Below are 57671 nucleotides of genomic sequence, written 5' to 3' on the forward strand. Positions count from 1 at the left end.
AATATGACGCCGATTGAATTTAAAACACAAAAACAGGCAGCGTGATTTTCTACGTGAGTTTTGTGCTAAAAATGGGGTATTTACAATCTGTGTTATTTCTCTAGTGGTTAATAGTGGAAAGCTAACTTTACTAAATCCATTATTATTTCCATTTTTTCTTTTTCTTTGTTAAATACTCTTTTGGGCTTTCTAACCAGGATATTGGAAAAATAGTATAAACAATTAGAAATATAAATGCTGATAATGCAATAGGACCATAATCTGGATTAGAAGGAACGATACGTTTAAGTTCACCTTCAATTATAACTTGAACAGCTAAAGCAACATAATTAAAAACCAACATGATGCGCCTTTGCCATTTCAACTTTTTATTATATTGATAATCAAATATTGTGTATTTTCTAAAACGATAAGAAATCATAATAGGCAAAATAGAGAAAAAGTAATACGCAATGTAAATCAATATAATCATCTGTGTTATTCCTGTTATTCAATAGAACCTTCTTCAATATGGCCATCAAAATATTGCCGATATATAGTACCATCTAAGCGCGTGCACAATGAATAATTAGGTTGGTCATCAGCATCAGATTCTCGACCTGTAACACGTATTACTATTGCACAACTATCTACAATTTTCTCTATATTATCAATCTGTTCCGGGTTTGAAATATATAGATTTGTCTCACTACTTTCATTATCTTTAACTAATATATTTTTAGCCTCTTGATAAATTTCATATAATGATATAGCATCACTTACTATTTCATAACTTAACAACCATTTATTCATCTGTTTATATGCTTGTATCAAATCCTTTCTACCATAATAAAATAATTTGAATTTAGCTGGATTAGCACGATTGTATTGATTAATTGCAAAACTTTCATCAATTTTAGGAACTAATTTAAGTTTACCATGTGCGGATATACCAATATCAACTAAATCATAAGCCAAAGAACCTGCCTCTTTAGACATTCCCAATCTTTCAGCCGCATTTTGATACACTGATTTTAAAAAGCCATCTTCATCGGTTATCCCTTCTTGAATACTATTAACTCCATGCGCTACTACATATGAGCCAAGTATACACCCCCCACCAGTTGAGCACATTGCAACCCCCATCCTCATCAAGCCAAAACCACCTAAAACACTTAGTCCCCGACCTACCCAGTGAATGCTTTGATCCAATAAACTCTTTTCTTCAGATTTTATCGCTTCTGAGCCTTGTTCATAACTCATCGCTCCGCTTTCCACTTGATTTACAATGCGCGTGGCGAAACCATCAACATTGTTAATGAAATCTTGTTTTATATCATCATGGTAAAGGTGTTTTTCACAAACTTCATGCGCACAATCAAGTAAATTTTGAGCGTCAAGACGAATCTTTGTTTTATCTTCATTTGGTGCTACTAATGAATTAATTTGTGTGTGAATATCATTTTGCGCGATTGTTGAAAATGTATTATTAATAGGATTTGACTTATTTGTATAATATGAGGTTGCCACATCAACAAAAAGAATAAGACTTAATCGCTTAAACTCAACGACTGAGTTACAACGCGCTTTTTCGGCTTATGCCTATTGGTACAATCATAAACAATTACATTCTTCGTTAGGCTACTTGCCTTCCGTTGAATTTAAAAAACACTTACCCCTTAATTTTTTTGTTTGAAATGTGTTGCTATTTCAATGAGATAAATATAGAAAGGTTATTTGTACTAAATTGAAGTCAAATAAAAAGTGTAACGCCATTGCAGGCAATTACACTTTACTGTTATTAATTATGTGAGTTTTGTTAGTAATGCTTTAAAAAAATTTTTCTAACTGTTTTACTGACTGTTTAGCACCAATATCTCGCAAAGATAAATAAGCTTTAGTCACTTGCTCAACAAAATATTGATTGTTAGGTAGATCATCGCCAAATACATGTGATAATGACAATAACGATTTTACCCGTTCTTGATTATCTTGGCTATTTGCTACTAATTCTTTTAACTTATCAACCATTGGATCACTTATTTCAATTGCCTTACCGGCATCATCAGTGCCACTTACATAGCGCATCCAAGCAGCAATACCTAAAGCTAAGCAATCAAATGGTGTGTTTTTTGCTAAATGAAAACGGACTGAATCAAGCATACGTTGAGGTAATTTTAAGGTGCCATCCATGGCTATTTGCCAAGTACGATGTTTTAAACCTGTATTACGATAACGATCAAGCAACGAATCAGCATAAGCCTGTAAATCAACGCCTTTCACTCGTAATGTGCTTGCTTGTTCATTTATCATCAAATGCCTTGCAGCTTTAACATAAAAAGGATCTTGCATGCATTCATCTATATGTAAATATCCTGCTAAATAACCTAAATAAGCTAGAAATGAGTGGCTACCATTTAACATACGTAGCTTCATCTCTTCATAAGGTAAGACATCACTAACAAGTTCAGCGCCAACTTTTTGCCAATCAGGCCGGCCATTAACAAAATTGTCTTCAATAACCCATTGCTTAAAAGGTTCGCCGGCAACACCGGCAGGGTCTTCGATACCGCCGAGTTGCTTTTGAATTTTTTCCATCGTTTCAGGCGTTACAGCAGGTACAATTCGATCAACCATTGTTGAAGGAAACGTTACATTTTGTTCTATCCAATTAGCCAAATTTGGATCGCGCAGTTTGGCTAACGCCAAAACGACATTCCGCGTTACATGACCGTTTTCTGGCATATTATCACAAGACATAACTGTAAACGGTTTTAACCCCTTTTCTTTACGTAAGTATAATGCTTCAACAATCACACCAGGGACAGTTTTTGGTTTAGTAGGATTTTCAATATCGTGTTTAATTAGTGTATTATTGGTATCAATTGATGCCGTTGCAGGTAAATAGCAATAACCTTTTTCGGTAACAGTGATTGACACAATAGCAATTTCAGGGCGCGTGATAACTTCGAGTATTTTGGCAATACCATCTATATCGGCATGTAATGCCTCTTTGGCGACACCAACAACTCGAGTTGACCAATTGTCATAAGCCATTTCACAAACACTAAATAAGCAATCTTGCTGTTTTAAATCCTCAATTTGCTTTTCACCGCCGATTAAATTGACTTCACAATATCCCCAATCACTACCATATTTAGCCGCTAAAATATCAGTAAAAACTGCCTGATGAGCACGATGAAAGGCACCAAAACCAAGATGGACAATTTTAGTTTTAAGCTTATTTCTATCATAGTTTGGTACAACTACCTCTTTAGGTAGTTGTGATAAAGTTTTAGTTGATAGTTTCATTATTTTTCCTTCAAAACCTTAAATTATAATGCGGCATCATTTAAATCAGATAAATCACGGTCTTTAACTTCCGGCATAAAAATCGCTGATATCAAACCAATACAAGAATAAACAATGATCATAACAACAATTGGCCACCAATCGTTGACAATATTACAGAAAATTCCGGCTAATAAAGGACCAAACCCGACCGCAATAAGACCTCCGGCTTCTTTAGATATCGCCATTTGAGTAAAGCGATTACGAGCACCAAACATTTCAGCCATTGTAATATTTTCTAGTGCAAATAGCCCTAGTACGGCAATATTATGAATAATAATCAAACATAACATTATAGTGCTAACTGAATGACTTTTATCAACAACAATAGATAGCATTGGATAAGCAAGAATAATTGAAGAAACAGTCAAAATAATATATGGAATTCGTCGCCCAATTTTATCCGATAACCATCCTAAAAAAGGAATAGTGACAAATCCTACAATCGAACTAATCATTAAAGCATCTGTCGGTATACCTTTTTCGAATAATAAGGCCTGCACTAAGTAACCTGCTAAAAAAGTTTGAATTAATCCTGAATTTCCTGCCTGTCCAAAACGTAAACCAGTTGCTAGCCAAAATGATTTACTTTTTATCATTTCAACTAATGAAATGTGTTTGATTGGTTGTTTATTACTAATTGGTTGGGTATTTACATCATTAACACCGTCAAATACAGGGCTTTCTTTTAAGTTCGTTCTAAGCCATATGGCAAAGATCATAACGATCGCACTTACAAGAAAAGGGACTCTCCATCCCCATGCAATTAGCTGTTGTTTATCTAACAAAAAAAACATAACTGCCCAAATCGCGGTAGCACTCAATGTACCGCAATTAGTGCCCATTGCAACTAATGAAGAAATGATTCCTCTTTTTCCTGTTGGAGCATATTCTGCAAGCATAGTGCCTGCCCCTGAAATTTCGGCACCAGCGCCCAATCCTTGTACTATACGTAAAACAACCAACATTAAAGGAGCTAAAATACCTACTTGAGCATAAGTTGGTAATACACCAATTAGTGTTGTACAAATACCCATCATAGTAATTGTAATAAATAATACTTTCTTTCTACCTATTGCATCGCCCATTCGTCCAAAGATAAAAGCACCAACAATTCGGGCAATGTATCCTGCCCCATAGGTTCCCATAGCTAAGATTAGTGCCATAATTGCCGATTGTTCGGGAAAAAATATTTCACGAAATACTAGTGCTGCACCTAAGGAATATAACTGAAAATCCATAAATTCTAATGCTGTTCCAAGCCATCCTGAAATAGCTGCTTTAACCAAATCCGATGTATTTCTTTCACATTTTCTATTTCCTATATTATTCATGATGTTACTCCCTTTTTATTTTATATATAAAATACCTACGACTAGAGAGAGCAAACACTAACTAAAAGTTAGTAAAACTTTGCAACACTGTTTTTGATCTTTTTCGAAAGTTTCAATTGCTTGAACAATTTTCGAATAATCAAATTGATGAGTAATGAGTTTTTTAGGATCAACTAATTTTTTTGTTAACCAATCAATAACTACAGGGAATTTATTTGCATTTAATCGAGATGAAAAAATAGATAATTCTTTACTTGTAATGCCTTGCTGAGTTATCTGACAGGCATCACCTGAGAATCCCATAATCAAGATCCTTGCCGCTGGTGATGCAATACTAATTGCTTCTTGCAAAATGGAGGGATGACAGGCTGCATCTATAATAATTGTCGGTTTAATACTAAGCTTATCTAGCTCATCTTTTAAAGATAAAGAGGTATTGTTTATTACTCTGTCAGCACCACTAATTTTTGCCATATCTAAACGTTCTTCAATCCTGTCAACAACAATGACCTCTTTAACGTTATAAACTCCTTTTAACGCTTGTACTGACGTTAGTCCCATTGGGCCGGCACCATAAATTAATGCAATATCATTTTCAGTTGGTTTTAAATGATTGGTTGCATTTGCTGCAATAGTAAATGGTTCAATCATCACAGCAAACTCATCACTAATTTCATCTGGAATAACATAAGCATTTTTACTTGGAACTACCGCGTACTGACTAAATCCCCCATCACGATGAACACCTAATACAGTAAGAGATGTACAGACATTAGGGCGACCAATAGAACAAGGATAGCAATGTCCACAACTAATTACTGGATCAACAGAAACACGTTCGCCAATTCTTGATTGATCAACCCCCTGCCCAACTGCATCAATCACACCAAAAAATTCATGTCCAATAACTCGTGGATATTTAACAAATGGGTTATGTCCGCGGTATATATGGCTATCTGAACCACAAATACCTGCTAATTTTACTTTTACTCTTACTTCTCCATTTGCAGGCTGAGGAACTTCTCGTTCCTCAATTACCAATTCATTAGGTTGCTTTATTACAATACTTTTCATATAACCTCCTATAATTTACCAATTCCACAACGTGCCATCTTCTAAACGAGCAATCGGTAAGTAAGCTGGTTTGTATGGATATTTTTCGGCAAGTTTTTCGTCAAAATCGATACCTAATCCTGGTTTGTCGCTTGGGTGCATATAACCATCATTAAAAGTCCAATTTGGTGAAAAAACTTCTAGCATTTGCTCTGAATACCCCATAAATTCTTGCACGCCAAAATTAGGTACCCACATATCAAAATGTAGTGCTGCAGCATGGCAGATTGGGGATAAATCAGAGGGTCCGTGCGATCCTGTTCTTACTTGATAAAGCGCAGCGAAATCAGCAATACGACGCATATGGGTAATACCGCCTGCATGAGTAATGGTGGTTCTTATATAATCAATTAATTGCTCTTGGATCAGTTGTTTGCAATCCCAAATGCTATTGAATACTTCACCAACTGCAATTGGTGTGACAGTATGTTGACGAATTAAACGGAAACATTCTTGATTTTCAGCCGGTGTTGGATCTTCCATCCAAAATAGACGGTAATCTTCTATGCTTTTTCCAAAACGAGCTGCTTCGATAGGCGTTAGGCGATGATGCATGTCATGCAGTAAATGCTCATTAAAACCAAATTTACTTCGTACTGCATCAAACAATTTAGGCATAAAATCAAGATACTTCTCGGTTGCCCAATATTGTTCTTCAGGATAATTCCCTCTTGTTGCTGGTTCATAAGCAAAGTTTTTACCTTTACTTTGACCATAGGTTGTCTTCATTCCAGGGATACCACATTGTACGCGAATTGCTTTAAACCCCATTTCCTTATGTTTAGCGTAATCATCTAATGCTTCATCAATACTTGAACCAGTCGTATGACAATACACCATGACCCCTGTTCGTGATGCACCTCCGAGTAGTTGGTATAATGGCATGTTGGCTAACTTACCTTTAATGTCCCAAAGTGCCATATCAATTGCTGAAATAGCCGACATGGTGACAGGACCACGGCGCCAATATGCACCTTTATAGAAATATTGAAAGATATCTTCAATTTGATGGGGATCTCGCCCTATAAGTTGTGGGCAAAGATGATCTTTAAGATAGGATGCTACAGCTAATTCACGGCCATTGAGTGTTGCATCTCCTAAACCGTATACCCCTTCATCGGTAGTAATTTTTAATGTGACAAAGTTTCTTCCTGGACTACATACAAAAACTTCAGCTTTTACAATTTTCATTCAATACCTCTTTTGTGGAATTGGGTGTTATCAAAATAACACGTAAATACTACCATACAAGTAGAGTTGTATATTTTTGTGAGATTTATCACAGAAAAAGAGAATTTTTGTCAAAAAGTTTCAGGAAACTCGGCGTTTTAGTATAAAAAAAGGAAATAAAAAGATAGCAAACTGGCAATCATATCTGTTTTTAACTGTATTAACGGTATAATAACTCTGGATATAACTGGAATTTGGCTGTTATAAATGCCAATGTTTTAAAAACAATACGCTATGTAATTAATGGACTCTATTTTGATATTATTAATAGATAATTATGATTCTTTTACTTTCAATATTCACGATTATTTGTGTCAAGTTGGCGCAGAAGTTAAAGTGATTAAAAATGACGAAATGACAATTGAACAAATAAAAGAGCTTAGCTTTTCTAAGATTATCATTTCGCCGGGGCCTAGCTCCCCAATCAATGCCGGAATATCACTTGCTGCGATTGCCGAATTTAGTCATATTTGCCCAATATTGGGAGTTTGTTTAGGCCATCAAGCGATTGCTCAATATTATGGGTATAAGATTATTAAAGCACCAACACCTATGCATGGAAAAGTCGATGAAATAATGCATGATGGTCAAGGCGTGTTTAAAGGAATCAAAAGCCCGCTTTCAGTCGTTCGTTATCATTCATTAATTGCTTGTGATAAGCTTTTATCAAAAGAGTCACAACTAATTGTAACAGCAAGAAACCATCAAGGATTGATTATGGGATTACGCCATAAAATGTTACCCATAGAGTCCGTCCAATTCCATCCAGAAGCAATTAAAACCGAATTTGGTTTACAAATGATTGATAATTTTGTCCATGAGCAATACTAAAATGAAAATTCATATTGATTTTGAAGGTCAACATAAATATTTTTGCAATCCAATAAAAGTTTTTGCTACAAATGATTATTCTTTAATTAAACAACAATTGGATGAAATCGAAAAATTCACACAACAAGGCTATTATGCAGTTGGATATCTCGCTTATGAAAGCGCAATGGGATTCAATAGTGAACATAAAACAAAACAGAATTATGATTTGCCGCTATTGATATTTGGTATTTTTGATAAATTTTCTATCATTGAGCAAAAACATGTAGAAATAAGTGATTACACTCCACCAACTTTTGATTTGATAAGCGATACATCAAGAGACGAATATAATAAAAAGATTGATTTTATTCGCTCGCAAATTGAATCAGGCAATACTTATCAAACCAACTATACAATTCAATTTACTGCGCCATTCAATGACAGCGCTATTGATTATTACTATTTTCTACAAAAGAACAATCAAGCCGACTATTGCGCTTATATTGAGTTTGACGACTATTGTATTTTATCAATTTCGCCAGAATTATTTTTTAAGTTAGAAAATAAAATTATTACCACAAAACCAATGAAAGGAACTACTGCCCGTGGTTTAACTAATCAACAAGATAAGCAACAATTAGAATTTTTATTTTCTGAAAAAAACCAAGCTGAAAATATGATGATTGTTGATTTATTACGTAATGATTTAAGTCGGGTTGCAAAGGCAGGATCAGTTACAGTTCCTAAATTATTTTCAGCCGAAAAATATCCAACCGTTTGGCAATTGACTTCTATGATTCAAGGTGAATTGAAAGAACATGTTAATTTATATCATATTTTTCAAGCACTATTTCCTTGTGGATCAATAACTGGAGCGCCTAAAACCAGTACCATGCAAATTATTGCCGATATTGAAAACTCACCTCGAGGTGTTTACTGTGGAACAATTGGTTATATTGAACCATATATGAACAAAGCTATATTCAATATCCCAATTCGGACTTTAACCATACACAATCAACAAATGCATTATGGTGTTGGCGGAGGGATCACTTGGGATTCAACCTCACAAGATGAATATAATGAGATTTTAGCTAAAACAGCAATTTTAACTCGTACCACTTCTTCTCCCAAATATATCATTGAATCATTATTGCTTGAAAAAGGACAATTTTTCTTATTGGAAGAACATTTAAGCAGACTTTCTCAATCAGCTGATTATTTCGATTTTAGATGTGATATTAATGCGATTAAGTTGCACCTTATTAAGTTAGCGATTGCAACCACTGAAAATATTTCGAATATTTATAAAGTCAGAGTGTTACTGCAAAAAAATGGGCTATATACTATTAGCGAGAATATCATTAACTCGCCAATGGAGATCAATGAAATCGCATTTGCAAAACAGTGTGTTCATAACCAAAATGTCTATTTGTATCATAAAACGTCAAATCGTGAACACTTTCCTGATTTAGCTACAGGAAAAGAGTATATTAATTTTAATCAATACAATGAAATCACTGAATTTGTTAACGGTAATCTGGCATTGCTGATTAATGATCAATGGATTACCCCTAAAAAAGAATCAGGATTACTAGCTGGCACCATGCGGCAATTTTATTTAGATCATAATCAATTGTTAGAAAAAACACTTTTAAAAGATGATCTTTTAAAAGCTAATAAAATCGCATTTATCAATAGTGTTCGCAAATGGATTACGATTGATGATGAGGTTTTTAGTCAATTCAAATTGCAATTAAAATCATTGATTTAAATACTCCGTCAAAATTCTGATGGAGTGTGATTATAACTTAATGTTTTATTGAACTAGCAAAGTCTAGTTCTTCATCTTGCCAAGCTTTTGATAGTGCTTTAACTAAAGCACTATATCCATTGGATTCTAAAGGAACATGGCGCTCAAATGGTTTTGTTTCAATATTATTTTTACTGTCACTAATCACCCATCGCCCTTTAATGATCGCATCGCCAGTATAACTGCCATGAAAGCCGTCAATAAATAATTTTACTGTTAATGTCGGTGTTGTAATTGACTGGCTCGATACTAAATAATTAGGCAATAAAACGGTTAAATCTTGCGATAACCTCTCTTGAAGTTGCTGTGATAGTGTTGAAGCCCATAAATTTTGAGTTGCCGTTTCATATGTGATATTGTCTGTTTGTAATACTATCCCTGGCTTGTTTAAAAAACTTGCCATATCCACCGATTCTATCCAAATAAAACGATTAGTTGTTTTTATTTTTTGCGATGCAGGGCTCGGTAAATTACTGGTTAGTTGAAAATAGCTTTTACTTGACATGCTAGTTGAACAACTGGCTAATATAGCAAGTAATGGTACAAATACAACTATGAGCAAATTTTTATATATTCTGTTCATTATTTTTTACCTTTTGCTTGAGGCTCTTGATCTTTCTTTGACGGAGCAGAAAATATCAGTGCATTACTCTTATCGTTAAGCGTGTTAAGTAATGGCGTTAATTCGTCCATCATTTGTTGAGCTTTTTGTAAACTTTCTTTCATTTGATTGTTTAGTTCAGAACCCGGTTGTAATCCTTTTAATGTTTTATTTAATGAGCGTAATGTCTTTTGTAAATCTTTTGGCATATTTTGCATCTCTTTACTTGCCATAACTCGATTTAATGAATTCATTAAGCGTTGGCTTGATGCAAGTGATTGATTAAGTTGTGACACCGTGTTATTAAGAGGTAAGTTATTAAAATTATCTAATAACTGCATAACTTTGGATTGAATTTGTGCAATTCCTGTTGAAGTTGCCTCAATGGTATCATAACCAAACTGCTTTGCCATTTTAGGGTCATATTTATTTTTTAAATCAGGATAAAAATCAAGATCTATATACATTGCGCCAGTGAACATGTTTGAGGTCTTTAACGAAGCTCTTAAGCCATTTTCTTGCTCTTTCATAATTAATTCAGCAATATCGACTTTTTCATCAACTAATTCAGATAAACGTTCTGGCTCAATCCTAATTAATATTGGTACTTTTTTATTTAAAATTGAGGATTTTTCTAACATCTCTGCAGTATAAAATGGCACTTTAGATACTGTTCCTAACCTAATACCATGATATTCAACAGGTACGCCTTCTGATAATCCCGATATGGAGTCAGAAAGCATAACAAGGAATTCTTTATATTCAGTATATTGAGAATCTTTAATGGATTTTTTATCTTCATATAATTTATAAACTGCATTTTGTTCTGCTAGCGCTCCTAATTTAGACCCTTCAGGCAAATCAAAACTAATCCCACCTGACATTAAGACATCTAAGGAAGGAACATCTAAATTGGCTCCTTGAGGAGAAAGTGTTAAATTAACTCCGCCTTCTTTCCAAAAGCGTACATTTTGAGTTACCAGTACATCATAAGGTTTAGTAATAAAAACTTGATATCTCATTTTACGTGCTTGAACATCAAATTCTGAAGTTTCAACATTACCAACACGATAGCCATGAAACATAACAGAAGCGCCTCTTGGGATCACACCATTTTGTTCACTTTCTAAATTTAAACGGATCCCTTTAATACTTGGATCTGACAATGGTGGAGTATCAGAAAGCATAAAAGGTTTGTTTTGGAAACTGTGCGTATCGTTTCCGGCAACTAATTCTATATAAACGCCTGATAAAATAGTTCCTAATCCTGTCACACCATCTCGTCCAATTTCAGGCTTAACAACCCAAAAAATTGAATCATTTTTCAGTAGTGGATCCATATCATTGTAAATACGACCTTTGATTACCACTTGCTTGTAATCATCAGATAAAGTCACTTCATCAACGATACCCACATCAACACTACGGTTTTTAATGGTGGTTTTTCCTGCAACGATGCCACTTGCATCTTTTGCAAGCAAAGTGAAAGAGGTTCCCCTATCGGCAAAATGAGAGTAGATTATCCAAAGACCAACAATTGCAGTCACAATGGGAATAATCCATATTGCGGAAATAGCTCTAATTTTAGTTATCTTTGCTAATTTACTTGATGTTGCCATATTGTTTCTATTGACCTATTTTTTTATTTTGCGGACGATCCCAAATTAAACGAGGATCAAATTTTTGTGATGCAATCATTGTGATAATAACGACACTTGCAAAAAATGTAACACCAATATCAGGGTAAACCCCCATCATTTGTTGATTTCTAACTAAAGAACAAATAACTGAAACCACAAATATATCTATCATTGACCATTTACCTATAAATTCAACAGCAGTATATAATTTTTTCATTTTTAAGCAATTACGCTTATTTTTTTGTTTTACTGCGAGTGCAAAATAGCAAAGCCAACTCAGTGAAATGATTTTTAAAATTGGAATTACAACACTTGCAATAAAAATAACAAGCGCAACAGGTACATCACCTGATTGCCACATATAAATGACGCCATCGATAATGGTTGAAGTTGATGGAGATCCAAAAACAACGGTTATCATAATACCAAATAAATTAGCGGGAATATAAAGAATTAATGAAGTTACCAATAACGCTATAGTCCATTGTATTTTATCGCAATTTCTAATTTTACTTTTTTGTTTACATCGAGGGCATTTTTTATAATTTACAGGTAATATAGCCTGACAGCAATTACATAGTTTTAAATTTTGACTTATACCTGTTTTACCCGCTTTTAACGTATCGGCAGAAAAATTATTACGGTGAATTTCATTCCAAATTATTTCTGGTGAAAAAATAACTAATGACTTGATATAAAAAAAGACAAATAAGCAAAATGCAAAAAATGCGCTAGTCACACCAATAGTGCCATAACTCATTAATTTAACAAAACTAACTAAAATTCCGACAAGAAATATTTCAGGCATACACCAATGTTGAAACTTTTCATAAACAATAAGCAAATCTCGCTTTCGATACTTTGTTAATGGTAATTTAGAACAAAGTATCGTAGTAATTAACAAATTTAATATGGGGAAAAGCAAAACAAATAAGATAAAAAGTGCAGAAATATAGCTATATTTATCAAAAAAAAGGGTTTTAGGAATGTCTAATATACTAATACCAATAAAATTACCGACAAGACGAATATCAATAAAGATAAAACCGTAAGCGACAACAATCATAATCAACGAACAAACTGCATACATAGCCGCTCTAAACTTCATCTCACTATTATTTTTGACTAATGTTGCATTACAACGGGGACAAATAGCTTTGTACCCTACCATTATATCAGGTAATTCTACGACCAAATCACAATGTGAGCACAAAACATAATGTTGCTTATCAATGGTCATTATTTCCCTTTATTCGATCAATTTAATCAATAAAAATATTCAAACTAGAATAACATTGAAACGCAAAAACTAATAAATTATTTTAAACAATTAGTCGAAGAAATGGCGACTAATAAGAAACAAATCTGATCAAAGATTCCTCAAGATGCTATATCATATCAAATAACAATTTTAATTAAAGAACATTAATTCAAATTTGTTTAAAGGGCATAATCGAAAAATTAACATAATAAATTTAATCTTGAATAACAATATTTTATCACCATGTGGTATTTTCAGTTATTATAGTGAATAAATTAGCTATACAACAGTGTGAGAAAATTCGCATAACTAACTAAATGATTATCGTATATAAAAAAAACTTGATACTGTATAACAATACAGTATAATGTGCTACATCCTAACTCATTGGAATTTTATAATATGAACGAAAACAAACAACGCGCACTTTCAGCTGCATTAAGTCAAATCGAAAAACAATTTGGTAAAGGTTCAATTATGCGTTTAGGGGATACTCAAACGCTAGATGTGGATGCGGTATCTACTGGCTCTTTAGGGCTAGATATTGCATTAGGCATTGGTGGCTTACCAATGGGGCGAATTGTTGAAATTTTTGGACCAGAATCATCAGGTAAAACAACACTCACTTTATCAGTAATAGCACAAGCTCAAAAAGAAGGTAAAACTTGTGCATTTATTGATGCTGAACATGCGCTTGATCCAATTTATGCAGCGAAATTGGGTGTACAAGTTGGTGAGCTATTAGTTTCTCAACCTGATACAGGCGAACAAGCACTTGAAATTTGTGATGCACTAGTTCGCTCTGGCGCTGTTGATGTTATTATTGTCGACTCAGTCGCAGCGTTAACGCCAAAAGCTGAAATTGAAGGTGAAATGGGTGATTCTCATATGGGATTACAAGCTCGCTTAATGTCACAAGCATTACGTAAACTAACTGCGAATATCAAAAATGCAAATTGTTTAGTTGTATTTATTAACCAAATTCGTATGAAAATTGGTGTTATGTTTGGTAGCCCAGAAACAACAACTGGTGGTAATGCACTAAAATTCTATGCTTCAGTTCGGCTTGATATTCGCCGCATTGGTTCAGTAAAAGAAGGTGAAAATATTATTGGTAGTGATACTCGGGTAAAAGTTGTTAAAAACAAAGTTGCAGCACCATTTAGACAAACTGAATTCCAAATTCTTTATGGTTGTGGTATTTCAAAAGAAGGCGAACTAATTGATTTAGGTGTTAAAAACAAATTAGTAGATAAAGCGGGGGCATGGTATAGCTACAATGGCGAGAAAGTTGGTCAAGGCAAAGCTAACTCAATTAAATTTTTACAAGAACACCCTGAAATTGCCAAAGAACTTGAAACTAAACTACGCGATTTACTACTAAATAGTCCTGCCGTTTTTGCCTCTGATGAAGAAAGCGTTTCACAAGAAGATGAAAGTTTTGAATAATGGATAAAAAACTCAATAAATCAATTCTAAATAAAGCTGTGCAACTGCTTGCACAGCGCGATCACTCTTCGTATGAACTAACGCAAAAAATAACATTTTTTTTTGCTAAAAAACAATTACCTCTAGACGAAGATTATCACGATCAACTAACTAAACTAAAAACTGAAATACAAGATGTTATTAGGTATTGCATCAATCAAAAGTGGCTCAATGATGAACAATACATTGAAAAGTATATCGTTATGCGTGCCAATAAAGGTTATGGAAAATATAAAATTGCAATGGAACTTAAGCAACGTGGTTTACCAACTGATTTAAGTCAACAACTATTACAGATGTCTGATATCAACTGGGGACACCTTGCTCATACTCAATTACGAAAAAAACTAAAACAAATTAAACCCCAAAATAATGACAGAAAACAAAAAGGTATTCAGTTTTTAATCGCAAGAGGTTATACACAAGATGATATAAAAACTGCACATAATTTATTGACTTAAACAAAGATAATATCTAAAATAGTGTACAGAAAGTAAAAAAATGATTACAAATAAAACTTACTAATTCTTTTTATTTTTACTTGTAATATTAACTAGATCCGCTTCAATAGTAACAATATTTACTTTTCAACTTTAGTTGTAACGAGTATTATTACAGTATTTAAAAATCTATCGTTTTTATATGGAAGCATAAATGAAAAGCACTGCAGAAATTCGTCAAAGTTTTCTTGACTTTTTCCATAACAAAGGACATGAAGTTGTCGCAAGTAGTTCCCTTGTTCCACACAATGACCCAACTCTATTGTTTACTAATGCAGGAATGAATCAATTTAAAGATGTTTTTCTTGGTGTTGATAAGCGTTCTTACACTAGAGCCACAACATCGCAACGTTGTGTCCGTGCGGGCGGTAAACATAATGATTTAGACAATGTCGGCTACACAGCTCGACATCATACTTTTTTTGAAATGTTAGGGAACTTCAGTTTCGGCGATTATTTTAAGCATGATGCAATTCATTTTGCATGGGAATTATTAACCAGTAAAGAATGGTTTAATCTACCTAAAGATAAACTAACTGTCACTGTTTATGAAACCGATAACGAAGCATATGCAATTTGGGAAAAAGAAATCGGTATCCCTAAAGAACGCATAATTCGTATTGGTGATAATAAAGGTGCGCCATATGCTTCTGATAACTTTTGGCAAATGGGGGATACAGGTCCTTGTGGTCCTTGTACCGAAATTTTCTACGATCATGGTGATCACCTTTGGGGTGGGCCTCCTGGTAGCGCTGAAGAAGATGGCGATAGATTTATCGAAATTTGGAACATCGTCTTTATGCAATTTAATCGCCATCCTGACGGCACAATGGAACCATTACCTAAACCATCAGTCGATACAGGAATGGGGTTAGAGCGCATTGCCGCTGTTTTGCAACATGTCAACTCTAATTATGAAATAGATCTTTTTAAAAAATTAATTAAAGATGCAGCAGAGATTATTCAAACTAAAGATCTAGAAAATAAATCACTACGCGTTATTGCCGACCATATCCGTTCTTGTGCTTTTCTTATTTCAGATGGCGTATTACCTTCAAACGAAGGCCGAGGCTATGTATTACGACGTATAATTCGACGTGCAGTGCGCCATGGACATATGCTTGGCGCAAAAGGCATATTTTTCTACAAACTGGTAAAACCATTAATTGATGTGATGGAAAGCGCTGCGGTTGAATTAGCCAATAATCAAAAACAAGTTGAAGACGCACTTAAACTAGAAGAAGAGCAATTTCTAAAAACATTAGAACGTGGATTATTTTTGCTTGATCAAGAGTTAACAAAAATCACAGGCAAAATATTACCCGGTGATGTTGCATTTAAACTTTATGACACCTATGGCTTTCCACTAGATTTAACCGCAGATGTATGTCGCGAAAAAAATATCTCTATCGATGAAGAAGCCTTTAATCGATGCATGGAAGAACAACGAAAGCGCGCACGTGAATCAAGTTCATTTAGTGTTGATTATAGCAACGTCATCAAACTTGATGATGAAACTGAATTTTTAGGTTATCAAGCCACTGAAGCTTCAGGTAAGATTATTGCTATATTTAAAAATGGTCAAAAAGTTGACAGTATTCATACTGGTGATGAAGCTATTATCATTCTAGATAAAACACCATTTTATGGTGAATCAGGTGGTCAAATTGGTGATAAAGGCTTATTAACAGCTGCAAATGTTGAATTTACTGTTTTAGATAGTCAAAAATATGGAAAAAGTATCGGCCATATAGGTAACATCGTCAAAGGCTCTTTAAAAGTTGGAGACACAGTTACAGCGGCAATTGATGTTGAGCTACGTGAGCGAATTCGTCGTAATCATTCAGCTACACATTTATTACAAGCTGCATTACAACACGTTTTAGGTAATCATGTTCATCAAAAAGGGTCTTTAGTCAATGATAACTATCTGCGCTTTGACTTTTCACATAACCAAGCCATAACGCAAGAACAAATTATTGAAATAGAAAACCTTGTTAACCGACAAATTCGTCGCAATTTACCAGTTGATATTGAGCTTATGCCGATCGATGAAGCCAAAAACAAAGGCGCTATGGCACTATTTGGTGAAAAATATGACGATATAGTAAGAGTGCTTACTATGGGCGATTTTTCGATTGAACTTTGCGGTGGTACTCATGTAGATAGAACCGGCGATATTGGTTTATTTAAAATAATATCAGAATCAAGCATAGCATCTGGCGTACGCCGTATTGAAGCGACCTCGGGGCAAAATGCAATGGATCTAATACACTATGAGTCAAATTTATTAACTCAGATTGGACAAATCATTAAAAGTGATAAATCTGCAGTTTTAGCACGTATTGAACAACTGTCTGATCAAACCAAGCAGCTTGAAAAAACAGTTGAACAATTAAAAGCACAAAAAGCTAGCCAAGAAAGCGCTCAATTGCTTAATCAATGTGAACAAATCAATAATACTAATGTACTTATTGCTAAACTTGACAATATTGAAGCAAAAGTATTACGCACTATGATTGATGATCTTAAAAATCAGTTAAAAACAGCCGTAATTATTTTGGCTGCTGTTAACGATGGAAAAATCAATTTAGCTGCAGGTGTAACTAATGATTTAATCAAAAATATTAAAGCTGGTGAGCTAGTTTCTCAATTGGCATTAAAAATAGGTGGTAAAGGTGGTGGGCGGCCTGATTTCGCTCAAGCAGGTGGAATGGATCTCTCAGCATTACCCGAAGCATTATCTTCGGTAAAAAAGGAAATCAGTAATAAATTACAAGCAAGTTAGCCATATATACTCAAGTATTTGTTAATTGAATATTAGAGTTTTCCTCAAAATTCCATCTTCTATCTTATAGATATAGATGGAGGCTGACGAAGCTATATCTTAAAATTGTTTGGATATACACTTAACTGATATTAGGAGAGCTCATGTTAATTTTAACTAGGAGAGTAGGTGAAACACTAATAATTGGGGACGATGTAGTTATTACCATCTTAGGCGTAAAAGGCAATCAAGTCAGAGTTGGTATTAATGCACCTAAAGACGTTTCTATTCACAGAGAAGAGATATATAACAGAATTCATCAAATACAAGATTCAACGGATGAATTCCCCGAGCCTAAAGGGTAATATTGGGCAGTAAATAAACAACTAACGCACATAAACGAAAAAATGTTTGACTTATTTTTTGTAAAAAGTAATATGTGCGCCACACATTATGATTTTGTTGTTCAAGAAGTCGTTATGTATTGGTGAGATGGCCGAGAGGCTGAAGGCGCTCCCCTGCTAAGGGAGTATGCGGTCAAAAGCTGCATCGAGGGTTCGAATCCCTCTCTCACCGCCATTTTAAAAATTTAAAATATGCATCCGTAGCTCAGCTGGATAGAGCACCCGGCTACGAACCGGGAGGTCAGGGGTTCGAATCCCTTCGGATGCACCATTTTAAAACTTCAAAACGCATCCGTAGCTCAGCTGGATAGAGTACCCGGCTACGAACCGGGCGGTCAGGGGTTCGAATCCCTTCGGATGCACCACTTTTTTTAACGAACTTACACGCATCCGTAGCTCAGCTGGATAGAGCACTCGGCTTCGAACCGAGCGGTCAGGGGTTCGAATCCCTTCGGGTGCGCCATTTCGGTTGAATCCCGACATAATTCTAGTATACTAAGCTAACAAAATTTAATATCTAAAATCAATCTACTTTTTGATTTATAAGTTCTATATTAGAATAACGATAAAGTAGAAAGATATACCCTAATTAATAATGGACACTATTTATGTTGGACCCGAATTTACTCCGAAATGAATTGGATCTTGTTGCTAAAAAATTAGCTCGTCGTGGATTTAAATTAGATGTTGATACTATTCGTCATCTAGAAGAAAAGCGTAAAGTATTACAAGTTGAAACCGAAAACCTACAAGCGGAACGTAATGCTCGCTCAAAAGCAATTGGTGAAGCAAAGGCTCGAGGCGAAGACATTACCGCTGTTCGTGAAGAAGTAAATAAGCTTGGTGAAAAACTTAACAGTGCTAAAGCTGAGCTTGATATCTTACTAAACAAAATTAAAGATATCGCCTCGACCATTCCTAACATGCCTGATGATTCTGTTCCTGATGGTAAAGACGAAAATGACAATGTTGAAATTTCTCGCTTTGGCACACCAAGAACATTTGATTTCCCTATCCAAGATCATGTTGCATTAGGTGAACGTTTTGGTGGTCTTGATTTTGCAGCTGGCGTAAAACTAACGGGTGCACGCTTTGTGGTTATGAAATCACAAATAGCACGCTTACATCGTGCTATTACCCAATTTATGTTAGATTTACATACCGAACAACACGGTTATGCTGAAATTTATGTACCATATCTTGTCAACCAAGCAACATTATTTGGTACAGGACAATTACCTAAGTTTGCAGGTGACTTATTCCACACCAAGCCGCTAGACGAAGAAGCAGAAAGCAGTAATTATGCTTTAATTCCAACGGCTGAAGTCCCTGTAACTAATCTAGTGCGTGACGAGATTCTTGATGAAAGCGTATTACCATTAAAAATGACAGCCCACACTCCATGCTTCCGTTCAGAAGCAGGATCTTATGGTAAAGATACTCGAGGCTTAATCCGCATGCATCAGTTTGATAAAGTTGAACTGGTACAAATTGTTAAACCAGAAGAATCAATGAAAGCACTAGAAGAGCTTACAGCACACGCAGAAAAGGTACTACAGCTACTTGAACTTCCTTATCGTAAAATTGTACTTTGTACGGGCGATATGGGCTTTGGTTCATGTAAAACCTATGATCTTGAAGTATGGGTGCCTGCGCAAAATACTTATCGCGAAATCTCGTCTTGTTCTAACATGTGGGATTTCCAAGCTCGCCGAATGCAAGCTCGTTATCGCAATAAAGCAGATAACAAAACTTATTTAGTCCATACCTTAAACGGTTCAGGATTAGCTGTAGGACGTACGCTTGTCGCCATTATGGAAAACTACCAACAAGCAGATGGCACAATTAAAGTCCCATCAGTTTTATTGCCTTATATGAACGGTGTTGAAGTTATTGGCTAAGTAAAACCAAACTTATTTAATAGCGCTACTTATTAGTTAGCGCTATTTTTTTATTAACAAAAGAGAAAGAAAATGATAAAAGGCGTCACACTTTTAATATTTGCATCATGTCTTTTTGCTTTGCTTTATTACTACCCTGTACTATTACAGCCATTATCTGTTATTGATATTTTTTGCTGGCGACTATTAACCTCGTTTCCTGCAATTATTGTATTAATTATCATCCAAAAACAATGGTCAGCAGTAACAGCTCTATTCACACGCATAAAACAGCAACCGCTTTATTTATTAGGACTGATATTTTCCTCTTTTTTGCTAACTATCCAAATGATGATTTTTATCTGGGCGCCAGTTAACGGACATGGACTATCAGCATCGCTAGGTTATTTTTTATTACCATTAACTATGGTCATTTCAGGACAAATCTTTTACAAAGAAAAACTCAGCTTTTTACAAAAAATTGCTGTTGGGTTAGCAGCTTTAGGGGTAATCATCGAAATCACAACCACAGGCGCATTTTCGTGGGAAACAGCCATTATAGCCTTAGGATATCCCATTTACTTCATCACAAGAAGAAAATTGCAAATAGAAGGGATTGCGGGCACATTTTCAGACTTCTTGTTTATCTTTATCGGTTGCCTTATTTACTTCTCGTTAAATTATAATGCACACAAAATTATTGGAGATATTGTCCATTTTCCGATTTATATTCCAATGTTAGGAATCATAACTGCTATTGCTTTTGCTATATACTTTTTTGCAAGGCAATTATTGCCGCTGGGGTTATTTGGCTTGCTCGGTTATGTAGAACCCGTATTGTTAACCATCGTTTCGGTATTATTTTTACATGAGACAGTATCTTCTGAGCATATTGCCTCATATGGACTAATTTGGCTATCAGTATGCGTACTTGCTTTAGAAGGAACTATTTTTGTTTTACGAGCAATAAAACGAAAAAGAATACGATAATAATACTTAAAAATTTTCAATTTATATATAGTAGCCTAGTAGCTTGGTAAACTTGACTGGTGAAAAGTAATAATCCATTAAATAATAATTTAGAGTATTTATTTCACCTATTAGGCATCCATTTTACTAAAATAAATTTCAATAAATAATGAGCATCTGCTAAGTTAAGTTTAAGTGATTATATTTAATTGCACTTTTATATATGTATAAAAAACTCCGTAAACTACAAATATTAAGGAGAAAATAGACAAAAAACGAATATATATTTATTTGTAAACCTTCAATAAGCACATGGCATTGCTTACTTACTTTTTTCTAACCATATTAGTTGAGCTTGACCTTTATTTAAACTGAGAATAATTATTCCCACGATGAACCAAATAACGCCAACAATCTTTGCATCATTATCAATATGAAATAGCACAGGCAATAGCACCACGATACCAATAATTGGCATAACAATATCTAAAATCCACGAAAGCCATCCTTTTGAGCCTTTTTTAAGTTTAAAATAACCGATTACAGACAAATGCAACATAATAAATGCCGTCAATGCTCCAATATCAACAAATGATACCAAAGTGGGTAATCCTTTGGCATTATTAGCCGCAATGACCACTAGGCATAAATTAAATAGTGCAGCAAATAAAACGGCTATTGTTGGTACACCAGTACTTTTACCAACTTTAGCAAGAAAAGAGGGCAAACGTTTATCACGCCCCATACTAAATAAAAGACGACTTGCTGCAGCTTGTCCAACCATTGCTGCAAATGATGCACCAATAGCTTTCATTAAACCTAGTGCCCACCCTAACCACAGATTAATTTCTTGATTAACAATATGATAGTAAACTTTACCTTGTAGTTCTGGATGACTACGCAAATATTCCGGGTTATAAGGGTTAAGTAAGCTACCAACATAAATTTGTAGCACAAATAAACACCCAGCTAAAATTAAACAACATATAATCGCTTTACTAACTAAATTATGAGGTCCGCCATTTTCTTCGGAAAAAGTAGCAATAGCGTCAAATCCCAAATAAGATAATACAGCAATAGACACAGCATTAAATAGATTACTCCAACTGAATAAATTACCTCCAATAAAAGGTTGTAACCAATCTCTGTTACTACCATTAGTGGCTATTATCCAAATACCAACAGATAACACAGCAAGTAATATAATAATTTCAAATATCAAGATGATTAACGTAATTTTAGTCGATTTTCTAACACCAACTAAATTCAGCGTAGTAGTTAACATTACAGCTAAACATGTCCATAACCATACTGGCACTTCGGGAATCAATGCATTGAACGATATACCGCTAAATAAGTACGCAACCGCAGGGATAAACATATAATCAAGTAACAACAACCAGCCTACTAAAAATCCGGCACTAGGATGAATGCCAATAGAACAATAAGCATAAACAGCTCCCGCATGCGGTAAAGCGTTTGCCATTCTGGCATAAGAAAGCGCGGTAAATGCCATTACCAACGTTGCAACAATATAGACTAAAACAATAGCGCCATCGCTTATCGCATCTAAAACACCAAATAGCCCTATCGGTGCTGCAGGGCCAATAAAAAGCAATCCCAGAATAACTAAATCCCGAAATCGCATATTTTTGCTTAACTGTTGCATAAAATCATGCTCTTATGGCAATTATCAATAAAATAAATATTAAATGATGAATGCAAAATGTGCTAAGATCTGCTTGTTATTAGCTTATAATTATTAGTTATAAGTATGCAATTTACTAATACTCTCTAATTTCATAGGTATAAGTCATTTTTGCTGTTTTACCAAGCATGATAGAGGCGCTACAATATTTTTCTGATGCAAGTTTTACTGCCATTTCAACGGCTTCGTTATCGATATTAATACCCGTAATGACAATATGAAAATTAATTGACGTATACACTTTAGGGGAGGATTCTGCTTGAGTTTTATCAATATCTATCCAAAGATCACGAACATCTTTTTTTTTATTTTTTAAAATTGCAATAATATCATAAGCCATACAACCAGCTGCACCATGCAACAAAAGCTCCATAGGGCGAGCTCCACGATTACGGCCACCATGCTCAATACCACCATCCATAACTAATGAATGCCCACTTGCTGTTTCACCTAAAAAACCAAAATCATCCACCCACTTTAAACGATCTTTCATTATTCGCTCCTTTTAATTTACCTTTAAATTTTGCGTTACAATTTACTAAATAACATAAATGTTTTTAATCATTCTGTCATCTTTTGCCTGCCATATTAATGTTATGCTAGCCATAAAAAAGGTCGCAATTGCGACCTTGAAATCTTATAGAATATAAGCCAATCTGGCTTAATACTAAGCAATAAAATCGTTATCTGGCATCTTTAACTGCCAGCCCTAATTGCCAAACAGCCATGGCATAATGTGTACTGTGATTGTAACGAGTAATCACATAAAAGTTTGGTAATCCATACCAAAATTGGTAATTATCACCCATATCAAGCCGTAATAAGCTAACTTGTGTATGTCCATCTAACGAGCTTTGTGGTTTTAACCCAGCTTTTGCCAATGTTTCAATTGAATATTTAGTACTAAAACCAGTATCAAGTGATAGTGCTTGACCATCAGCCATTACAGCCACTTTTTTACCACGTTGCCAACCGTATGATTTGAAGTAGCTTGCCACACTACCAATAGCATCAACGGGATCCCATAAATCAATATGCCCATCATGATTAAAATCAACAGCGTGACGTCTAAATGCGGATGGCATAAATTGGCCATATCCCATAGCACCAGCAAATGATCCACTCAAATCAAAGGGATCAACGCCCTCATCTCGGCACATAACTAAAAAATCTTCTAATTCGTCAGAAAAATACTGCGCACGTCTTGGATAGTAAAATGCAAGAGTAGACAAGGCATCAATAATTTTAGTTTTACCCATCACTCTACCCCAACCTGTTTCAACACCAATAATACCAACAATAATTTCAGGTGGTACGCCGTATTTATTATAAGCACGCTGTAATTCTTTTTGGTATTGATTCCAAAATTCAACACCTCGTGGAAGGTTACTTGCAGTAATAAATTTATTTTTATATCGGATCCAAGCGCCATTTGGCACTGTTGATGAGCCTGCTTTTGGCGCTTGCTTATCCATTAGATTAATGACCCAATCAAGCTTATTGGCTTGTGCAAGCACATTACGCAACTGTTCACGGTTAAAACCATGTTTGTTGACCATTCTATCGATAAACTTTTCTTGATCAACAGCTAATGGGGCGCTTGTGGTTTTTTCCTGATTATGATCTTTTTCAAGATAAACCCCACCCTTGACATTGGTATGTCCACGGTGTTCTTTCATTGGTGATGTTGGCGACCGCTTATTACTACAAGCTGCAAGCAATAAAATTAAACTAATAAATACAATAATGCGCTGCATAAAAAAACCATATTTTAAGTAGTTGAAAAATCGACAACATCATAAGATATTTATTATTATTTAACAATATTTGGGCATAATTTACCTTCAGATATTTGTTGAATATTATTTAACGTGGTATCTGAAATATTCAATAACGCTTCTTGTGTTAAAAATGCCTGATGCCCCGTAAAAATAACATTATGACAAGAAGACAAACGACGAAAAACATCATCTAAAATAACATCATTCGATTTATCTTCAAAAAAGAGATCACGCTCATTTTCATAAACATCCATGCCTAAAGCACCAATTTTAGTTTTCTTTAATGCATCAATAGCTGCGGTTGCATCAAGTAATGCACCACGACTAGTATTGATAATCATCACACCATCTTTCATTTTTTGAAAAGATTCTTTATTTAATAAATGATAATTTTCAGGTGTCATAGGGCAATGTAGCGTAATCACATCTGATTTTGCATATAACTCATCTAACTCAACATATTGCGCTCCTAATTCAACTGCAACATCATTAGGATAAGGATCATAGGCAAGAATATGCATACCAAAACCTTTCAAAATGCGGATAACTGCTTGACCAATTTTTCCCGTACCAATAACACCAGCAGTACGATTGTGCATATTAAATCCAGTTAATCCATCTAACGAAAAGTTCGCATCACGAGTACGCTGATAAGCTTTATGCGTTTTTCTATTTAGCGTCATCATTAACGCAACCGCATGTTCTGCAACTGCTTCGGGCGAATAAGCAGGAACACGAACAACAGTAATACCTAATTTTTCAGCCTCGGCTAAATCAACATTATCAAATCCTGCACAGCGAAGTGCTAAAATTTTAATACCATAACTGGCCAATTTTTGGAGTACTTTTTTATCGATTTCGTCATTCACAAATGCACAAACCGCATCATAACCTTGGGCTGTAACTACTGTTTTATGGCTTAATTTATGCTCATAATACTCGATATCAAAACCAAATTTTTTATTTGCGATGTCTAAATGTTCTTTGTCATAATGCTTACTGCTAAAAACAGCAACCTTGATTGAACTTTTCATATTACTGACCTCTTTTTTATGATAATTAGTTAATTTTTTAATTGGATATTGGCATTAAATTTTATACTGAAACACATAGTATTCCTGAAACTTTTTAACAAGACTTAATTTGAATAATGAGTTTTTAGTTTTCAATGTAACTTTTTATGTAAAAATGACTGTAGAATAAATCGGCTATCTTAATTTACCAAATTATTTTTTAAAATTGTGTGCTATGATAGCACTTTGCCAAAAACTAACCAATAAAGTTAAATAATGGATAATTCGCAAAATTCACTTTTAAAAACCATTTTTACTACCAAGATGATGATCTGCATTTTTACGGGTTTTGCTTCTGGTCTTCCTTTTTATTTATTATTACAGCTTTTACCTGCATGGTTAGAAAGTGATGGCATCAATATCAAAACGATTGGAATTTTTTCATTAACGCAAATTCCCTATATTTTTAAATTTATCTGGTCACCATTTATGGATGGCTTTTCATTGTTTAATTTAGGCAGGCGGCGAGGTTGGATGCTTGGATCTCAAATTGTGCTTATCTTTTCAATTGCAATATTGGGATTTTTTTCGCCTTCATTAAATATTTGGTTAATAGCAACCATTTGCTTTATTATTGCGCTATTTTCAGCAACTCAGGATATTGCACTCGATGCCTTTAGACGAGAATTATTACTTGATAAAGAATTAGGCCTTGGTAACAGTATTCATACTAACGCCTATCGAATTGCTGGTTTAGTACCAGGTTCATTATCACTTATATTATCAAACTCTCTGCCATGGAATAGTGTTTTCATCATTACTGCACTATTTATGCTACCCGCTATCATAATGACACTGCTAGTAAAAGAGCCTATTAGTCAAACATCAAAAAAACATGATTTTGAAGATGTCATCATTAAACCATTTAGTGAATTTATTAACCGAAATGGACTTAAAACAGCAATATTGATTTTAGCATTTATCTTTTTATATAAATTAGGCGATAGTATGGCTACATCCTTAGCCACACCTTTCTACTTACAAATGGGGTATAGTCGCCCTGATATTGGTTGGATTGCCAAAAATGCCTCTTTATGGCCAAGTGTGTTTGGTGCATTAATAGGGGGGATTTTGATGATCAAAATAGGTATAAACCGAGCACTATGGTCTTTTGGTGTTGTCCAAGTTATCTCAATTTTAGGATTTGTTTGGCTTTCGATAGAAGGGCCGTTTACTACAATAGGAACATCTCAAAAAATGTTATTAGCCATAGTGATAGGGATTGAATCACTTGGTGTCGGTCTTGGTTCGGCTGCTTTTGTCGCATTTATTGCAAAAACAACTAACCCACTTTATACCGCAACCCAATTTGCTTTATTTACTAGTATTGCCTCAGTACCTAGAACGTTAATTAATGCATCTACAGGTATTATGGTTGAATATTTAGGTTGGACAAACTTTTTTTGGTTATGTTTTATTCTTGCCATTCCAGGTATGTTATTATTATTAAAAGTTGCCCCGTGGAATAGCAAATCTTAGGAGAAAATATGGACAAGCTAACCCAAGCATTCGACTTTAGACATGCATGTAAAAAATTTGATGGCACAAAAAAGATCAATAATGATGATATTGAATATATATTAGAAGCTGGGCGACAATCTCCATCATCATTTGGTATGGAACCTTGGCATTTTGTGGTGGTTGATAGCAAAAAAATAAAAGTTGAATTACGCAATGTTTGCTATAACCAAGAGCAAGTCACAAGCTGTTCGCATTTTGTCATTGTGCTTTACCGCAAAGCGAATAATTTTACGTTACAGAGCGATTATTTACGACAAACAATTGCACGCACCTTACCGGATCCCAATAATCAAACCGATATTGATATTGCTTGCCAAGGCTTTATCAATTTTTGCGAACAAGGCTTAGCCGACGGCTTAACCATCAACCACTGGTCAGAAATGCAAGACTATATTGCTAGCGCCAATATGATGACAGCAGCGGCATTTCGTGGTATCGATTCATGTGCTATTGGTGGGTTTGATCATGATAAAGTCATAAAAATTCTAGAAAAACACATCCCACAATTTGGTAGTGACTTATTTGGTGTTGGACTTTGTTTGGCTTTTGGTTACCGAATTAACGAACCAACTGCACATATCCGTTGGCCACTTTTAGACTTAACCACATACCTATCAGATAATAGCTAAACTGTAGGAAAACGCCGAGTTGTTTACACTTCATGGTTAAAATAATTCGCTAAAAACTCATAAAGCATTTTGCTTGAAATCGTTTTATGCAGTTTAACGGTATAGAATCCTGAATATTTTTTACAAAATAACCGGCAAAATAAACCAATAAATGGCCCTACTGATTTTTGTCTATTCAATTTATACTGATAATAAGCATAATATGTAGAAATCCCTCGCGTTGTTTACGGTAATTTGATGTCGGTGATAAAAAACAAATTGTTGTTGCGGATTTAACCTATATTCAAGTTAAGCAACGTTGGAACTATTTATGTGTTTTAGTGAACTTATCCGATAGGCAGATTGTCGGTTACCATGTTGGCCAACATAAAACAGCAGAGCTTGTTATGTCGGCATTAAGCCAAATTAAACTGCCATTATCGAAATTAGATTTATTTCATTCTGACCGAGGTAAAGAGTTTGATAATCGGTTATTAGCGGATTGTTTTAAGACATTTAATATCACGCATTCATTAAGCAAGAAAGGATGTCCTTATGACAATGCGGTAGCGGAAGCAACATTTAAAACAATTAAAACGGAATTTGTAAAAGGCCAACGTTTTAACTAAGCAGCTGAGTTACAACGCGCTTTTTCGGCTTATGCTTATTGGTATAATCATAAACGATTACATTCTTCGTTAGGCTACTTGCCTCCCGTTGAATTTAAAAAACACTTACCCCTTAATTTTTTTGTTTGAAAATGTGTTGCTATTCCAATCAAAAAAACTTTTCTTATACCTAAAAATATCCTACTATTCTCCCTTATTTTGTTCCTTGCATAAGAATGATATATGTTTAAATCTGCCGACTTGAATATTTCAGAACCCGTTAATCAACAAATTTATCGTAAATTAAGAAAAGCGATTATTACTTGTCAAGTATTGCCTGGTGTTTTACTGTCAGAAAAAGAGATTTCTAGTCAATTTAGTGTTTCAAGGCAACCGGTTAGAGAAGCGTTCATTAAATTAGCCGAAGCGGGACTAGTGCAAATTCTTCCTCAACGAGGAACATTTGTCACAAAAATATCGATTAAAAAAGTGATGGATGGGCAATTTATTCGTGATGCTGTTGAATGTGCAATTATTAGGCAAACCGCATTAAAAATTAATGACTCAGATATTTTATTACTGCAAAAAAATATTGATGAACAAAAAGAGGCCAATAAACATAAAAATATTCAATATTTTCTAGAAAAAGATGATGAATTTCACCAAATTTTAATGAACGTAATAGACTGCCAAATGGCATGGGAAACGGTTGAAAATATTAAAGCTATGATGGATCGCGTAAGATTTCTTTCATTAGAAGAAATTTCGCCTCCCGAAGATCTTGTTAAACAGCATGAAAAAATCTTAGTAGCTTTAAAAAATCATGATCCAGATCTTGCAGCAATAGCTCAACATGAACATTTATCGGCTATTTTGGAGACTATAAAAATAGTATCAAAACAGAAGAATGAATGGTTTGTTGATTAATCTTCATTAACGATCTGAATTATTATTTTGCATATTTTCTGTAACTATGCCACTTGTTATTGTAGTTTACTCAGATGTAGGCAATTATTTATTTTTACGTAAATACCCCAAAACACGAAAGTTATCTATTTTCCAAATTCCATCTTTAAATATGAGAGGATAAGTGGCACGGCTGCTTGCATTTGGCCCCGGATTTTGTTGAACAATTTCAATTTCATCATCTGTTACTTTGCTAATGATAGCGACATGTCCATACCTTGACAGACCAAAAACAATGATATCGTCAACTTGTGGTTTAGTTGGTGAACCATTATGAAATTGTAATAAATTTCGTTTAGGATTAATTTGGCCATCAGCAATAGTGTCGTCAAAGAAATTTTTAGCATGACCATAACTATCTGGCATTTTATGATTAAAACGCTGATAATAATAGCGCTTAATAAATTCAACGCATTGATATTTTTGCCCTAAATTATAACCGTCTTGAGTTAGATTACGCCCACTCACATTACCAGTACTGCCATTATAATAAACATCAACACCATTGAATTGATCAACAACTGTGCCTATTTTATCTTTATCAACTTGCATATCAAGATACACATATTGATAAAAAGCATAACCACTAAATACAGATAAAATGATGAAGAAAAAAAATAGTTTTTTTTTGTATTTGAATAATATTATATTTTTCATTATTAGAATTTATTTTCCTATTATATTGTTATAAATATTTTCCTATTAAAAACAAAATCATGCTGCTTGAACCTGAGGATCTATTAAGCTATTTTTATTAATCTAGGTATTTGGGGATAATATTATTTAATAACTTATTAATTATATTACATTTTACGTAAATAACCTAAAACGCCATAATTCTCTATTATCCATTTCCCATCTTTAAAGATTAAAGGAAAAGTTGCTCTACTGTTTGCATTTGGTCCCGAATTTTGTTGCACAATCTCAATTTCGTTATCGGTTACTTTACTTACAATGGCAACATGTCCGTAACTTGTCCAATTAAGAATAATGATATCTTCAACTTTTGGTTTTGTTGGTGAGCCATTGTGGAATTGTAATAAATTGCGTTGTCGATTAATTTTGCCATCAGCAACTAATGGATCAAAGAAATCTTTTGCATGCCCATAGCTATTAGGCATTTTGTGGTTAAAGCGCTGATAATAATAACGTTTGATAAATTCAACACATTGATATTTAAGACCTAAGTTATAGCCGTCTTTAGCAATATTTCTTCCACTTACATTATAAATACTGCCGTTATAATAGACTTTCACACCATTAAATTCATCAATGACTTTTCCTATTTCTTGTTTATTAATTTCAATATTGGCAAAAGCACATGAATTAAGTGTATAGTAGCTTAACACTGATAATAACCAAAACCAAAGGATCCCTTTTTTATATTTCAATAACATGTTTATTTCCATTATTTTAATTGTATATTATTAATTATAATCATTTATTTTTATTAAAAAAATAGAATTTAATCGAATAATAAAAATATTATTATTCATGTATGTAAAATTAAGCTTACAATTTAAAACAAAGTAGGAATTATAAAATGATTAAAAAAGTTAAAATAGATATTAGTGGTCTTGTTCAAGGTGTAGGATTTCGTTTTTTTACTTATCAGCAAGCCCAAAAACTGGGTTTAGTTGGTTATGTTCAAAATTTAGATAATGGCGATGTTGAGATTATAGCTCAAGGTGATAGTTTACAAATAAGCAAATTAATAAAATGGATTGAAAATGGCGGTCCTGCATCTTCACGCATTTCACATGTTAATATTTTTGAATTATTACCACAAAACGATTTAACTTCTTTTAATGTTCGATATTAATTTAATAAAAAATAAAGTAGAATAATTAAAATTTTGGCATTCGAAATAATAATTTCTAATTAATGTGAAAAACGTATGTTATGAATAAAAAAAATCTAATCTGTTTTTTACTTCTCATTGTTGTTATCGGTGTTTATTATAATTATCAAAAAGGAGATGAGGTTGTAAATCAATCCACTCTAAATATATCAGATAAGCCGATTTATCAAAGTGATGAAATGTTAACAGATATTTACGATTTATCAGGGGATCTTATTTATAAAATTGAGTCTAGTAATGTTAGGCATTTTGATGATTCAGACAATACTGAATTTGATTTACCTAATTTTACGTTTTATGATCAAGATCATTTAGCAGCATGGCATATTAAAGCCAAAAAAGCGACGTTAACAAATGATAAACAGCTTTACCTTTATCAGGATGTTGAGTTAGATAATTTGACGCAAGACGCCCAATTAAAACAAGTAAAAACAGATAATGCAGTGATAGATTTAACTTCACAGCTAGTTACATCAAAAGATCCTGTCATCATTAATGGGGTGGGGTTTTATTCAACCGGTATTGGGTTAGCCAGTGATTTACATAGCAAAACGGCTAATATACTTGAAAATGTAAAAACATATTATAACACTGAGGCAAAATAAAACATGAATTCCCTAAAACATACTGTTTTTTCATTAATTTTATTATTACCTATCTCTTTGAGTAGTTTTGCTAATGAACCATCTAAGCAATCTACAGACACTAAAGGAGAACATAAAATATTCGCTGATAATAAGCCCATTACAATTGATGCAAATAATCAACACATTGATATTGAAAAAAATATAATTACGTTTATTGGTAATGTTATCATTGTTCAAGATGGGTTAACCATAAATGCTGATAAAGTTGTTATTACCGACATGCAAGATACGGAAAAACAAAAAATTACAGCTTATGGTAATCCTGTAAATTATAAGCAAATTTTGCCAGAAAAAAATAAAATTGTAACAGGTCATTCGGCTCAAGTGATTTATGATGTAAAACAAAATAATGTTGTTTTACAAGGTAATGCAGAATTATTTCAGCAAGATAACCATATTATTAGTGATCGGATTACTTATGATGTCAAAAAACAGCAAATAGTTGCGCAGCCGGGTAAAAATGGGCGAGTAAAAAGTACGATTATCCCAAATCAAGTAAAAGGGATGAACAAATAAAATGTCAATTTTAAAAGCAGAAAACCTAGCCAAAGTATACAAAAAACGACGTGTTGTTGAAGATGTTAGCTTAATGGTTAATTCAGGTGAAATTGTCGGACTATTGGGACCAAATGGTGCAGGTAAAACCACTACGTTTTATATGGTAGTTGGTATAGTGACATTAAATGCAGGTAAAATTTACCTTGATGATCATGATATTAGCATTTTACCTTTACATGAGCGAGCTCAAAAAGGCATTGGTTATTTACCGCAAGAAGCGTCTATTTTTAGAAAATTGTCTGTAATTGATAATATTATGGCAATTTTAGAAACACGCAAAGATATTGATAAAAATGAAAAAATCGATCGTGCGGAAGAGTTACTTGAAGAATTCCATATTACGCACATTCGTGACAGCATAGGGCAATCGTTATCGGGTGGCGAAAGACGGCGAGTTGAAATTGCCAGAGCATTAGCGGCAAATCCAAAATTTATTCTGCTTGATGAACCTTTTGCAGGTGTCGATCCTATTTCAGTCATTGATATCAAAAGTATCATTAAACATTTGCGTGATCGTGGATTGGGTGTATTAATAACCGATCACAATGTGCGTGAAACATTAGATGTTTGTGAACGCGCTTATATTGTCAATAAAGGACATTTAATTGCTGAAGGTTCACCTAGTGATATCTTAAGTAATGAATATGTAAAACGAGTCTACTTAGGAAATGAATTTAGGTTATGATGAAACCAAGTTTACAACTGAAAGTTTCGCAACAGCTTTCGATGACACCACAATTACAATTGGCGATTCGATTACTCCAGTTGTCAACTTTAGAACTTCAACAAGAAATTCAAACCACTTTAGAAAATAACCCATTACTTGAAATTGCCGATCAATATGACGAAATTAACGTTGAACAACACGATGAAATTGAACATATTGACACGCGTGAAGCATTAGATAGCCAAGAGATACCCGATAATATTCCACTTGATGCATCTTTAGATGATATTTATACAGCAGGTACCCCATCTGGAACAAGTTCAGATTACCGTAATGATGAATTACCTATCTATCAAGGCGAAACTCACGAAACATTACATGATTATTTAGAATGGCAATTAGAGCTAACACCTTTTAGTGATACGGATAGGGCAATAGCCATTTCAATTATAGAAGCGATTGATGAACGAGGCTATTTGACCGTTTCGTTAGATGAGATTTTAGAAGAACAAGGTAATGATGAGATTGAATTTAATGAAGTTGAAACTGTTTTAAAGCGTATTTGGCATTTTGACCCTATTGGTGTTGGTGCAAGATCGCTACAAGAATGTTTATCTATCCAAATTCAAAATTTATCCCCTCCACCTTTTGTTAATCAAATAATTAATCAATATTTAGATTTATTAGCTAGCCGTGATTATAGAACCTTAAAAAAAGTATTAAATGCTAGTGATGAACAGTTAAAAGAAGCAGTCAATTTTATTCAACATTTACACCCCTATCCAGGTGAATCAATAAATACAACGCCTCCCGATTATGTACTACCTGATGTGTTAGTCAAAAAATTGAATGGAAAATGGATTGTTGAATTGAATAATGACACAATGCCAAATCTACGTATCAATCAGCAGTATGCAGCAATGGAGAAGATAGCAAATGAAAGTGATAGTCAATATATTCGCTCGCATTTACAAGAAGCCAATTGGTTTATTAAAAGTATCGAAAATCGTAACGAAACCTTATTAAAAGTCAGTCAGTTTATTGTTGAGCATCAACAAGCATTTTTTGACAATGGTGCAGAACATATGAAGCCGATGATTTTGTCTGATGTAGCTGCTGCTATTGAAATGCATGAATCGACGATTTCTCGTGTAACAACTCAAAAATATCTGCATTGTCCAAGTGGAATTTATGAACTTAAATTCTTTTTCTCAAGTCATGTTAATAATGATTCAGGCGGTGAGGTTTCATCTACTGCTATCCAAGCATTAATTAAAAAATATATATTGGCAGAAAACAGTAAAAAGCCATTAAGTGATAGTAAATTAGTTTCGATGCTTGAAGAGCAAGGCATTATTATTGCACGTCGCACCGTAGCAAAATACCGTGAAGCCTTATCAATTCCGCCATCAAGTCAACGAAAACAGCTTTAAATGTAAAGCTGTTTATGACAACGGATCGTTTTAGATAACTTTTTCAGTTTCAATAATCATCATATCCGTAGTAAAAGAACCATCTGCTTGAAGTTCAAAATATTTTTTTGTATCGTCGGCTGCTGTTTCTTGGTAAATTCGTATCGCTTCAATCAACTGTTCAGGAGTACGCATTCGTTTAACCCATGTATCAAAAGAGAGTGTTAAACGATGACGAGTTATATTATTAATGACGAAACCCGCTTCAGTTAAAAAGGTTAACCACTCACCGGGGGTATAGTCACGAACATGTGAGGTGTCACGCATGGCTTCAACGGTTTGTAACCAAATATCTAATACAGGGTGACCTGGTGACACAACATCCATAATAATTAATTTACCGCCAGCTTTAGTTATTCGATGAAGCTGTCGAATACTTTTGCCTACATCATGCCAATGATGAGCTGAATAACGACTAACAACAATATCAAATTGATTATCATCAAAAGGGGGATATTCAGCATAACCTTGCTTAACGGTTATATTTTGTAAATTGCGCTCTTTTGCTGTTTGCGCTACAACCGATAACATTTCATTTGAAAGATCATAAGCTGTAACATGTTTAACATATTTTGCCGCAATAAAACTGACATGGCCTGCACCACATCCCATATCAAGTAGGTTTGCCTCGGAATGCGATATAAGTAGATTAGATAAATATTCAAGATCAGGCCCTTGAGCATGTACTTTGCTAGTTAAATAGGCATTGGCTTGCTCGCCAAACTGCTGTTTTACATTGTCATGATGTGTTGCCATTGTCGATTCTCATTATTGGGCGCAAATAAGCGCCCAAAAGTTAAAGTTAAGCTAAAAATGAAGGGATTTTATGTTCAAAGTCGCTAATCGCTTCTTCATGTTGTAAGGTTAAACCAATATTATCTAACCCATTTAACAAACAATGACGTTTAAAAGCATCAATTTTAAATGAATATTGCTTATCGCCAGCAATGACCACTTCATTAACTAAATCGATGGTAAATTCAATGCCTTCATTGGCTTCGACAATTTTAAATAACTCATCGATATCCTCTTCGGATAAATTGACCAACAATAACTGATTGTTAAATGAGTTATTGTAAAAAATATCGGCAAAACTTGAACCAATAATAGTTTTAAACCCATAATCAGCAAGCGCCCAAGGGGCATGTTCACGTGATGATCCACAACCAAAATTTTCACGCGTAAGTAAAATACTAGCACCTTTATAGCGTGGTTTATTTAAAACAAATTCAGGATTAGGTTGCTCACCAGCATCATCTAAAAAACGCCATTCATGAAAAGCATGTTTACCAAATCCAGTGCGTGTTACTTTCTGTAAAAACTGTTTTGGAATGATTGCATCTGTATCGACATTAGCCGCATCTAAAGGAACAACTAATCCGGTATGTTTTGTAAATTTAGCCATGACAAGTCTCCTTAAAATGGTTTGCGAATATCAGTAAAATGACCAGTAATTGCTGCCGCTGCCGCCATTGCTGGGCTAACTAAATGGGTTCTAGCATCGCGCCCTTGGCGACCTTCGAAATTGCGGTTACTGGTTGATGCGCAGCGATCTCCTGGTGCTAATTTATCATCGTTCATTGCAAGACACATAGAGCAACCTGGTAAGCGCCATTCAAAACCTGCTTCAATAAAAATTTTATCTAATCCTTCGGCTTCGGCTTGTTCTTTTACTGGTCCTGAGCCTGGAACAACTAACGCTTGCACACCATCAGCTACTTTACGGCCTTTAGCTATTTGCGCAGCAGCTCGTAAATCTTCTATACGCGAATTGGTACACGAACCGATAAATACTTTATTAATTTTAATATCAGACATGTTTGTTCCTGCTGTTAACCCCATATAAGCAAGCGCCCGTTCAGCGGAATGTTTTTCAATAGGATCAGCAAAATCATTAGGATTTGGTACTGTTGCATCAATTGATGTAACTTGACCAGGATTAGTACCCCAAGTGACCTGTGGGGCGATATCTTTGCCTTCTAACGTCACAACTGTATCAAAATGTGCACCTTCGTCGGTTTTTAATGTCTTCCAATAGGCAACAGCTTTATCAAAATCCTCACCTTTAGGTGAAAATTGGCGTCCTTTTAAGTATTCAAATGTAACCTCGTCTGGCGCAATAATGCCCGCTTTTGCTCCCATTTCAATTGCCATATTACATAATGTCATGCGTCCTTCCATGGATAATGATTTAATCGCATCACCACAAAACTCAACCACATGCCCAGTACCGCCAGCGCTGGTGGTTTTACCAATAATAGCTAAAATAATATCTTTAGCGGTAATGCCGTCAGCAACTTGCCCTTTAACTTCAATTTTCATGGTTTTAGCACGACCTTGTTTTAAAGTTTGAGTTGCTAGCACATGCTCAACTTCTGACGTACCAATACCAAAAGCTAATGCACCAAAGGCACCATGAGTTGCGGTGTGAGAGTCACCACACACAATAGTCATACCCGGTAAAGTCATACCTTGTTCAGGGCCGACTACATGCACAATACCACGTAATGGGCTTTGTAAATCATATAACGAAACACCAAACTCTTTGGCATTTTTTGCCAGTTCGGTTAATTGAATGCGAGCCATTTCGCTGCAAGCATTTAAATCATTACTTTTGGTTGAAGTGTTATGATCCATTGTTGCAAATGTTTTATGTGGTTGACGTACTTTACGGTTCATGGCTCGTAAACCATCAAACGCTTGTGGTGAAGTTACTTCATGCACTAAATGGCGATCGATATATAAAATAGGCGTCTCGTTTGGCGCTTCGTAAACGACATGTGCATCATATAATTTTTGATACAGTGTTTTTGACATTGCATATTCCTTATTATTTTTTACAACCGGTATTAGTTTTAAACTTTGATATTATTTACTAATACTGTAATTAATTGAATTAAAAAGGATAAAATGAGCAGTTTATTCTGCATACTTGAGTATCCCTTTACTACACATTTAACATAGCTAATTCAATTAAATAAGCTTACAAATAATATCTCCCATTTCATCAGTTGAAACAGGTTGTTCTTTTTGTGCAAGATCGATAGTGCGATAGCCTTGTTCTAATGCTTTATTTACCGCAGTTTCAATGGCGGATGCAATATCATCGCGTTTTAAACTATAACGAACTAACAAAGCTAAAGACAAAATTTGTGCTGCTGGATTAGCAATATTTTTGCCGGCAATGTCAGGTGCACTACCACCTGCTGGTTCATATAAACCGAAACCTTGCTCATTAAGACTAGCAGACGGCAACATACCCATAGAGCCAGTTATCATGGCACATTCATCGGATAAAATATCACCAAACAAATTAGAGCATAAGATCACATCAAATTGTGAAGGATCTTTAACAAGTTGCATTGTGGCATTATCAATATACATATGCTCAAGCGCTACATCAGGATAATTCTTAGCAACTTCAGTCACCACTTCGCGCCATAAAATCGAGGTTTGTAATACATTGGCTTTATCAATTGACGTTACTTTTTTGCGACGTAAACGTGCTGCTTCAAAGCCCATTTTGGCGATGCGCTCAATCTCAAAACGGTGATACACTTCAGTATCAAAAGCCTTTTCTTGTGCACCACTTCCTTCACGTCCTTTTGGTAAACCAAAATAGATACCACCAGTTAACTCGCGCATACATAAAATATCAAACCCACGCCCTGCAATATCGGCACGCAATGGACAAAGATCTTCTAAACCTTGATATAAACGAGCAGGGCGCATATTTGCAAATAATTTGAAGTGTTTACGTAATGGTAATAACGCGCCACGTTCGGGTTGCTTTTCAGGTGGTAGATTTGTCCATTTTGGACCACCCACTGAACCAAATAAAATAGCATCGGCTTTTTCGCAGCCTTCTAGTGTTTCATTAGGTAATGGACAGCCATGAATATCAATCGCAGCCCCCCCAACATCATACTCGCTAGTTGTGATTGAAAGCTGATATTTTTGGCGGATAACATCAAGTACTTTATAGGCTTGCTTCATCACTTCTGGGCCAATGCCATCGCCAGGTAATACTGCTATATGGTAGTTTTGTGACATTTTTTATTCCTTTACAATCTTATTTAATTTGCTTGTTTTGCTGTTAAATGAGCAAAACAAATTATTTTTTAATCTTGGTGTAATTTTTGTTTTTCTTGCGCAACTTGATTTGCTCGATAGACATTATTTAATACATTAATTAAAGCTAAGGCAGACGAGTGAACAATATCGGTTGCAAGCCCTACACCATGGAATTTACGGCCTTTATAATCAGCAACAATATCCACTTGCCCTAAAGCGTTTTCGCCTTGCCCTTTAGAAGCTAATTGATATTTAACAATCGAAATTGGCTCGCCAGTAATTCGATTGATTGCTTGATAAACCGCATCAACGGGGCCATTACCTGTTGCTGCATCAGAAAATTTTTCATCCCCAATGATAAGACTTACCGATGCAGTAGACACAACAGTAGAGCCTGATTGCACATTAAAATAATCTAAAACATAATGCTCTTTTTCATCTTTTAATTGATTGATAAAGATTAATGCTTCTAGATCATAATCAAACACTTGACCTTTTTTATCCGCAAGCTCTAAAAATGACGTATAGACTTGATCCAAGTTATAGTCTTTATCGTGATAACCAAGTTCTTCTAAACGATGTTTAACAGCAGCACGCCCAGAGCGTGAAGTTAGGTTCAATTGGATCTGATTTAAACCAATTGATTCAGGGGTCATAATTTCATAGGTTTCACGGTTTTTAAGCACACCATCTTGATGGATACCAGAAGAATGAGCAAAAGCATTGCTACCAATAACGGCTTTGTTTGCAGGGATTGGGGTATTCGTGATTTGGCTAACGATTTGACTAGTGCGATAAATTTCTTGATGATTAATATTAGTGTGAACATTTAAGATATTTTGACGAACTTTAATCGCCATAATAACTTCTTCAAGTGCGGTATTACCCGCACGCTCACCTAAACCATTCATCGCCCCTTCAATTTGCCGAGCACCTTCTTGAACCGCGCTAATCGAGTTAGCCACCGACATGCCCAAGTCATCATGGCAATGAACAGAGATAATCGCCTTATCAATGTTCGGGACACGTTCAAATAAGGTACGAATAATGCCACCAAATTGATAAGGGACAGTATAACCGACAGTATCTGGAATATTGATCGTTCTCGCCCCTGCTTTAATTGCTGCTTCAACGATCCGACATAAGTTATCAATTGGGGTACGGCCTGCATCTTCACAAGAAAACTCCACATCATTAGTATAATTACGTGCACGCTTAATACAGTGCACAGCCCGTTCAATGACATCCTCAAATGTCATTTTTAATTTATCTTTAACATGTAAGGTTGAAGTTGCCATAAAAGTATGGATACGAAACTGATCAGCTACTTTTAAGGCTTCTGCTGCAACATCAATATCTTTATCAACACAACGAGATAACGCACAAACACGGCTATCTTTAATCGTTTTTGCAATGGTTTGAACCGACTCAAAGTCACCAGGTGATGAAACAGGAAAACCGACTTCCATCACATCGACCCGCATTCTTTCTAACGCAAGTGCAATTTGTAACTTTTCTTTAACACTTAAACTTGCTTGTAATGCCTGTTCACCATCACGTAACGTTGTATCAAAAATAATGACTTGAACGCTCATTGTTTTTCCTTTTATATATTTTAGCGCTAGCTCGGTATTTCAAGTTATGAAAACAAAAAAACCCGCACATTAGCGCAGGTTCTTGTTAATTTGTTGAGATGTTTATTAAACGACTTCTTCACTCCACACACAAGCTATCCGCGCAAATTGATGCGAGGAGGAGGCTTAGGTCGAGTGATAAGAAGTTAATAAACATAATAATCTCTAAATTTTTTCTTATTAAAATAAACTGGTAATACTTTTACCAAATGATATTATCTGTGTCAACGATTATTTTGTTCAATTTTAATATAGTCTAATTTTTTAACTATAAAAATTAAGTAACAAGCGTTGATAGATTATTTAGCAAATCTATTAAAATGATAACTTGAGATGTAATTTAACCTAATTATAATAATTTAAAGCATAACCTCATGAGGACATAACCATGAATATCGTTGATATTTCACAAAAACGCTATACCACCAAACACTACGACGCAACAAAAAAAATTCCTGCCGATCAATTCGAGCAATTGTTAACAGTTTTAAGAAACAGCCCATCGTCTGTAAATTCTCAACCATGGCATTTTTATGTTATTGATAACGATGCGGCTAAAAATAAAATTTTACCGGCTATACTTGAATTTAATCAACCAAGAGTGACTGGCGCTTCGCATACGATTGTCTTTTGCATTAAAACCCCATTAGATGAAGCCCATCTAGTTAACCTACTTAATCAAGAAGAAAAAGACGGACGCCTTCCTTCTGCGGATTTAAAGGCATCTCAAGACCAAGGAAGACGTCATTTTGTTAATTTGAATAGTAAAACACCTCAATCACAACAATGTTGGGAAAGTAAACAAGCCTATATTGCATTAGGGCAATTGCTTTTTGCTGCAGCGGCAATTGGTATTGACTCAACAGCTATTGAAGGATATGACGCCGAAAAAATGGATGAAATATTAGATCTTAAAAGCAAAGGATTAAAAAGTGTTGTTGTTGCAACATTAGGTTATCGTGCTGAAAATGACGGCAATGCAAATCGTCCAAAATCACGCCTACCTAAAGAACAGATTTTTACTTTTTTATAAGATAATAAAAAAACCGCTAAAAACTCATAAGGTGTTTTGCCTAAAACCGCTTTATGATAAGGTTTAACGGTATTATAAAAAATGAATAAATTGTTTAAGCTGTAGAAATTACTCTCATTGTTTACAGTAATTTCTACACTTAAATCCTTCTGTGTTTTTATTCTTTGAGCAGAACTGCTACTATTTTTCTTAGTTTTTGTTTTCCATTTTATATTTACCTAGTTTTTACTCATGAAAGCAGTTTAAAAATAAGCAAATTCACAAGTTTATTTACACGGCCTGTTAACAAGCATATTCGCTTGTTAAGATGTCGCTCCTATAAATTAGGATATCAATTACGAAATTCGCATTCCCGGTTTAGCACCACTATCTGGCGATAACAAGTACACGCCTTCACCATCATCTTTACCACTTGCACAAAGCACCATACCTTCTGAAATACCAAAACGCATTTTACGAGGGGCTAAGTTAGCAATCATGATGGTTAAACGACCAATTAACACATCAGGATCAGGGTAAAACTGCTTAATACCTGAAAACACGTTACGGGTTTCATCGCCAATATCAAGTGTCAATTGAAGTAATTTATCAGAACCCTCAACAAAACAGGCATGTTTAATCAACGCTACACGCATATCGACTTTAGCAAAATCATCAAAATTAATCATCTCGGCGATAGGTTCAGCAACTTTAGGTTTTGCCGGTTGGGCTAATGCAGCTTGTTGTTTTGTTTCTTCAATCATGGCAGTAATTTTATCCATATCAATACGATTAAATAAAGCTTTAAACTGGTTAATTTTATGACTTGTTAAAGCATTATCAATTTCATTCCATTCTAATTTGCTATTTAAAAATGCTTCTGTACGTTCAGCCAATGAAGGCACTATTGGTTTTAAATAGGTCATTAAGATGCGGAATAAGTGAATACCCATCGAGCAAATATCTTGCAATGCTTGATCTTGCCCTTCTTGTTTAGCAACCACCCAAGGGGCTTTTTCGTCAATATAGCGATTCGCTTCATCAGCGAGTGCCATAATTTCACGAATAGCCTTACCTGATTCGCGTTGTTCAAAATAGTCAGCAATTACTTTAGATTTTTCAACAAACAAGGCATACAATTCAGGCTCTGCCACTTTGGCTGATAATTTACCGTCGAAACGTTTATGAATAAAACCAGCCGAACGCGAAGCAATATTAACAACTTTATTGACTAAATCGCTATTTACACGTTGAACAAAGTCTTCTAAATTCAAATCAATATCATCAATATGTGATGATAGTTTAGCGGCATAATAATAACGCAAGCAATCAGGATCTAAATGTTTTAAATAGGTACTTGCTTGAATAAAAGTACCACGCGATTTCGACATTTTTGCGCCGTCAACCGTCACATAACCATGTACAAAGATATTAGAAGGCTTACGATATTCACTGCCGTCTAACATTGCCGGCCAAAACAAACTATGGAAGTAGACAATATCCTTACCAATAAAATGATATAATTCAGTACTTGAATCTTTACGCCAAAACTCATCAAAAATCGGCTTATTTTGTTTATTGCAGTAATTTAAAAAAGACCCCATATAACCAATTGGCGCATCTAACCAAACGTAGAAATATTTGCCTGGCGCATCGGGGATCTCAAATCCAAAATAAGGTGCATCACGGCTAATATCCCACGGTTGTAAGCCTGATTCGAACCATTCTTGCATTTTATTAGCAACTTGATCTTGTAATGTTCCTGAGCGAATCCACTCTTGTAACATAGTTGAAAAAGCAGGTAGATCAAAAAAGAAATGTTCAGACTCTTTTAAAATCGGCGTAGCGCCCGAAACCACAGACTTAGGGTCAATTAAATCAATAGGATTATAAGTAGCACTACACACTTCACAGTTATCACCATACTGATCAGGCGCTTTACAACGTGGGCAAGTGCCTTTTACAAAACGGTCAGGTAAAAACATCTGTTTTTCAGGATCGAATAGCTGTGAAATAACTTTAGTTTTAATATAGCCATTCGCCTTTAAACGCTTATAAATTTGCTCTGATATCTCACGATTTTCTGGGCTATGGGTTGAATGGTAATTATCATAACTAATATTAAAGCCAGAAAAATCACGTAGATGTTCGGTTTTGACTTCACTAATCATCTGCTCTGGAGTAATTCCCAATTGCTGAGCCTTTAACATAATTGGCGTGCCATGGGCATCGTCAGCACAAATAAAATAGATCTCATTACCACGCATACGTTGATAGCGTACCCATACATCAGCTTGAATGTGTTCTAGCATATGACCTAAGTGAATGGCACCATTGGCATAAGGAAGTGCACAAGTCACCAATATTTTGCGTTGAGTTGTCATGTTGATTTATTACCCTTTTTTACATAATGGCAGAAATAGTACATCAATCGTGGGAATATCGCTAGATTTATGCCATAATTTGATAAAATTTATATACTCAATTCATATTTCAAACAGCAAATAATCATTTTTATGAGGGGAAACCAATTTACTGTTTACCGTCTTATTATTTAAGGTATTTTACGCTTTTAATACAAGGTAATTGGAAATAAAACGAGTATAAATACTGAGGCATAAAGAGATAACCATAATGAACACTGAAGTAAAAAAAATTCTTGAAAATTTTACTCATTCAACTCTACAAAAAAATTTACTTGAACTTGGAGCAATAAAAAAATGCGAAATAGTTAATCACCACTTAACTATAAATTTAACAATGCCTTTCGCTTGGCAATCTACTTTTGAAGAATTGAAAAAAATAACCACTCCAGAATTGCTTAAACTTAACAGCGTTAATGAAGTTGACTGGCATATTGAATATAAAATTGCTACTTTAAAACGTGCTAATAACCAAAATGCCATTAATAATATAAAAAACATTATCGCGATAAGCTCAGGAAAAGGCGGTGTGGGCAAATCATCAACAGCGGTCAATCTTGCGCTAGCTTTACAAAAGCAAGGCGCTAAAGTAGGAATTTTAGATGCTGATATTTATGGTCCATCAATTCCAACCATGCTAGGTACCGAAAAAGAGCACCCATTAACACCAGACAATAAGCACATGACGCCAATTATGGCATACAAATTAGCCAGTAACTCTATAGGTTATTTAGTTGATCCTGACAGTGCTATGGTATGGCGTGGACCAATGGCAAGCAAAGCATTACTACAAATATTACAAGACACACTTTGGCCTGAACTCGATTATCTTGTTATTGATATGCCACCAGGTACTGGGGATATTCAATTAACGCTTGCTCAAAATATTCCAGTAACAGCGGCCGTAATTGTTAGCACCCCACAAGACATTGCATTAATTGATGCCAAAAAGGGCATTACCATGTTTAATAAGGTTAACATTCCCACCCTAGGAATTATTGAAAACATGAGTTACCACATTTGTGAAAATTGTGGTCATCATGAAACAATATTTGGTGAAGGTGGCGCACAAAGTTTGGCCAATCAATATCAAACAAAATTACTTGGACAAGTACCACTTCATAAAACCTTACGCCAAGATCTTGATACAGGCAAGCCCACCGTCATTAGTCACCCTAATAGCGAATTTACTCAACTTTATTGCCAAATTGCCGAGCGTATTGCAAGCGAGTTATATTGGCAAGGCGAGGCGATTTTGCCAGATATAGCCTTTAAAGCGTTGTAACTTAAAATTAAACTATTGGCTGTCAAAAAACGACGGCCAATGCTATTGATATTTTATAAATAATTTGGCAATACATCGCCTCTATCAATCACATAAAGATCCTCCATTATCAACCTTATTTTAAATAACTGAACTCCGCTTTTGCCTTAGTTAATTGTCGATTAAACTCAGCATTTGCATGTAATTGAGCAACTACTGCAGCAGCCATCACTCTAGCTGCATCGACATCACTTTGCCAATGATAGCCACAAATAACACGGCTTTCACCAATCTCATAACCTCGTTTTAAAATTTCATTTTGGCGCGCTGGATTAATCTCGGCTAACACAAGTGAAATAGCAAATCCCATTGTTGTATGACCAGAAGGGTATGACCCATTGGTCGATAACATTTTTTCATCTTCTGGACGACAAGTTGATTCATTAAAAAATGAAAAAGGTCGAATACGATTATAATATTTTTTAGCTGAACGAGTTGCTAAATCCCCAGCGTCTTCTTTCATTGTAGTAACTAATTTATAAATTTCTGGCGTTTTTTTATCAGAAATTTCAAACCCAAAAGAATGTGAAAATTGCTTAGTTATATTATCCTTACTTGAATCAGCATCTAAATAGGCCTGTTTTCCACGTTCTGTATTACGGACGGACTTCCCCCAATCATACATTGCTTTATCTCTTAAAAAATCAATGCTATTAAAAGAAGGGGGAGGAGGCAAAAGAAGTAAACTATTAGGTGCTTGTTCTTCTTTGAGAAAAAAATCATTAGGATCTGTTGTTACATCTTTAATATTACTAGCATAAATATTGGCAGATATTAACACACTTATAATAATACTATTTACAAAGATCTTTTGCATATGAGTTTCCTTATAAAAAACACTATCACTCTTGGTAACTAATAACTCATGATGATTTACCAATTATTTAAATAGGAAAATTGACTTACAAGATTGCTAAGTAATGAATATTACTTATTTTAAACATATCAATGCGGTTACTTTACAACATTTATCAATTAATAGTTTAGTTAAGCATAAATTAATTTCTTTATATGTGATAACTATCACATTTATTTTTATTAGAATTTTTTTATTTATCGCCTTTTTTCTAAATTGAGTAATCAAAAATTTTATTCATTGGATAAATCATCACATCTAGAATAATATGACTACTGAATAATGCGAGATTTATATAGATCTGTAAAATTTCAATAAGTTCGCTCTATCAAAACAACGTTATTTGTCACAACATGAAGGAGACAATTATGCAAAAAAGAGTTAATGAAGTTACAATGCGTGGTAACCCAATTACTTTATTAGGCCAAAAAATCAATGTCGGTGATTTGGCACCTGATTTTACTGTGCAAGATCTAGAGATGAAACCGATAAGATTATCCGATTTTAGCGGCAAAGTAAGGATAATAAATTCTGTACCATCAATTGATACTTCTGTCTGCAGTGCCCAAGTTCACCATTTCAATGTAGAAGCAGCAAAACTAAAAGATACCGTAATATTTTCAATTAGTGTTGATCTCCCTTTTGCATTAAATCGTTATTGTGCAGCTGAAGGGATTGATGCGGTCAAAGTCACTTCTGACCATAAAGATCTCGACTTCGGTTTAAAATATGGCGTTGTTATTGAACAGCTACGGTTACTTACTCGGGCCGTATTTGTCATTGATAAAAATGGCAAAATTGCTTATGTCGAATATGTAAAAGAAACCTCTTTAGAGCCTGATTATGACAAAGCCCTAGCGGCGGCTAAAGTATTAGCATAAATCACAACATAATATATCGCTACCCAATAACAATATTGGGAGCGATATCTAAAATATCCTATTTATAACCCCAAAGAGCTTATTTGACATTAAATAAATCATCCTCCTAAATATAAAGCATTAAAATAAATAGCGTAAAATTTTTTAGATAAGCGGTGTAATCACTATTGGTTATTTACTTTTTTTATTATATTTTTGTAAAAAATATTCAGGATTCTATACCGTCTAAAGATTAAAAAAATGAAAAGAGCAATTCGAACTTTGAATTGCGATATGACATAATTGGCAATTATTTAGTGATGCAAAAGATAGATAATAAAAGCTTAAACGCCTTATAAGTTTTTAGAGGATTATTTTAATCATGAAGTGTAAGCAACTGGGTATTTTACTATATTTATTGTTATGTTTTACCGTATTATCAGGATGCCAGGAAGGCGAACCTCTTGATTCTAGAGTTTGAGGATATTGGGATTGATGATAGAAGATATGATATGTCAATTTGGATGATAAAAAATAATTGGTTCCAAAGAAAAACTAAAAATGATATTGTTGAACAATTACCAAAAAGAAACACCTATAAAACTACAATTACTAATAATAAAATAACATATTGTGTGAAAGAGATTAGAGGATGGAATATTGATAGCGAATCGAGACCGTTAGCTTATTTAGATCTTTATTTTAAAGATGATTTAGTAATAAAAGTAGTGTTGAGAGAAAGAAAACAAACTTTTTTAGATAAAATAGAATCATTAGATGGATTTCCAATAATATCTGAACAAGAATATAAAAAAAAATTGGTATGGAATGAAAAATAATGAAAAAAATCATACTATTATTAATGTTTATATCAATGGTAGCATTAACCAGTTGCAACAAAACCCCCTTAGAAAAGGTTTTAAATGATATAAAAGAAAATAATCCTAAAACCATAACCTTATCTGATTATACTAATTTTAAATGGGATGAAGTTTGGTTAATCAGTGGCAGTATTGGTGGAAGGTATATCATATTAATGCGAGAACAAAATATTGATGTCAAAAAAGTAGAAAGACCTAAAAGGAAATATGGAAAATATCAAGAGCTTTCTAAGACTGTAGTGTATGTATATAATAAAAAAGTTGTCTATTACGAATTCCCTCCGGATAACAGGGACAGGGAATTTTCTCTTTTAGGTTTTGTCGAGCCGTATGCACTTTTAGATTTTAAACTAGAAAGAGGGCAAATTGTTGTTGTTTCAAGCGATAATTCTGTATGTGAAGTAAAACACAGAACATTAGTACCCATTAAGCCTATTAAAATCTATGAAAACATGGATGAAAAATTGAAATAAACCGATAATGAATTAGCAGATAAAGTATTAGATTATTATCATGAACATGGTTTATGGGAAGCGAAAAAAAGCATTTCTAAAGCAAAAGAGTATTAAATAATGAAAAAAATCATGCTATTGTTACTTATGTGTTTATTTCTAACCAATTGTAACAAAACTCCTTTAGAAAAAATTGACAGTTTTTTGGATAATGTAAAGTCATCAGATACATTAGTATTATATAATTTTACAAACTTTAACTGGGATTATTTCATAATTATTACAGCAAGAGATATAGAAAAAACGAACTCTATATTAAATCAAAAAGGAATTTCAACGAATAATATTCAAAATATAAAAGTATTAAGAGAAACTGAATCTTGGACTGAAGTAATATATTTTATTTATAAAAATGATGTTATTTATGTAGATGTTTTTCCGGATAATAACAAGTACTATTTTGATAATATAAAAGATGGAAAAACTATCTTTAAAATAGATTATCTATGGCCTAGAGAAAAAAGTATCTTTAAGATAAATAAAGATTCTTTCCAAGGGAATTATTATAAATTAACACCTATAATTAAATAGATAATGAATCATTAAATTATGAAAAAGTTACTTCTTTTATTATTATTTTTCATATTATCAGGATGCCAGGAAGGCGAACCTCTTGATTCTAGAATTTGGGGTTCATCAGATACAAATATTGATAATAGAAGATATGATATGTCAATTTGGATGATAAAAAATAATTGGTTCCAAGGAAAAACTACAAAAAATATTGTTGAAAAATTACCGGAAGCAAAAGTAGGAACAGTAACTACAATTACTAATAATAAAATAACATATTGTGTGAAAGAGATTAGAGGATGGAATATTGATAGCGAATCGAGACCGTTAGCTTATTTAGATCTTTATTTTAAAAATGATTTAGTAGTAAAAGCCGTATTGAGAGAGAGAAAGCAAAGTTGGTCAAATAAAATTGATGGGATGGGAGGTGTTTTTGAACAAGAATATAAAACAAAATTGGTATGGAATGCAAAATAATGAAAAAAATCATACTATTATTAATGTTTATATCAATAGTAACATTAACCAGTTGCAATAGTAAAAGACCTTTAGAAAAAGTATTAAAAGATATAGAAGAAAATCACCCTAAAACCATAACCTTATCTGATTATACTGATTTCGAATGGGATGAAGTTTGGTTAATCAGTGGCAGTATTGGTGGAAGGTATATCATATTAATGCGAGAACAAAATATTGATGTCAAAAAAGTAGAAAGACCTAAAAGGAAATATGGAAAATATCAAGAGCATTCTGATGCCGTAGTGTATGTATATAATAAAAAAGTTGTTTATTACGAATTTCCTCCGGATAACAGGGACAGGGAATTTTCTCCTTTAGGTTTCGTAGAGCCATTTCCACTTTTAGATTTTAATTTAGAAAGAGGACAGATTATAGTTGTTTCCAGTAATAATTCTGTATGTGAAGTAAAAGATGGAGATTTAGTTCCCATTAAACCTATCAAGATCTATGAAAACATGGATGAAAAATTGAAATGAATATACGTTTGATTATCGCTATTGTTTTTGTGTTCCTTCTTATTGGTTGCGACAAAGATCCGTTAGAAAAGGTAGCCGAATATATAGAAAAAAATCACCCTAAAACCATAACACTTTCTGATTATACTGATTTCGAATGGGATGAAGTTTGGTTAATCAGTGGCAGTATTGGTGGGCGTTATATTACATTAATGCGAGATCAAAATATTGATGTTAATAAAGTAGAAACTTCTCCAAATTCTAGATATGGAATAGATAAAGATTATTTTAAAACTATAGTGTACATATATAATAACAAAGTAGTTTATTACGAATTTCCTCCAGATGGTAGGGGATATTTTAATGCTATAGACGCAATTTGGACGCGTGCCGATTTTGGTTTAGAAAGAGGGCAAATTGTTGTTGTTTCAAGTAATAATTCTGTATGTGAAGTAAAAGATAGAGATTTGGTTCCCATCAAGCCGATTAAGATCTATGAATTCATGGATGAAAAATTGAAATGAATATACGTTTGATTATCGCTATTGTTTTTGTGTTCCTTCTTATTGGTTGCGACAAAGATCCGTTAGAAAAGGTAGCCGAATATATAGAAAAAAATCACCCTAAAACCATAACACTTTCTGATTATACTGATTTCGAATGGGATGAAGTTTGGTTAATCAGTGGCAGTATTGGTGGGCGTTATATTACATTAATGCGAGATCAAAATATTGATGTTAATAAAGTAGAAACTTCTCCAAATTCTAGATATGGAATAGATAAAGATTATTTTAAAACTATAGTGTACATATATAATAACAAAGTAGTTTATTACGAATTTCCTCCAGATGGTAGGGGATATTTTAATGCTATAGACGCAATTTGGACGCGTGCCGATTTTGGTTTAGAAAGAGGGCAAATTGTTGTTGTTTCAAGTAATAATTCTGTATGTGAAGTAAAAGATAGAGATTTGGTTCCCATCAAGCCGATTAAGATCTATGAATTCATGGATGAAAAATTGAAATGAATATACGTTTGATTATCGCTATTGTTTTTGTGTTCCTTCTTATTGGTTGCGACAAAGATCCATTAGAAAAGGTAACTATAACTTAATCACTCCGAAGCCACCGCACCCAATCCACTGTATCTACTAACAAAAAAGACCTTGTTTTTTACAAAAAATAGATTGAAATAGCATTGATTTTATTAATGTTTTTTATTTTCTTGTTTTTAACTGTTACTATTTTACTATAACTCAGGTACTGAAATATTCTTTTAAAACTAAGCTAATAATCCATTGATTCTTGCTTATTAAATAGAATGTTGATGTTAACTTATACCACTCTATGTTATGCTAGCGCTAATATTAGTCACAGGATATTCCTTTATGATAAAAGACCCATTTTTTGACCGCGAAGCCGAGAAGTATGATTCCCCAATTGCCAGTCGAGAGCTTATTTTAGATTACCTTAAACAAGAAGCAAAGCCTGCCAGTTTAGAAAAAATTGCTCAAGCTGTTGATATTAAAAATGATGAGCAAAAAGTGGCGTTGCACCGGCGTTTGCGTGCTATGGAGCGCGATGGTCAGGTGGTGTTTACACGTCGTAAGTGTTATGCCTTGCCCGAAAAGTTCGACATGGTCAAAGGTAAGGTTATTGCCCACCGTGATGGTTTTGGCTTTTTGCGGGTAGAGGGTAATCCTGAGGACTATTTTTTAGCACCAGAACAGATGAAAAAAGTCCTACAAGGCGATGTAATTTTAGCCCAGCCTATCGGCACGCAATACCGAGGTAAAACCGAAGCTAGGGTAGTGCGAATTTTAGAGCCGCGTAGTAATCAAATTGTTGGCCGTTATTTTATCGAGCAAGGCGTTGGTTTTGTGGTGCCTGATGATAGTCGTTTAAACTTTGATATTTTAATAACAGGTAAACCCGATCGCACCGTGCGCATGGGGGCGGTTGTAGTCGTTGAGTTACAACAGCGACCAGAGCGTCGTCAAAAAGCGGTGGGTGTGATTAAAGAAGTGCTTGGCGAAATGATGGGCACAAATTTAGCCATTGATATTGCCCTACGTAATCACGAAATTCCTTATGAACTGCCTAAAGCGGTTGAAATCGAGGCTAGCAAATTTGCCGATCAAGTGCCCGAAAGTGCCAAAAAAGGCCGTAAAGATTTACGAAATTTACCTTTGGTAACAATTGATGGCGAAGATGCGCGTGATTTTGATGATGCGGTGTATTGCCAAAAAAACCGTGGCGGTGGCTATCGGTTGTGGGTGGCGATTGCGGATGTGAGTTATTATGTTCGCCCTAGTAAAGCATTAGATAAAGAGGCTTGTTTGCGTGGTACGTCGGTTTACTTTCCGTCGCGCGTGGTGCCTATGCTTCCTGAAGTTTTATCTAATGGGCTGTGTTCATTAAATCCGCAAGTGGATCGCTTATGTTTGGTTTGTGAAATGACGGTGTCTAATCGAGGGCGTTTGACGGGGTATGAGTTTTATGAAGCGGTAATGAACTCGCATGCTCGGTTAACGTATACCAAAGTGGCGAAGATTTTAGAGGGCGATGAAGAACTTCGTGAGCATTACCGTGATTTGGTACCTCATCTTGAAAACCTTTATGGGCTTTATAATGTGCTTGATAAAGCACGGGTTACTCGTGGGGCGATAGGGTTTGAGTCAGAAGAGCCTAAATTCATCTTTAATGCTGATAAGCGTATTGAAAGTGTCGAGCTAGCACAGCGTAACGTGGCGCATAAAATCATTGAGGAGTGCATGATTTTAGCCAATGTGGCTGCGGCAAAATTAGTGATTAAAGCGGATATTCCTGCATTATTCCGTGTGCATGACAGGCCTGATGAAGATCGCATTAATAATTTGCGTAGTCTTTTAAGCGAACTTGGGTTATCGCTTGGGGGCGGAGCTAATCCTAAACCTAAAGATATCGCTGAATTAATGACCGTGGTTGAAACGCGTCCTGATCATGATATGCTACAAACGGTTATTTTGCGCTCTATGAAACAAGCCATTTACGATCCTGAAAACCGTGGGCATTTTGGTTTAGCGCTTGAGGAATATGGACATTTTACTTCACCAATTCGTCGTTATCCTGATCTACTTTTGCACCGTGCGATTAAATGGATTTTAGCGGATGAACAACAAAAAACCAGTAAAACAGGTGGCTACCGTTATACCACTAGCGAAATGCTCTATTTTGGCGAGCACTGTTCCATGACCGAACGACGTGCCGACGAAGCGGTGCGTGATGTAGTTGATTGGCTTAAATGTGATTATATGCAAGATCATGTCGGCGAGGTTTTTAACGGTACGATTTCGAGCGTGGTAAATTTTGGCTTCTTTGTGCGATTAGACGATCTATTTATTGATGGCTTAGTACATGTATCATCGCTAGAAAATGATTATTATACGTTTGACGGTTCGCGCAATCGTTTAATTGGTGAAAATACGCGTTTTGTTTACCGTTTGGGTGATAAAGTGCAAGTGAAAGTCGATAACGTCAATCCAGAAGAGCGTAAAATTGATTTTTCATTAGTGGGTAGTAATAATAAGCCAAAACGTCAGGGAAAAACGGCAAAAGATAAGTCCAAACAAGCCCCAAACGCTCAACAAGCTGATTTGCCTGTTAAGCGAAAAGGCAAAAAATCAACCAGTAAAAAAAGTAGCGCGAAGCCAAATACTAAGCAAAATACTAAACCAAGTACTAAATCAAGTACCCCAAAAAAGGCAAAATCGAACGCTAAATCAAGCATGAAAGCAAGTGCTAAAGTTGAAGTGAAAGCTAAAAGTAAAAAACGTAGTAAATCAAAATCAACCAATAAAACCAAATAGTTAATAAGATAAAAGAGTAACAAATAAATGAGTGAAACAGTTTATGGCCTGCACGCCATTGAAGCATTATTAGCACGTTCGCCAGAAAGAATTATTGAAGTATTTATTATTAAAGGGCGTGAAGATAAACGCCTTCTTGCCGTTGTGCGTCAGTTAGAGCAACTTGGCTTGCCAGTGAAAATAGCTAATCGTCAATGGTTAGATGAAAAGTCGAAAAACGGCGTGCACCAAGGTATTTTAGCCATGGTAAAACCAAACCGAGGTTATCAAGAAAACGACATTCCGCTATTAATGGAACAGCAACCAAACCCCGTTATTTTAATTTTAGATGGTGTGACTGATCCCCACAATTTAGGCGCTTGCATTCGTACTGCCGATGCGGCTGGGGTTGATTTTATTATTGTGCCAAAAGATCGCTCCGCACCACTAAATTCCACCGCACAAAAAGTTGCCTGTGGCGCAGCTGAAAGCGTGCCTGTGGTTAGAGTAACCAATTTGGCACGTACTATGCGAATGCTGCAAGACGAGTATCAAGTTTGGATTGTGGGTACCGCAGGCGAAGCAGATAAGACGCTTTATCAAACCGATTTTTATAAAACATCAACACAAACCGCACTTGCATTGGTAATGGGTGCTGAAGGTGAAGGCATGCGTCGTTTAACCAAAGAACACTGTGATGAATTAGTCAGCATTCCAATGGCGGGTATTGTGTCATCACTAAATGTATCGGTAGCAACTGGTGTATGCTTGTTTGAAATTGTTCGGCAAAAATCCCTTGTTATAACTTAATTTAAATAATTATAACCGTATTACTTATCTAACGATTTAAATTTTATATTAAATCAATATGTTGTGTTAAGCCAATACGGTTAAAACTGTCATAAAAATATATCAATAAATATCATTTTTATTAGCTTGAATTTTTCATTCATCTTTAAAAAAGCTAAACAAGCCGATAAGTATCGTTTGTTAAAAAGTTTCAGGAAAACCCTACGTTTAAGTATAAAATTGTTATTTTTCAATAACTTGGTTAAGTTGGTAAATTGTGATTTTATCAAGCTTATTCCTACTTATACTCTTTCATAAAATGTTTATTTTCATGATACAAATAGACATCATCCAATTTTTTGCCATTTTTATTGGCAAAAATACCAACTAGGTAAGCAAATCTATCTCACTTATACTTAATTTATGAAGTAAATAGGTGAATAAGTTTATGCGAACAAGAACCATTGAATTATTTAAAAAATTTATTTCAATCGACTACCCAATCACCTCCGAAATGCTATCGGATGAATTTCAAATTAGTGTGCGAACTATTCGTAATGAAATCCAAGAAATTAATGCGTTTTTAACGCAAAGACAGTTTCCTTTAATTTCAACAGTACGTAGTAAAGGTTTTATAATCAATGCGCCACAAGATGAAAAACAGTTAATTTATAATGCATTATTGGGCATACCAATCTCATCGATTTTAAGTAAAGATGAACGCCAGTTTGATTTGTTATTGTCTATCGCTTTTTCTGCTTCTCCTACCATTTTAAGCCATAAAGAAGATGTATATTTTGTATCAAAAAGTGTTTTAGATGAAGATGTTAGAAAACTCAAAGCACGACTTAAAAAATATGATATTGAATTAATTAGCCAGCCAAAGCAAGGTATGCAGTTTGTGGGGTTAGAGCGTTCTATTCGTTTAATGATGTATGAAGCGATTAATCAGTTTTTGGGGAATCTTGAATTAGATAAACCACGAAATGAGATGAGTTTGATACAGCAGTTACTGTTCAATTATATTCCTCAAGAATTAATAGATAGTTTATTACAACTTGCTCATCAAACGCTTAGCCAGATTCATGATGAAATTTATGTTCAGCAATTGGTTGTTTTTACTGCTATTTGGATAATTCGAAATCAACAGCAACATCACCTTACCATGATAAGAGTGGATTTTAATAATAATGATTTGGGTGAAATAGCAAGGTTTATTCATTTAACTTGTCAACAGATTGCTTTGCAGGTCAGCAGGCAAGAGCAACAATACATTATTTATATGTTAGAAGCGTTTAATACCAAGGATATTAATAACTATGTCGAATGGGTAAATGCGCAGTTATTAGCCATTAAGCTAGTTAATTATGTCGAAGAAAAAACGCAAATTCCATTTTCAACCAAGCAAGAGCAACTGTACGAAAACTTATGTAAACACTTAGCAGGGCTGATTGCCCGAGTAAGTAATAATATTCATATTGTTAATCCATTACTTGATAACATCAAACAAAACTATAGCGAAATTCATGCCGTTATTACCACTTTTATGCACGATCTTGAAACAACGTTAAGTCGTAAAATTTCAGATGATGAAATCGCATTTTTAACTATCCATTTTTCAGCTTTTGCTAGCGCAATAAATCAACAGCGAAGTTACTATTTTAAAGCAGTGGTATTTTGTGATCATGGTATTGCAACCTCTAACTTATTAGCTGAAACACTTAAAGAGTTTTTTAGTATTGATGTATTGGCAATTTTAGGCCGCCATGATCAGGATCTATTAGCTCAACTTGATTTTGACTTAATTTTTTCTACGTTTCCATTGCAGCACTTAGCTCATCCTGTATTGGTGTTAGAACCGATTTTAAAAGAAAAAAATCATCCTATTATTACTGATTTTTTAGCTAAACACAGTGCTAATCAACGGGTTGTAAATCATTTAGTGGATGCGACCGATCTTTTCTATTCACTGGTTGATTTGATTCAACAAAGTGGTGGCATTGTGTCTGCTCCTATCTATAACCAACTCGAAAAGTGTTTGGCAATCAATAACCTTAAAATCAATAAAAGGAAAATCCAGCCTATGTTGAAAGATATTCTTACCGATAATGACATTATCTTGCAGCAAGATAGCTCAGATTGGCGACAAGCGATCAAAATTGCTGCGGAGCCGTTATTAAAAAAACAATTTATTTTACCTTCCTATATCGAAGCTATGATTACCTCGGTCGAACAATATGGCCCTTACATAGTCATAGGTAAACATTTAGCTTTGGCACATGCTCGCCCTGAAGACGGCGTAAATCAATTAGGAGTGAGTGTGGTAACCATGCGACATGCTGTTGATTTTGGTAATTCTGAAATGGGTCCGGTAAAAATTATATTTTGTTTGGCCGCTATCGATTCGTTTTCTCATCTCAATATTATGCGCAGTTTGATTGAATTAATTAATGATGAACAAAAACTTGAACGCTTAACGATGTGTGATTCTGTACAGCAATTTAAAACCATTTTATTTAATGAACCGAATTTAGATTAAACCATTAAATTGTAGGAGGATAGAACATGAGTAATTTAATCATTTTATTTGTTTGTGGTGCAGGGCTAGGCAGTAGTTTTGCTGCACAAATGGCGACCGAAGATGTACTAAAAACTAAAGGTATTGAGGCTAAGTTAGATCATACCGATATTTCATCTGCCGCGGCAATGAACGCCGATATTATCATCACAGCTGAAAATTTTCGCCCTCAATTTGCTAAATTCAATATTAGCGAGAAGACCTCAATTGTCTACCTTAAAAATATTGTTTCAAAAACCGAAATTGATGAAAAGTTAACCCCAGTGTTGCAACAAAAGGGACTAGTTTAAATTGCAAAATAGGAGAATATTATGAACGTAATTAACTTTATTATCGATAATATTTTAACTCAAGCTTCAATAACCATTAGCTTAATTGCTATGTTTGGCTTGATTTTACAACGTAAATCAGTCGGACAAATTATTTCAGGATCGCTTAAAACATTATTGGGCTTTCAAGTGCTTAATGCAGGGGCAAGTATTATTGTGGGCAGTTTGACTTATTTCGGTCATATTTTTACTGCCGGTTTTAATATGCAAGGGATTATTCCTTCTATTGAGGCGATTAACGGGCAAGCAATGAGCCAGTTAGGCTTAGGCCGTGATATTGCTCTGACTTTTTTGATGATCTTTATTTTTAATATTCTTATTGCCCGTTTTACACGCTGGAAATATATCTTTTTAACTGGTCAGGCAATTCTTTGGATGGCTACCATGACCACCGTATTTGGTAGTTTTGCAGGGCTTTCAGGGATTATGTTAATTGTTGTTGGCGGTCTGGTTGGTGCACTTTTTGCGGTATT

At 34.5% G+C, this 57671-nt stretch carries 55 protein-coding genes, 4 tRNA genes and 1 pseudogene (1 of these 60 running past the window's edge); 38 read left to right on the forward strand and 22 right to left on the reverse strand.

Annotated features, from left to right (window positions below; translation table 11 throughout):
- Window positions 1–142: 142 nt before the first annotated feature.
- Window positions 143–472, reverse strand: a complete 330-nt coding sequence (locus GQ590_RS00005; protein ID WP_160405798.1) for a hypothetical protein — start codon at window positions 470–472, stop codon at window positions 143–145.
- 14 nt (window positions 473–486) lie between these two features.
- A complete protein-coding gene (locus GQ590_RS12420; protein ID WP_160405799.1) occupies window positions 487–1509 on the reverse strand; it encodes a DUF4225 domain-containing protein in 1023 nt (340 codons plus the stop codon).
- Window positions 1510–1522: 13 nt separating this feature from the next.
- On the opposite strand from GQ590_RS12420, the gene GQ590_RS12790 reads away from it, so the two are divergent.
- Window positions 1523–1675, forward strand: a complete 153-nt coding sequence (locus GQ590_RS12790) for an IS3 family transposase (RefSeq protein ID WP_368669140.1) — start codon at window positions 1523–1525, stop codon at window positions 1673–1675.
- A gap of 134 nt (window positions 1676–1809) precedes the next feature.
- Here GQ590_RS12790 and GQ590_RS00015 read toward each other — a convergent pair whose 3' ends face one another.
- Genes GQ590_RS00015 through manD form a run of 4 tightly spaced genes read right to left on the reverse strand, consistent with a single transcriptional unit; the run spans window position 1810 to window position 6968 of the window.
- Window positions 1810–3291, reverse strand: coding sequence for a mannitol dehydrogenase family protein (locus GQ590_RS00015; RefSeq protein ID WP_160405800.1), 1482 nt, complete (start codon window positions 3289–3291; stop codon window positions 1810–1812).
- 23 nt (window positions 3292–3314) lie between these two features.
- Complete coding sequence (locus GQ590_RS00020; RefSeq protein ID WP_160405801.1) at window positions 3315–4664, reverse strand: MFS transporter; 1350 nt, start codon at window positions 4662–4664, stop codon at window positions 3315–3317.
- 57 nt (window positions 4665–4721) lie between these two features.
- Entirely contained in the window at window positions 4722–5738 is a 1017-nt protein-coding gene (locus GQ590_RS00025; protein ID WP_160405802.1) for a Zn-dependent oxidoreductase, read from the reverse strand.
- A gap of 15 nt (window positions 5739–5753) precedes the next feature.
- On the reverse strand, window positions 5754–6968 hold the full coding sequence (gene manD / locus GQ590_RS00030) for a D-mannonate dehydratase ManD (RefSeq protein WP_160405803.1): 1215 nt from the start codon (window positions 6966–6968) through the stop codon (window positions 5754–5756).
- A 294-nt stretch (window positions 6969–7262) separates the two neighbouring features.
- Here manD and GQ590_RS00035 point away from each other — a divergent pair, with 294 nt between their 5' ends.
- Together GQ590_RS00035 and pabB are read left to right on the forward strand one after the other, a co-directional pair.
- Window positions 7263–7838, forward strand: a complete 576-nt coding sequence (locus GQ590_RS00035; RefSeq protein ID WP_160405804.1) for an aminodeoxychorismate/anthranilate synthase component II — start codon at window positions 7263–7265, stop codon at window positions 7836–7838.
- A gap of 1 nt (window position 7839) precedes the next feature.
- A complete protein-coding gene (gene pabB / locus GQ590_RS00040) occupies window positions 7840–9594 on the forward strand; it encodes an aminodeoxychorismate synthase component I (protein ID WP_160405805.1) in 1755 nt (584 codons plus the stop codon).
- Between the two features lie 37 nt (window positions 9595–9631).
- Here pabB and GQ590_RS00045 read toward each other — a convergent pair whose 3' ends face one another.
- Genes GQ590_RS00045 through GQ590_RS00055 form a run of 3 tightly spaced genes read right to left on the reverse strand, consistent with a single transcriptional unit; the run spans window position 9632 to window position 13114 of the window.
- Window positions 9632–10216: a membrane integrity-associated transporter subunit PqiC gene (locus GQ590_RS00045; protein ID WP_160405806.1), complete on the reverse strand. Its 585-nt coding sequence runs from the start codon at window positions 10214–10216 to the stop codon at window positions 9632–9634.
- Window positions 10216–11853: an intermembrane transport protein PqiB gene (gene pqiB / locus GQ590_RS00050; RefSeq protein ID WP_160405807.1), complete on the reverse strand. Its 1638-nt coding sequence runs from the start codon at window positions 11851–11853 to the stop codon at window positions 10216–10218. The genes GQ590_RS00045 and pqiB overlap by 1 nt, the downstream gene beginning before the upstream one ends.
- A gap of 7 nt (window positions 11854–11860) precedes the next feature.
- Entirely contained in the window at window positions 11861–13114 is a 1254-nt protein-coding gene (locus tag GQ590_RS00055) for a PqiA/YebS family transporter subunit (protein WP_160405808.1), read from the reverse strand.
- A 423-nt stretch (window positions 13115–13537) separates the two neighbouring features.
- Here GQ590_RS00055 and recA point away from each other — a divergent pair, with 423 nt between their 5' ends.
- From recA to rarD, 10 genes are all read left to right on the forward strand, one after another.
- A complete protein-coding gene (recA, locus tag GQ590_RS00060) occupies window positions 13538–14584 on the forward strand; it encodes a recombinase RecA (RefSeq protein WP_160405809.1) in 1047 nt (348 codons plus the stop codon).
- The gene (locus GQ590_RS00065) at window positions 14584–15084 is read left to right on the forward strand and encodes a regulatory protein RecX (protein WP_160405810.1); all 501 of its coding nucleotides are present in this window, start codon (window positions 14584–14586) and stop codon (window positions 15082–15084) included. The genes recA and GQ590_RS00065 overlap by 1 nt, the downstream gene beginning before the upstream one ends.
- A gap of 193 nt (window positions 15085–15277) precedes the next feature.
- Window positions 15278–17911, forward strand: a complete 2634-nt coding sequence (gene alaS / locus GQ590_RS00070) for an alanine--tRNA ligase (protein WP_160405811.1) — start codon at window positions 15278–15280, stop codon at window positions 17909–17911.
- Window positions 17912–18054: 143 nt separating this feature from the next.
- Complete coding sequence (gene csrA, locus GQ590_RS00075) at window positions 18055–18255, forward strand: carbon storage regulator CsrA (protein ID WP_065635930.1); 201 nt, start codon at window positions 18055–18057, stop codon at window positions 18253–18255.
- A 121-nt stretch (window positions 18256–18376) separates the two neighbouring features.
- A tRNA-Ser gene (locus GQ590_RS00080) sits at window positions 18377–18469 on the forward strand.
- Between the two features lie 19 nt (window positions 18470–18488).
- Window positions 18489–18565 (forward strand) — tRNA-Arg (locus tag GQ590_RS00085).
- Between the two features lie 17 nt (window positions 18566–18582).
- Window positions 18583–18659: transfer RNA gene (locus GQ590_RS00090), tRNA-Arg, on the forward strand.
- 21 nt (window positions 18660–18680) lie between these two features.
- Window positions 18681–18757 (forward strand) — tRNA-Arg (locus GQ590_RS00095).
- Window positions 18758–18902: 145 nt separating this feature from the next.
- Window positions 18903–20195: a serine--tRNA ligase gene (serS, locus tag GQ590_RS00100; RefSeq protein WP_160405812.1), complete on the forward strand. Its 1293-nt coding sequence runs from the start codon at window positions 18903–18905 to the stop codon at window positions 20193–20195.
- 72 nt (window positions 20196–20267) lie between these two features.
- Window positions 20268–21164, forward strand: coding sequence for an EamA family transporter RarD (rarD, locus tag GQ590_RS00105; protein ID WP_065635932.1), 897 nt, complete (start codon window positions 20268–20270; stop codon window positions 21162–21164).
- 301 nt (window positions 21165–21465) lie between these two features.
- Here the strand turns inward: rarD and GQ590_RS00110 are convergent, their stop codons facing one another.
- The 4 genes from GQ590_RS00110 to GQ590_RS00125 form a co-directional block, all read right to left on the reverse strand.
- Window positions 21466–22812 carry an APC family permease gene (locus GQ590_RS00110; protein ID WP_160405813.1) on the reverse strand — a complete coding sequence of 449 codons (1347 nt, stop codon included), beginning with the start codon at window positions 22810–22812 and terminating at the stop codon, window positions 21466–21468.
- Window positions 22813–22927: 115 nt separating this feature from the next.
- Window positions 22928–23344: an OsmC family protein gene (locus tag GQ590_RS00115; protein WP_065635934.1), complete on the reverse strand. Its 417-nt coding sequence runs from the start codon at window positions 23342–23344 to the stop codon at window positions 22928–22930.
- A gap of 190 nt (window positions 23345–23534) precedes the next feature.
- Entirely contained in the window at window positions 23535–24608 is a 1074-nt protein-coding gene (mltB, locus tag GQ590_RS00120; protein ID WP_160405814.1) for a lytic murein transglycosylase B, read from the reverse strand.
- Window positions 24609–24664: 56 nt separating this feature from the next.
- On the reverse strand, window positions 24665–25654 hold the full coding sequence (locus GQ590_RS00125) for a 2-hydroxyacid dehydrogenase (protein WP_160405929.1): 990 nt from the start codon (window positions 25652–25654) through the stop codon (window positions 24665–24667).
- Between the two features lie 267 nt (window positions 25655–25921).
- On the opposite strand from GQ590_RS00125, the gene GQ590_RS00130 reads away from it, so the two are divergent.
- The 5 genes and pseudogenes from GQ590_RS00130 (at window position 25922) to GQ590_RS00150 (ending at window position 29369) form a co-directional block, all read left to right on the forward strand.
- Window positions 25922–27184, forward strand: coding sequence for an AmpG family muropeptide MFS transporter (locus tag GQ590_RS00130; protein ID WP_160405815.1), 1263 nt, complete (start codon window positions 25922–25924; stop codon window positions 27182–27184).
- An 8-nt stretch (window positions 27185–27192) separates the two neighbouring features.
- A complete protein-coding gene (locus GQ590_RS00135) occupies window positions 27193–27855 on the forward strand; it encodes an NAD(P)H-dependent oxidoreductase (protein WP_160405816.1) in 663 nt (220 codons plus the stop codon).
- A gap of 257 nt (window positions 27856–28112) precedes the next feature.
- Window positions 28113–28463: a DDE-type integrase/transposase/recombinase gene (locus GQ590_RS00140; protein ID WP_160405930.1), complete on the forward strand. Its 351-nt coding sequence runs from the start codon at window positions 28113–28115 to the stop codon at window positions 28461–28463.
- 15 nt (window positions 28464–28478) lie between these two features.
- Window positions 28479–28592, forward strand: a pseudogene (locus GQ590_RS12795) (IS3 family transposase); the annotation flags it as partial.
- A 93-nt stretch (window positions 28593–28685) separates the two neighbouring features.
- Entirely contained in the window at window positions 28686–29369 is a 684-nt protein-coding gene (locus tag GQ590_RS00150; protein WP_160405817.1) for a GntR family transcriptional regulator, read from the forward strand.
- An 84-nt stretch (window positions 29370–29453) separates the two neighbouring features.
- Here GQ590_RS00150 and GQ590_RS00155 read toward each other — a convergent pair whose 3' ends face one another.
- Window positions 29454–30065, reverse strand: a complete 612-nt coding sequence (locus GQ590_RS00155) for a CHAP domain-containing protein (RefSeq protein ID WP_202112813.1) — start codon at window positions 30063–30065, stop codon at window positions 29454–29456.
- A gap of 146 nt (window positions 30066–30211) precedes the next feature.
- Entirely contained in the window at window positions 30212–30805 is a 594-nt protein-coding gene (locus GQ590_RS00160) for a CHAP domain-containing protein (protein WP_160405818.1), read from the reverse strand.
- Window positions 30806–30951: 146 nt separating this feature from the next.
- On the opposite strand from GQ590_RS00160, the gene yccX reads away from it, so the two are divergent.
- From yccX to GQ590_RS00185, 5 genes are all read left to right on the forward strand, one after another.
- Window positions 30952–31230 (forward strand): acylphosphatase, encoded by a 279-nt coding sequence (gene yccX, locus GQ590_RS00165; RefSeq protein WP_160405819.1) that lies wholly within the window; start codon window positions 30952–30954, stop codon window positions 31228–31230.
- Between the two features lie 80 nt (window positions 31231–31310).
- On the forward strand, window positions 31311–31874 hold the full coding sequence (lptC, locus tag GQ590_RS00170; RefSeq protein ID WP_160405820.1) for an LPS export ABC transporter periplasmic protein LptC: 564 nt from the start codon (window positions 31311–31313) through the stop codon (window positions 31872–31874).
- A gap of 3 nt (window positions 31875–31877) precedes the next feature.
- Window positions 31878–32432, forward strand: a complete 555-nt coding sequence (lptA, locus tag GQ590_RS00175) for a lipopolysaccharide transport periplasmic protein LptA (RefSeq protein WP_160405821.1) — start codon at window positions 31878–31880, stop codon at window positions 32430–32432.
- 1 nt (window position 32433) lies between these two features.
- Window positions 32434–33159 (forward strand): LPS export ABC transporter ATP-binding protein, encoded by a 726-nt coding sequence (gene lptB, locus GQ590_RS00180; protein ID WP_160405822.1) that lies wholly within the window; start codon window positions 32434–32436, stop codon window positions 33157–33159.
- The gene (locus tag GQ590_RS00185) at window positions 33159–34574 is read left to right on the forward strand and encodes an RNA polymerase factor sigma-54 (RefSeq protein WP_160405932.1); all 1416 of its coding nucleotides are present in this window, start codon (window positions 33159–33161) and stop codon (window positions 34572–34574) included. Before lptB ends, GQ590_RS00185 begins: the two co-directional genes overlap by 1 nt.
- 30 nt (window positions 34575–34604) lie before the next feature.
- On the opposite strand, the gene GQ590_RS00190 is transcribed toward GQ590_RS00185, so the two are convergent.
- The 5 genes from GQ590_RS00190 to leuA all read right to left on the reverse strand — a co-directional run bounded on the left by GQ590_RS00190 (window position 34605) and on the right by leuA (window position 40282).
- Complete coding sequence (locus GQ590_RS00190) at window positions 34605–35369, reverse strand: class I SAM-dependent methyltransferase (RefSeq protein WP_091122860.1); 765 nt, start codon at window positions 35367–35369, stop codon at window positions 34605–34607.
- Window positions 35370–35415: 46 nt separating this feature from the next.
- Window positions 35416–36018, reverse strand: a complete 603-nt coding sequence (gene leuD / locus GQ590_RS00195; RefSeq protein WP_065610387.1) for a 3-isopropylmalate dehydratase small subunit — start codon at window positions 36016–36018, stop codon at window positions 35416–35418.
- Between the two features lie 11 nt (window positions 36019–36029).
- Window positions 36030–37430 (reverse strand): 3-isopropylmalate dehydratase large subunit, encoded by a 1401-nt coding sequence (leuC, locus tag GQ590_RS00200; RefSeq protein ID WP_160405823.1) that lies wholly within the window; start codon window positions 37428–37430, stop codon window positions 36030–36032.
- A gap of 156 nt (window positions 37431–37586) precedes the next feature.
- On the reverse strand, window positions 37587–38666 hold the full coding sequence (gene leuB, locus GQ590_RS00205; RefSeq protein ID WP_160405824.1) for a 3-isopropylmalate dehydrogenase: 1080 nt from the start codon (window positions 38664–38666) through the stop codon (window positions 37587–37589).
- A 68-nt stretch (window positions 38667–38734) separates the two neighbouring features.
- Window positions 38735–40282: a 2-isopropylmalate synthase gene (leuA, locus tag GQ590_RS00210; RefSeq protein WP_160405825.1), complete on the reverse strand. Its 1548-nt coding sequence runs from the start codon at window positions 40280–40282 to the stop codon at window positions 38735–38737.
- 427 nt (window positions 40283–40709) lie between these two features.
- Here leuA and nfsB point away from each other — a divergent pair, with 427 nt between their 5' ends.
- Complete coding sequence (gene nfsB / locus GQ590_RS00215; RefSeq protein WP_160405826.1) at window positions 40710–41354, forward strand: oxygen-insensitive NAD(P)H nitroreductase; 645 nt, start codon at window positions 40710–40712, stop codon at window positions 41352–41354.
- A gap of 335 nt (window positions 41355–41689) precedes the next feature.
- Here nfsB and metG read toward each other — a convergent pair whose 3' ends face one another.
- Complete coding sequence (gene metG, locus GQ590_RS00220) at window positions 41690–43717, reverse strand: methionine--tRNA ligase (protein ID WP_160405827.1); 2028 nt, start codon at window positions 43715–43717, stop codon at window positions 41690–41692.
- 250 nt (window positions 43718–43967) lie between these two features.
- Here metG and apbC point away from each other — a divergent pair, with 250 nt between their 5' ends.
- Complete coding sequence (apbC, locus tag GQ590_RS00225; protein WP_160405828.1) at window positions 43968–45041, forward strand: iron-sulfur cluster carrier protein ApbC; 1074 nt, start codon at window positions 43968–43970, stop codon at window positions 45039–45041.
- Window positions 45042–45156: 115 nt separating this feature from the next.
- Here the strand turns inward: apbC and GQ590_RS00230 are convergent, their stop codons facing one another.
- A complete protein-coding gene (locus GQ590_RS00230) occupies window positions 45157–45897 on the reverse strand; it encodes a phosphatase PAP2 family protein (RefSeq protein ID WP_160405829.1) in 741 nt (246 codons plus the stop codon).
- 407 nt (window positions 45898–46304) lie between these two features.
- On the opposite strand from GQ590_RS00230, the gene tpx reads away from it, so the two are divergent.
- The 13 genes from tpx to GQ590_RS00295 form a co-directional block, all read left to right on the forward strand.
- Window positions 46305–46817 carry a thiol peroxidase gene (gene tpx, locus GQ590_RS00235; RefSeq protein WP_160405830.1) on the forward strand — a complete coding sequence of 171 codons (513 nt, stop codon included), beginning with the start codon at window positions 46305–46307 and terminating at the stop codon, window positions 46815–46817.
- Window positions 46818–47260: 443 nt separating this feature from the next.
- Window positions 47261–47635: a hypothetical protein gene (locus GQ590_RS00240; RefSeq protein WP_160405831.1), complete on the forward strand. Its 375-nt coding sequence runs from the start codon at window positions 47261–47263 to the stop codon at window positions 47633–47635.
- Window positions 47635–48150 (forward strand): hypothetical protein, encoded by a 516-nt coding sequence (locus tag GQ590_RS00245; protein WP_160405832.1) that lies wholly within the window; start codon window positions 47635–47637, stop codon window positions 48148–48150. Before GQ590_RS00240 ends, GQ590_RS00245 begins: the two co-directional genes overlap by 1 nt.
- 99 nt (window positions 48151–48249) lie before the next feature.
- A complete protein-coding gene (locus GQ590_RS00250; RefSeq protein ID WP_160405833.1) occupies window positions 48250–48720 on the forward strand; it encodes a hypothetical protein in 471 nt (156 codons plus the stop codon).
- Between the two features lie 18 nt (window positions 48721–48738).
- Complete coding sequence (locus GQ590_RS00255) at window positions 48739–49179, forward strand: hypothetical protein (RefSeq protein ID WP_160405834.1); 441 nt, start codon at window positions 48739–48741, stop codon at window positions 49177–49179.
- Complete coding sequence (locus GQ590_RS00260) at window positions 49179–49697, forward strand: hypothetical protein (protein ID WP_160405835.1); 519 nt, start codon at window positions 49179–49181, stop codon at window positions 49695–49697. Before GQ590_RS00255 ends, GQ590_RS00260 begins: the two co-directional genes overlap by 1 nt.
- Window positions 49694–50200: a hypothetical protein gene (locus tag GQ590_RS00265; protein ID WP_160405836.1), complete on the forward strand. Its 507-nt coding sequence runs from the start codon at window positions 49694–49696 to the stop codon at window positions 50198–50200. Before GQ590_RS00260 ends, GQ590_RS00265 begins: the two co-directional genes overlap by 4 nt.
- Window positions 50197–50703 carry a hypothetical protein gene (locus GQ590_RS00270; RefSeq protein WP_160405836.1) on the forward strand — a complete coding sequence of 169 codons (507 nt, stop codon included), beginning with the start codon at window positions 50197–50199 and terminating at the stop codon, window positions 50701–50703. The genes GQ590_RS00265 and GQ590_RS00270 overlap by 4 nt, the downstream gene beginning before the upstream one ends.
- A 360-nt stretch (window positions 50704–51063) precedes the next feature.
- Complete coding sequence (gene rnr / locus GQ590_RS00275) at window positions 51064–53523, forward strand: ribonuclease R (protein WP_160405837.1); 2460 nt, start codon at window positions 51064–51066, stop codon at window positions 53521–53523.
- Between the two features lie 27 nt (window positions 53524–53550).
- A complete protein-coding gene (rlmB, locus tag GQ590_RS00280) occupies window positions 53551–54312 on the forward strand; it encodes a 23S rRNA (guanosine(2251)-2'-O)-methyltransferase RlmB (protein WP_160405838.1) in 762 nt (253 codons plus the stop codon).
- Window positions 54313–54739: 427 nt separating this feature from the next.
- A complete protein-coding gene (locus GQ590_RS00285; protein ID WP_160405839.1) occupies window positions 54740–56830 on the forward strand; it encodes a PTS sugar transporter subunit IIA in 2091 nt (696 codons plus the stop codon).
- Window positions 56831–56856: 26 nt separating this feature from the next.
- Window positions 56857–57159 carry a PTS sugar transporter subunit IIB gene (locus GQ590_RS00290; protein WP_160405840.1) on the forward strand — a complete coding sequence of 101 codons (303 nt, stop codon included), beginning with the start codon at window positions 56857–56859 and terminating at the stop codon, window positions 57157–57159.
- A gap of 21 nt (window positions 57160–57180) precedes the next feature.
- Window positions 57181–57671: the 5' end (the start) of a PTS sugar transporter subunit IIC gene (locus tag GQ590_RS00295; RefSeq protein WP_160405841.1), read on the forward strand. It continues 799 nt past the right edge of the window; 491 of the gene's 1290 nt are visible here — the first part of the coding sequence; the start codon lies at window positions 57181–57183; the stop codon falls past the right edge of the window.

The sequence above is a fragment of the Gilliamella sp. Lep-s35 genome, from assembly GCF_009795845.1.
In the GTDB taxonomy this organism is placed as follows: domain Bacteria; phylum Pseudomonadota; class Gammaproteobacteria; order Enterobacterales; family Orbaceae; genus Gilliamella.

Bases quoted from the DNA above. Each gene is read 5' to 3' on its own strand.
- GQ590_RS00155 (WP_202112813.1), bottom strand. From the start codon at position 30,065: ATGAAAAATATAATATTATTCAAATACAAAAAAAAACTATTTTTTTTC.
- GQ590_RS00255 (WP_160405834.1), top strand. From the start codon at position 48,739: ATGAAAAAGTTACTTCTTTTATTATTATTTTTCATATTATCAGGATGC.
- GQ590_RS00135 (WP_160405816.1), top strand. From the start codon at position 27,193: ATGGACAAGCTAACCCAAGCATTCGACTTTAGACATGCATGTAAAAAA.
- GQ590_RS00185 (WP_160405932.1), top strand. From the start codon at position 33,159: ATGAAACCAAGTTTACAACTGAAAGTTTCGCAACAGCTTTCGATGACA.
- nfsB (WP_160405826.1), top strand. From the start codon at position 40,710: ATGAATATCGTTGATATTTCACAAAAACGCTATACCACCAAACACTAC.
- manD (WP_160405803.1), bottom strand. From the start codon at position 6,968: ATGAAAATTGTAAAAGCTGAAGTTTTTGTATGTAGTCCAGGAAGAAAC.
- leuC (WP_160405823.1), bottom strand. From the start codon at position 37,430: ATGTCAAAAACACTGTATCAAAAATTATATGATGCACATGTCGTTTAC.
- GQ590_RS00045 (WP_160405806.1), bottom strand. From the start codon at position 10,216: ATGAACAGAATATATAAAAATTTGCTCATAGTTGTATTTGTACCATTA.
- rlmB (WP_160405838.1), top strand. From the start codon at position 53,551: ATGAGTGAAACAGTTTATGGCCTGCACGCCATTGAAGCATTATTAGCA.
- lptC (WP_160405820.1), top strand. From the start codon at position 31,311: ATGAATAAAAAAAATCTAATCTGTTTTTTACTTCTCATTGTTGTTATC.
- GQ590_RS00130 (WP_160405815.1), top strand. From the start codon at position 25,922: ATGGATAATTCGCAAAATTCACTTTTAAAAACCATTTTTACTACCAAG.
- pqiB (WP_160405807.1), bottom strand. From the start codon at position 11,853: ATGGCAACATCAAGTAAATTAGCAAAGATAACTAAAATTAGAGCTATT.
- GQ590_RS00115 (WP_065635934.1), bottom strand. From the start codon at position 23,344: ATGAAAGATCGTTTAAAGTGGGTGGATGATTTTGGTTTTTTAGGTGAA.
- lptB (WP_160405822.1), top strand. From the start codon at position 32,434: ATGTCAATTTTAAAAGCAGAAAACCTAGCCAAAGTATACAAAAAACGA.
- GQ590_RS00065 (WP_160405810.1), top strand. From the start codon at position 14,584: ATGGATAAAAAACTCAATAAATCAATTCTAAATAAAGCTGTGCAACTG.
- GQ590_RS00020 (WP_160405801.1), bottom strand. From the start codon at position 4,664: ATGAATAATATAGGAAATAGAAAATGTGAAAGAAATACATCGGATTTG.
- apbC (WP_160405828.1), top strand. From the start codon at position 43,968: ATGAACACTGAAGTAAAAAAAATTCTTGAAAATTTTACTCATTCAACT.
- GQ590_RS00055 (WP_160405808.1), bottom strand. From the start codon at position 13,114: ATGACCATTGATAAGCAACATTATGTTTTGTGCTCACATTGTGATTTG.
- serS (WP_160405812.1), top strand. From the start codon at position 18,903: ATGTTGGACCCGAATTTACTCCGAAATGAATTGGATCTTGTTGCTAAA.
- GQ590_RS00260 (WP_160405835.1), top strand. From the start codon at position 49,179: ATGAAAAAAATCATACTATTATTAATGTTTATATCAATAGTAACATTA.
- GQ590_RS00190 (WP_091122860.1), bottom strand. From the start codon at position 35,369: ATGGCAACACATCATGACAATGTAAAACAGCAGTTTGGCGAGCAAGCC.
- pabB (WP_160405805.1), top strand. From the start codon at position 7,840: ATGAAAATTCATATTGATTTTGAAGGTCAACATAAATATTTTTGCAAT.
- GQ590_RS00230 (WP_160405829.1), bottom strand. From the start codon at position 45,897: ATGCAAAAGATCTTTGTAAATAGTATTATTATAAGTGTGTTAATATCT.
- GQ590_RS00285 (WP_160405839.1), top strand. From the start codon at position 54,740: ATGCGAACAAGAACCATTGAATTATTTAAAAAATTTATTTCAATCGAC.
- leuB (WP_160405824.1), bottom strand. From the start codon at position 38,666: ATGTCACAAAACTACCATATAGCAGTATTACCTGGCGATGGCATTGGC.
- GQ590_RS00110 (WP_160405813.1), bottom strand. From the start codon at position 22,812: ATGCAACAGTTAAGCAAAAATATGCGATTTCGGGATTTAGTTATTCTG.
- GQ590_RS00025 (WP_160405802.1), bottom strand. From the start codon at position 5,738: ATGAAAAGTATTGTAATAAAGCAACCTAATGAATTGGTAATTGAGGAA.
- recA (WP_160405809.1), top strand. From the start codon at position 13,538: ATGAACGAAAACAAACAACGCGCACTTTCAGCTGCATTAAGTCAAATC.
- GQ590_RS00160 (WP_160405818.1), bottom strand. From the start codon at position 30,805: ATGTTATTGAAATATAAAAAAGGGATCCTTTGGTTTTGGTTATTATCA.
- rarD (WP_065635932.1), top strand. From the start codon at position 20,268: ATGATAAAAGGCGTCACACTTTTAATATTTGCATCATGTCTTTTTGCT.
- GQ590_RS00245 (WP_160405832.1), top strand. From the start codon at position 47,635: ATGAAAAAAATCATACTATTATTAATGTTTATATCAATGGTAGCATTA.
- GQ590_RS00270 (WP_160405836.1), top strand. From the start codon at position 50,197: ATGAATATACGTTTGATTATCGCTATTGTTTTTGTGTTCCTTCTTATT.
- GQ590_RS00015 (WP_160405800.1), bottom strand. From the start codon at position 3,291: ATGAAACTATCAACTAAAACTTTATCACAACTACCTAAAGAGGTAGTT.
- lptA (WP_160405821.1), top strand. From the start codon at position 31,878: ATGAATTCCCTAAAACATACTGTTTTTTCATTAATTTTATTATTACCT.
- csrA (WP_065635930.1), top strand. From the start codon at position 18,055: ATGTTAATTTTAACTAGGAGAGTAGGTGAAACACTAATAATTGGGGAC.
- GQ590_RS00250 (WP_160405833.1), top strand. From the start codon at position 48,250: ATGAAAAAAATCATGCTATTGTTACTTATGTGTTTATTTCTAACCAAT.
- GQ590_RS00005 (WP_160405798.1), bottom strand. From the start codon at position 472: ATGATTATATTGATTTACATTGCGTATTACTTTTTCTCTATTTTGCCT.
- mltB (WP_160405814.1), bottom strand. From the start codon at position 24,608: ATGCAGCGCATTATTGTATTTATTAGTTTAATTTTATTGCTTGCAGCT.
- leuD (WP_065610387.1), bottom strand. From the start codon at position 36,018: ATGGCTAAATTTACAAAACATACCGGATTAGTTGTTCCTTTAGATGCG.
- GQ590_RS00265 (WP_160405836.1), top strand. From the start codon at position 49,694: ATGAATATACGTTTGATTATCGCTATTGTTTTTGTGTTCCTTCTTATT.
- leuA (WP_160405825.1), bottom strand. From the start codon at position 40,282: ATGAGCGTTCAAGTCATTATTTTTGATACAACGTTACGTGATGGTGAA.
- tpx (WP_160405830.1), top strand. From the start codon at position 46,305: ATGCAAAAAAGAGTTAATGAAGTTACAATGCGTGGTAACCCAATTACT.
- yccX (WP_160405819.1), top strand. From the start codon at position 30,952: ATGATTAAAAAAGTTAAAATAGATATTAGTGGTCTTGTTCAAGGTGTA.
- GQ590_RS00290 (WP_160405840.1), top strand. From the start codon at position 56,857: ATGAGTAATTTAATCATTTTATTTGTTTGTGGTGCAGGGCTAGGCAGT.
- alaS (WP_160405811.1), top strand. From the start codon at position 15,278: ATGAAAAGCACTGCAGAAATTCGTCAAAGTTTTCTTGACTTTTTCCAT.
- GQ590_RS00150 (WP_160405817.1), top strand. From the start codon at position 28,686: ATGTTTAAATCTGCCGACTTGAATATTTCAGAACCCGTTAATCAACAA.
- rnr (WP_160405837.1), top strand. From the start codon at position 51,064: ATGATAAAAGACCCATTTTTTGACCGCGAAGCCGAGAAGTATGATTCC.
- metG (WP_160405827.1), bottom strand. From the start codon at position 43,717: ATGACAACTCAACGCAAAATATTGGTGACTTGTGCACTTCCTTATGCC.